Below are 52,304 nucleotides of genomic sequence, written 5' to 3' on the forward strand. Positions count from 1 at the left end.
GGTCGACCGCATCCGCACCGACCGCACGATCCGCCGCGTGACCGACTTCGCCCACGCCGAAGGCCTCTCCGTACGGCTGCTGCAACGCCTCTTCGCCGGGTACGTCGGCGTCGGCCCCAAGTGGGTCATCCTGCGCTACCGCATCCACGAGGCCCTGGAGCGGGCCGGCGCCGAGGAGCCCGTGGACTGGGCGGGGCTCGCCGCCGACCTCGGCTACGCCGACCAGGCCCACCTGGTCCGGGACTTCACGGCGACGGTCGGGGTGACACCGACGACGTACGCACAGGGCGTGCACTGACGGCACGCTTCTAATCCGGTTGACCGGATGGAGAACGGTCATGGATATTTATCTGCGTGACACAGATTCTGCGCAACACAAACAAATCCGAAGGGGACCCGCCTCTCCCCGCCCGCACCCGCTGGGCGATCCTCGCCGTGGTCCTCGCCGCCGACGTCCTCGACCTCCTCGACTCGACGATCACCAACATCGCCGCCCCGACCATCGCGAGAGACCTCGGCGGCGGCCCCGCCCTCGTCCAGTGGCTCGGCGCCTCCTACGCCCTCGCCCTCGGCGTCCTCCTCGTCCCCGGCGGGCGGCTCGGCGACCGGTACGGGCGGCGGCAGGTCTTCCTCGTCGGGCTCACCGGGTTCGTCGTCGCCTCCCTGGCCTGCGGGCTCGCGCCCGGCCCCGTCTTCCTGGTCGTCGCCCGGCTCGTGCAGGGCGCCTTCGGGGCGCTGCTCATCCCGCAGGGCTTCGGCATCCTCGGGGCGAGCTGGCCACGCGACCAGATCGGCAAGGCGTTCAGCCTGTTCGGGCCGGTGATGGGGCTGTCGGCGGTGGGCGGGCCGATCCTCGCCGGGTTCCTCGTCGACGCCGATCTCGGCGGCCTCGGCTGGCGCCCCATGTTCCTCATCAACCTCCTCCTCGGCGGCGCCGCCCTCCTCGCCGCCCTGCGCCTCCTCCCCCACGACACCGGCGACGGCACCGCCCGCGTCGACGGCCCCGGCTCCGCCCTGATCGCGGGCGCCATGCTCGGCCTCCTCGGCGGCATCATCTACGGCTCCGAGCACGGCTGGACCGGCCCCGCACTCGCCCTCCCGCTCCTCGGCCTCGCCCTGTTCGCCGGGTTCTGCCACCGCCAGCGCACCGCGCCCGAACCGCTCATCCGCCCCTCCCTCCTCCACAACCGCGGTTTCACCGCGGGCCTCCTCCTCGGCGTCGTCGCCTTCGCCGCCGTCGCCGGACTCCTCTACGTCATCTCCCTCTACTTCCAGCAAGGCCTCGGCCGCTCCCCCGCGGGCACCGCCCTCGGCCTCGTCCCGCTCTCCGCCGGCATCGTCGTCGCCTCGATCGCCTGCTACCGGCTCATCCACCGCCACGGCCGCCGCCTCGCCGCCACCGGCCTGCTGATCATCCTGACCGGCTGCGGCTACCTCGCCGCTCTGGTCGCCAACTCCGGCACGGGTGGTTGGGCACTCGTCCCGCCCCTCCTCCTCATCGGACTCGGCATGGGCACCTGCTTCGGCACGATCTACGACGTCACCATCGGCGACATCGAACCGTCCGAGGCGGGCAGCGCCAGCGGCTCGCTCAACGCGGTGCAGCAGTTGGCCAACGCGATCGGCGCGGCGGCCGTAACCACCGTGTATTTCGCGGCAGTTGGCGACGGTACGACCCACGCGCTCCTCGTGAGCCTGGGTGCGGTCGGCGCCGCCGTCGCCCTGTGCCTGTGTCTCGTACGGCTGCTGCCGCGCGCGGCGCCGGCCGGCCATGGTCACTGAGCGCCGACGGGCACACCCGCACGCTGGTAGCTTTCGCAGCGGTCGGACGACGACGACGGCGGCGGCAGCAGCAGCAGTCACCGTCCCCGGAACAGCGACACCCACAGCAACAGCCACAGCCACAGCCACAGCCACAGCCACAGCCACAGCGGGAAGAGAGCCCCCGGTGAACCGAACTCAGGGCGTTATTCGGTGGTTCACGGCGGACAACAACCCCATCCAGGTCTTCGGCACCGTCGCCGCCATCGCCGTCGGCGCGATCGTGGTGCGGCCGATCGGGTTCTCCGGGACCGGGCTCGCCGTGCTGTGTCTGCTGGTCCTGGTCTCGCTGATGACGTGCACGCGGCTGATCCCGGAGGGGCGGCTCGCGCCGGGGCCGCAGTTCGCGGTGCTGTGTGTCTGGTCGGCCGGTGCCGCCGCGCTGATGGGACTGGACCGCTCGGGGGCCTCGGCCCTGTTCGCGTACTTCGCCACCGGGCACGCCGGATACCGCCTCGACAGCCGCCGCTCGCTGCCCTTCGCCGCATGCACCAGCGCCCTGTGCGCGGGGGTGCTGCTCCTGCCGTGGGGCAGCCACGGCACCTCGTGGCTTGTGGGCGCCTTCACCGGTGTCAGCGTGCTGGTCGGGCTCTCCAACCGTGCCCACACCGCCGCGTTGCGCTCCGCGCGGGCCGCCGCCGAGCAGGCGGAGCTGGCCTCGCGGGCGGAGGCGCGGGCCGAGGCGCTCGCCGAGCGGGCCCGGATCGCCCGGGACGTGCACGACGTACTGGCCCACTCGCTGGCCGGGGTGAACATGCAACTGGAGGTCACCGACGCCCTGTTGGAGTCCGGTGACATCGAACGGGCCCGGCAGGCGGCCCAGCGGGCGCAGAGCCTGGTGCGGTCGGGGCTGACCGAGGTGCAGCGCACCGTCGGGGACCTGCGCGAGGACGCGCTGCCGCTGGTGGAGACCTTGCGGTCCATGCTCGGCTCCGTGTCCGACGCCGGTACGCTGGCCGTCGACGGGCCCCCGCGTGAACTGCCCGTCCGCCTCACCCAGGTGATCGTGCGCTGCGCCCAGGAGGCGCTGACCAACGCGCACAAGTACGCGCCCGGCGCCCCGGTCCGCATGCGCCTGGAGCACCTCCCGGACGAGACGGTCTTCGAGGTGGTGAACTCCGCGCCGCCGGAGGGTTCGCGGCCGTTGGCCGGTGCGGGGAGCGGGATGGGGCTGGTCGGGATGCGCGAGCGCCTCGACCTGGTGGGCGGCACGGTCACGGCCGGGCCGATCGTGGACGGCGACGACGCAGGAGGTTGGCGAGTGCGCGTGGTGATCCCGGGATGAGCGACGAGCAGCGGGGCGAGCAGCAGCCCATGGTGCGGGTGGTCGTCGCCGACGACCAGACCGCCGTCCGCGAGGCGCTGGCGACCGTACTGGATCTGCAGCCCGGCGTGGAGGTCGTGGCGACGGCGAGGGACGGCGGGGAAGCCGTGCGGGCCGCCGAGGAGCACTCCCCGGACGTGATCCTGATGGATCTCAACATGCCGCGGATGGACGGGGTCGAGGCCACCCGGCTGCTCGCCGAGCGCTTCCCGCAGGTCGCCGTCGTCGTGCTGACCACCTTCGCCGACGAGGAGTACATCCTCGCCGCGCTCGGTGCCGGTGCCCGCGGCTACCTCACCAAGGAGTCCGGCCGGCAGGACATCACCCGCGCGGTGCGGGCCGCGGCGGCCGGGCAGTCCGTGCTCGACCCCGCCGTACGGGACCGCCTCGTCGCGGCCGCCGCGCGGGGCGGCGCCCCCGTCGAACGGCCGGGCACCGGACTCGCCCCGGACCTCACTCCTCGGGAGGTCGAGGTGCTCACGCTGATCGGCGAGGGCCTCACCAACCGGGGCATCGCCGAGCGGCTGGTGGTGAGCGAGGCCACGGTGAAGACGCATATCAACAACCTCTTCTCCAAGGCGCATCTGCGGGACCGGGCGCATGCCGTGAAGTACGCGTTCATCCACGGACTGGTGAAGACCCCTGGGTGAGCGCCGCCCCCTGGACCCCGGCCGGCAGCAGCCGCACGCGGGCCAGCAGCAGGAACACCCGGGTGAGGACCATGGCCAGCGCCATGATGACGAAGAACGGGGCGATGGCGTCCTGGACTATCTGGTGCTCGGTCATGAACGTGCCGAGCTGGTCGCGGAACCAGGTGTTGTGCTCGGCGAAGTAGATGAACGCGACGCGCGCCGCGACCACCAGCGTCCAGATCGCCACGAACCCCGCGCCGCACCGGGTGTGCACATGGCCCGAGGCCGGGTCGCGCTCCACGCCGGTCGTGAACGTGGCGACGACACCACAGGCCAGCCCGATCGCCGCGCCCACCAGATAGACGACCACGTCGACGTGCTGGGTGGGCATCCCCCGCAGGTAGAAGTACCCGACCGCCGACACCGTGCCGATCGGCATCAGCACCTTGTGCAGGTCGTACTTCCGGCGCCCGTACTGCGTCAGCATCATCACCGCGAAGATGCCTCCGCTGATCGTCAGCGCCTGCTCCATGTCCGTCATGACGTCCCACTCCTCGGTCCCCGGCGGTGTCCCCGCCTCGCGTTTTCCTGAGTCCGACTCTCCCGCCGAAGCCGAAAAAGCTCCCGGACCCACGGGTGGATTTCCGGGTGGAGACGCGAGGTGGAGCCTGCCCCTAGGGGTCCCTCAGGGGCAGGCTCCCGCTCACGAGAAGCGCTCAGCACTCAGCGCTTGAGCGTGAAGGTGAAGTCGCCGGTGAGCCTGGCGCCCAGCCGGACCGCCGACACGAGACTCCCCTCCTCGATCAGCCTCCCGACCTCGGCCCGCGAGAGACCGCAGCCCTCGGCGATCAGCCGCACCGGCCGGACCGGTATCCGCGCCGCGAAGCGCACCGACACCTCGATCACCTCGCGGTCCAGGAAGTCCGTTCCGCCGGTGTCGAGACGCCAGGCGCCGTCCCAGTCGAGGGCGATGCGATTACGCCGCCGCAGCACCGGATCCTGGAGCAACTCGGCTGCCAGGACAGGGTCGTTGGCGTGCAGCCGGTCCAGCAGGCCGGGTCGTACGGAGCGCACGTTCGCCCGCTCCAGGACCGTGAGTTTCGTGGTGTCCCCGCAGCCGGTGCAGAGCGCGAGGAGCCACGCGTCGATGAGCTTGTGATGGGCGTTGACGCGGAACTTGCCGTTCGCCCGGAAGCGTTCGGACGCGCACGCGTGGCAACGGCGGAGGACGAGCGGAAGGCAGGTGGGCATGACAAACCAGGTGGCGAGCACAGAAGTACACCGGTTCCAGTGAGAAGTCCGCAGCGGAAAGGGGCGCGGCGCACAGGCGCGACGCGCGACAGATCAGCACTCGGGGGGTCTCACACGGTGTACAACGGCACGTCCTCGCCCAGACGACTGGATTCGGCAGGACGATAACGGCGCACGACAGCGCCGCTCAACGGATTTTCGGCGCCTCGGGCGCTACACGTCCCCCGCCCGCAGCCGCCCGATCTGCTGCCCGCTGAACTCCACCGTCCGCCTCATGTGGCCGACGATCACGGCGAGTTCGGCGTCACCCAGCTCGTCGAAGAGGGTGAACCAGCCGCCGCCGAGCCGGTTCCACATGCGCCCGAACTCGGTGATCTTCTCCGGCACGGTCGCCACCAGCACCCGCCGCCGGTCCTCCGCGTCCCGCTCCCGGACGACGTACCCCGCCCGCTCCAGCCGGTCCACGAGCCGCGTCGCCGACCCGGTCGTCAGTCCGGTCAGTTCGGCGACCCGGCCCGTGGTCACGGGCCCGGCCTCCAGCGTGAGCAGGTTCAGACACTGCAGATCGGTGGGGTGCAGCCCCAGCCGGTCGGCGACGGCCTGGTTGAACAGGGCGTACGACGCCATGTACCGGCGCGATACGGAGGACAACTCGTCCAGCAGCCGCGCCCGCGCGTTCCCGGACATGTCGTACCCCTCGTCGCCTGTGCCGTTCCGCACGTGCCGTACGTGCCGTGCGGAGATCGAGATCGTACGACGCGCCCGCGGGCGTGGCTCCTCGGTACTACGGGTGTGGCTCAGAAGTAGTAGCTGTCACCGGTGTCCAGGACGAGCACCCGCTGCTGGTCGTTGGCCCGGTTCCCGTCCACCGCGCCCCCGCCCCACACCGTGTCCAGCTCCAGCAGCACCTCGGAGGACGCGTCCCGCAGCCGTACCCGCACCTCGATCCGCTCGCCCACCGCGTCCGCGGCCAGCGCCCCCGTCCGGCACACCACCACCCGCTCCCCCGACCGCGCACACCCCTGCGGCAGCGTCTGCGCGTCCGCGAGCGGCTTCGACCAGCGCAGCCGTACGGTCGCGTCGGGCACCGCGGACGGACCGTGGTTGCGCGGGGTGAACCGCACGTCGACCCGGCCACCGGTCATGGTGGCGGAGCCGTGATAGGCGAGATCCGCCTCCGGACCCGGGATGTCCGGGTGAGCGGGGAGCCCCGGGGCCGCGCCCGTCACCGCCAGCGCGGCAGCCCCTGCAGCAAGAGTCCGTAGTACCCCTAGTACCCGCATGCCATCCGCTCCTCAGTACGCCACGCCTCCACGGCTGCACCCCGCCGTGGTGGTCGTACGGATGTATCCCACGCGGAGCGCGCGACAGGCGCCGTCCATCAGGTGACAGCCCGCGTGATGTGATGGCGGGCATGCTCGTGCTCCGCTCCGCGGCCCTCTTCGTCGTCGCCGCCGTCTTCGAGATCGGCGGCGCCTGGCTGGTCTGGCAGGGGGTGCGCGAACACCGCGGCTGGCTCTGGATCGGCGGCGGGATCATGGCCCTCGGCGTCTACGGCTTCGTCGCCACCTTCCAGCCCGACGCCCACTTCGGCCGCATCCTCGCGGCGTACGGCGGGATCTTCGTCGCCGGTTCGCTGGCCTGGGGCGCGGTCGCGGACGGCTACCGGCCCGACCGCTGGGACATCACCGGCGCCCTGATCTGCCTGGCCGGGATGGCCGTGATCATGTGGGCGCCCAGGGGGAACTGACCCGGAACCGCGCCCCCCTATCCTGGACGGAGTCGTACATACGAACTCGTTGATCCGTCTCATTGACGTGTCTTGTTGACGTGTCTTGTTGATCCGTACCGAGGAGCAGCCCATGGCCACCGCCGCACCTTCCGCCGCCTCCCGCATCGCGGTCGTCACCGGGGCGAGCGGTGGAATCGGCGCCGCCACGGCCCGGCAGCTCGCCTCGGCCGGCTACCGCGTCGTCCTCACCGCCCGCCGCAAGGACCGTGTCGAGGCGCTCGCGGAGGAGATCAACGGGAACGGCGGCCAGGCCACGGCGTACGCCCTGGACGTCACCGACCGCGAGGCCGTCGACGAGTTCGCGACCGCCTTCAAGACCATCGGCGTCCTGATCAACAACGCGGGCGGCGCGCTCGGCGCCGACCCGGTCGCGACCGGCGACCCCGCGGACTGGCGCACGATGTACGAGACGAACGTCCTCGGCACCCTGAACATCACCCAGGCCCTGCTCCCGGCCCTCACCGCGAGCGGCGACGGCACGGTCGTGGTCGTCTCCTCCACGGCCGGACACGGCACGTACGAGGGCGGCGCGGGCTATGTCGCCGCCAAGCACGGCGCGCACGTCCTCGCCGAGACGCTGCGCCTGGAGATCGTCGGCACCCCGGTGCGGGTGATCGAGGTCGCGCCCGGCATGGTCAAGACGGACGGGTTCGCGCTGACCCGCTTCGGCGGCGACGCGGAGAAGGCGGCGAAGGTCTACGCGGGCGTCGCCGAGCCCCTCACGGCGGACGACGTGGCCGACACGATCACCTGGGCGGTCACCCGCCCCAGCCACGTCAACATCGACCTTCTCGTCGTGCGCCCCCGCGCCCAGGCCTCGAACACCAAGGTCCACCGGGAGCTGTGATGCCGGACGAGGAGGGCGACCCGGCCGGCCTGGACACTCCGGCCGGCCCGGACAACTCCCAACAGGCCCTGGACCGGCGCCGGTTGGCCGAGGAGACCAGGAACGAACGCAAGGTCTGGTACTTCCTCGGCTACTTCCTCTTCGGCATCCACCTCATCGCGTTCGTGATGATCTACGCGGTGATGCACGCCCCGAACAAGTAGGCGCGAACGCGGCCCTGCCGACCCCGACCTTCAGCCCGCCAGTGGCCTTCGTGGCGGCCTGCGCGGAGGCAGCGGTGCCGAGGCCGGTCACCACGAGAGCGGCAACCGCCCCGGCGGCCACGACAGCCCGCCGACTCATCCCACCCTCACAGCGATCTCAGAGGAGCTGCGGAGCTGCGGGGCTCAGCCCTTCACGCAGACGACCTGCTTCAGCTTCGCCACGACTTCCACAAGGTCCCGCTGCTGATCGATGACCTGCTCGATCGGCTTGTACGCGCCCGGGATCTCGTCCACGACGCCGGAGTCCTTGCGGCACTCCACACCCCGTGTCTGCTCCTCCAGGTCCTTCGTCGAGAAGCGACGCTTGGCCGCGGTACGGCTCATGCGCCGACCGGCGCCGTGCGACGCGGAGTTGAAGGACTTCTCGTTGCCGAGGCCCTTCACGATGTACGAACCGGTGCCCATCGAGCCCGGGATGATCCCGTACTCGCCGGAGCCGGCGCGGATCGCTCCCTTACGGGTGACCAGCAGGTCGACGCCCTCGTACCGCTCCTCGCTCACGTAGTTGTGATGGCACGAGATCTCCTGCTCGAAGGCCGGCTTCGCCTTCTTGAACTCCTTGCGGATCACGTCCTTCAGGAGCGCCATCATGATCGTGCGGTTGTACTTCGCGTACTCCTGCGCCCAGAACAGGTCGTTGCGGTACGCCGCCATCTGCGGGGTGTCCGCGATGAAGACGGCGAGGTCGCGGTCGACCAGGCCCTGGTTGTGCGGGAGTTTCTGGGCCGTGCCGATGTGGTGCTCGGCCAGTTCCTTGCCGATGTTCCGCGACCCGGAGTGGAGCATGAGCCACACCGAACCGTCCGCATCCACGCACACTTCGCAGAAGTGATTTCCTCCGCCAAGTGTGCCCATTTGCTTCGTGGCCCGGTCCTCCCGGAACTTCACCGCGTCCGCGACCCCCTCGAACCGCCCCCAGAAGTCGTCCCACCCGCCGGTGGCGAACCCGTGCAACCGCCCCGGCTCGACGGGGCTGTCATGCATCCCCCGCCCCACCGGAATCGCCTGCTCGATCTTCGACCGCAGCCGCGAGAGATCGCCGGGAAGATCGTTCGCCGTGAGTGAGGTCTTCACCGCGGACATTCCGCAGCCGATGTCGACCCCCACCGCCGCCGGGCACACCGCACCCCGCATCGCGATGACCGAACCGACCGTCGCGCCCTTGCCGTAGTGCACGTCCGGCATGACCGCCAGGCCCTTGATCCAGGGCAGGGTCGCGACGTTGCGCAGCTGCTGGAGCGCGCCCTCCTCGACCGACGCCGGGTCGGTCCACATGCGGATCGGTACCTTCGCGCCCGGCATTTCCACGTACGACATAGCGTCCTCATTCCCCCGGAAACAATCAAAAAAAGTCAAAAGTCATACATCGCAAAACTGGCGCCAAGGTCAACGAAAGGGACAGCGGACCGGCGTACACGGCTGTGCGTGCGATAGACATTGTCTCCAGGGGGTCCCCCGGTGCGGCAAGCGATTAACCAGCGGGGACACTGGCAGACCCTGGATCGTTCAAGGGGTCGAGGGGCACGGAACACCGCCGGCACCCGACACCCGACACCTACCCGACACACCGTCGAGAGGAGCCCGACCGTGCAGCGGAAGGCGTACGTACCCGGCACCGCCGCGCTCCTCGTGGCGCTGCTGGCCGGCTGCACGAGCGGCTCGGCCGACAGCGGTACGACGGACGACGCGAACCCGGGCGAGGCCGGCACGGCGACGGCGGTGGCCCAGCCGGGCAAGTACCGCACGCTCCCGGAGCCCTGCGGCGCGGTCGGCCACGGCACCCTCGACTCCCTGCTCCCCGGCATCCGGCAGATCACCGACCCGGAGCAGCGCGAGGCGGCGTACGCGGGCGACGCGACGCTGACGTACGACACGGACCGCAAGGTGGGCTGCCGTTGGAAGGTCGAGTCCACGGACGCGACCGACCATCTCCTCGTCGACTTCGAGCGGGTGGTGTCCTACGACAACGCCGTGAGCGACGACAGCCAGGCGCAGACGATCTTCGCGACGAAGGAGACGGCGGCGGATCTCCCGGAGCCGACGGCGAGCGCCACGGCGTCGGAATCGGCCTCTCCGGACTCCACGGCAGCGGATTCCGCGACGCCCTCCGTCACCCCCTCTTCCCCCTCGTCCACCTCCGGCTCAGGCTCACCCTCCCCCACCGCCTCCCCCACCGGTCTCGAACCCCGCGCCCTCTCCGGTCTCGGCGACGAGGCGTTCCTGGACGACGCGTTGAGCGGTTCCGGTTCAACGGCTCAGCAGCGCACGGTGACTGTGGTGTTTCGCACGTCGAACGTCATTGTGACCATCGAGTACGAGGAGCAGCCGGCGACGGTCGGCGTCGTGCCGGACAGCCAGAAGATGCAGGACAGGGCGCGGAAACTGGCCGCGCAGCTGGCCGATTCGCTCAACGGTTAGGGCGTTCGGGAGGACCGTTCGCGGGGTCGCGCAAAGCCCGTGAACGGAGACCGCACAGGTGACTCACCGCGTACCGTGGCCCCTCGGACCCGATCCGACGGCAGGAACCACGAGCGTCATGAGTGAAGGAACCATGCATCAACCAGCACAGCGAGACCACAGTGACCAGCAGCGGGCGAAGCGTCTGAGCCGCCTCCTTGTCTGCGCGGCCGCCGTCCCGGTGATGCTGATCGCGGCCGGCTGCTCCTCGGACTCCGGCTCCGACGACGGCGCGGGCAAGGACACGACCGGCCCCGGTGCGACGACGTCCGCCGACGCGACCGCCGCTCCGACGGTGCAGGCGGCGGCGTACAAGAAGCTGCCCGAGCCGTGTGCGGTGCTGTCGAAGAAGACGTTGACCGATCTGGTGCCGAAGGGCGCCAAGTCGGGCAAGGAGGGCACGTCCAGCGACACGGCGTCGCGCGGCAGTTGCTCCTGGACGAGCCTGGACAACAACGGGGTCAAGGGGTCGCAGTTCCGCTGGCTGAACGTGTCGTTGCTGCGGTTCGACTCCTCGCAGACGCAGGGCGAGGGCGACAAGCTGGCCGCCGCGTACTACGCGAAGCAGGTGCGGGAAGCGCAGTCCGTCACCGGCGCGAAGAGCGCCAAGTCGGAGCCGGTCGCGGGCGCGGGCGACGAGGCGACGGCGGTGCGCTACGACCTGAAGAAGAAGGAAGGCGCCTTCAAGCAGCAGACGGTGGTGGCGCGCGTGGAGAACGTGGTCGTCACGATCGACTACAACGGCGCGGGCCTCGCGGGCGACAAGGCGCCGAGCGCGGACACGCTGACGAAGGCTGCGGAGAAGGCCGTGAAGGAGGCCGTGGCGGCGGTCACGTCGGCCAACGGCACGGGTACGGGCGCGGGTTCGGGCTCCGGCTCGGGTTCGGGCGGCGCGGGCGGCACGCCGTCGAAGTCCCCCTCCAAGTCGCCCTCCAAGACCGCTTCCCCGTCCGCCTCCGCCTCCAGGTCGGCGGCGAAGTCGGACGCGAAGGCCCCGGCCGCCACTGCCTCCTCCTCCGCCTCTTCCGCCGCCGACAAGAGCTGACGGCAGATTTCACATCCGGTCCGTTCACGGGCCTCAACTCGCAGGTCAGCACAGGCCTTTGACGGAGCCCGGCCCCTTCACGGACCGGGCTCCTGACGGACCGGCACCCAGGACGCCGCACACATGTGCCACCCTGTTGCGCGCAACAACATGTAAGGGGAGGGGAGTCCGGGTGTCCGCACCCATTCAGCTCACACGTATGCACCGGGTGCTCATCGGTGTGGTCGTCTCCGGTGCGGTCGTCATCGCCGGTATCGGCTTCGCCGGTTCGTACGCCGCCGTGCGCGAGCTCGCCCTGAAGAAGGGCTTCGGGAACTTCGCGTACGTCTTCCCGGTCGGCATCGACGCGGGCATCTGTGTCCTGCTCGCCCTCGACCTGCTCCTGACCTGGATCAGGATCCCCTTCCCGCTGCTGCGCCAGACGGCATGGCTGCTGACGGTCGCGACGATCGCCTTCAACGGCGCCGCGGCCTGGCCCGACCCGCTCGGTGTCGGCATGCACGCGGTGATCCCGATCCTGTTCGTGGTCTCGGTGGAGGCGGCCCGGCACGCGATCGGCCGTATCGCCGACATCACGGCCGACAAGCACATGGAGGGCGTCCGGCTCACCCGCTGGCTGCTCTCCCCCATCCCGACGTTCCTGCTCTGGCGCCGGATGAAGCTCTGGGAACTCCGTTCCTACGAGCAGGTCATCAAGCTGGAGCAGGACCGCCTCGTCTACCAGGCCCGCCTCCACTCCCGCTTCGGCCGCGCCTGGCGCCGCAAGGCCCCGGTGGAGTCGATGATGCCGCTGCGCCTGGCCCGCTACGGCGTCCCCCTCGCGGAGACGGCCCCCTCGGGCCTGGCGGCGGCGGGCATCGAACCCGTACTGCTGCCCCCCACCCCGCAGTTGGAGCCGGCCCGCGAGCAGGAGCAGCCGTCGGCACCGGCCGTCCAGAACACCCCGGCACCGGCCCGCGAGCAGCTGCCCGCGGCCGAGGCGTACGAGCCCCCCGAGCAGCCGGAGGACTACGCGCAGGCGCAGAGCCCGTGGCTGCAGGCGCGGGACCCGCAGACGGTGGCGTACCAGGGCGGCTACGACCCGACGTACGACCCGGACTCGGCGTACCGGCAGTGGTACGCGGAGCAGCAACAGGCCGCGCAGTTCCAGCAGTACGAGGAGGAACAGCAGCGGTTCGAGCGGCAACAGCAGCCGTTCCCGCAGCAGCAGGCGTTCCAGCAGGAGGAGGAGCCCGCCCCGGCCCCTGAGCCCTCCATGGAGGACACCGGTACCTTCCCGATCCCGTCGGGCCCCGGCCGTACCCGTGAGATGGGTGCCGGCGGTGGCACGGAGCTGACCGAGGACGAGTACTACCAGGTCTTCAAGAAGTCGATAGACGGCAGTTACCCGACCTCGGGCCAGTTCCGGGGCGACGTGGAGGCCACCTACGGCATCACGCTCCCGCAGCGCGAGGCCGAGCGGATGGTCACCCGCTTCACCAACCGTCACACGACACAGCTTGAGGAAGAGCACATCGCCTGAGACGGGAAGATCCGGGACAGGAAAATGACGAAGGGCCCTCTTCCGAGGGCCCTTCGTCATTGCGGTGCCGCTACTCCCCCAGCAGCCTCCGCACCCGCTCCTGTCCGACCGCGAGGAGCAGCGTGGGCAGACGCGGCCCGGTGTCACGACCGACCAGCAGGTGGTACAGGAGGGCGAAGAACGTGCGCTGGGCGGTCTTGATCTCCGGCGGGAGCTCCTTGGCGGTCGCGTCGGCGGAGAAGCCGGCCTGGACCTTGGGAACGCCGTAGACGAGGTGGCTCAGGCCGTCCAGGGACCAGTGCTCGGCGAGGCCGTCGCGGAGCAGCCGTAGGGACTGCTGGGCGGGCTCGTCGAGGGACTTGAGGAGTTCGGTGTCGGGTTCGTCGCGCACGATGGTCCGCTGGTCGGCGGGGACGTGCGTGTTGATCCAGGCCTCGGCCTTGTCGAGCCGGGGGCGGACCTCGTCGAGGGTGGACAGGGGGTGGGCGGGGTCCAGTTCGCTGAGGATGCGCAGCGACTGCTCCTCGTCGCCCGCGGTGATGTCGGCGACGGACGCGAGGGTCCGGTACGGCATCGGCCGGGGCGTGCGCGGGAGTTCACCGGCGGCGGTGCGGACGGCACGGGCGTGCGCGGCGAGGTCGGCGGGAAGCGCTGACCCCTCCGCGACCTTCCCGTCCAGCTTGTCCCACTCGTCGTAGAGCCGCTGGATCTCCTGGTCGAAGGCGATCTTGAAGGACTGGTTGGGGCGGCGGCGGGCGTAGAGCCAGCGCAGGAGCTGCGGTTCCATGATCTGGAGCGCGTCGGCCGGGGTGGGGACCCCGCCCTTGCTGCTGGACATCTTGGCCATGCCGCTGATGCCGACGAAGGCGTACATGGGCCCGATGGGCCGCTCGCCGCCGAAGATCCCGACGATCTGCCCACCGACCTGGAACGAGGATCCCGGGGACGAGTGGTCGACACCACTCGGCTCGAAGATCACGCCCTCGTAGGCCCAGCGCATCGGCCAGTCGACCTTCCAGACCAGCTTGCCGCGGTTGAACTCGCTGAGGTGGACGGTCTCGGTGAACCCGTCCTCGGTGCAGACGTACGTCAGCTCGGTGGTGTCGTCGTCGTACGCCGTGACGGTGGTGAGGTCCTTGCCGCAGCTGCCGCAGAAGGGCTTGTACGGGAAGTACCCGGCGGAACCGGAGCTGCCGTCGTCCTCCTCGGCCGCGCCGGAACCCGCCTCGGCCTCCAACTCGGCGGCGTCGACAGGCTTCTGCGACTGCTGCTGCTTCTTCGCGGGAGCCTTCTTGGTGCGGTACTGGTCGAGGATCGCGTCGATGTCACCGCGGTGCTTCATGGCGTGCAGGATCTGCTCGCGGTACACGCCGGAGGTGTACTGCGCGGTCTGGCTGATCCCGTCGAACTCCACGCCCAGTTCGGCGAGGGAGGCGACCATCGCGGCCTTGAAGTGCTCGGCCCAGTTCGGATACGGCGAGCCGACCGGGGCCGGTACGGAGGTCAGCGGCTTCCCGATGTGCTCGGCCCAGCCGGCGTCGGTCCCCTCCACCCCGTTGGGCACCTTGCGGTAGCGGTCGTAGTCGTCCCAGGAGATGAGGTGCCGGACCTCGTGGCCCCGGCGGCGGATCTCGTCGGCGACGAGGTGCGGGGTCATGACCTCGCGGAGGTTCCCGAGGTGGATGGGCCCGGAGGGGGACAGCCCGGACGCGACGACGACAGGTTTGCCGGGGGCCCGACGCTCCGACTCCTCGATGACCTCATCCGCGAAACGGGAGACCCAGTCGGTGGTCTCGGTGCTCTGAGCCACGATCGGCACGTCCTCTTTTTCTGCCAGTTCTGCACGGGCAGCCGGTACGGTCGCACGGCTGACCGCCCTATTGTCCCAGGCGACCTCACTTCCACGAAAACGCCTTTTCCAAGCCCGTGACTGTGGGGGACGGGGAGGGGGTGCCCTTTGGGGACGGGCGACGGGGCTGGAATGGCGGCGCAGCCGCCGTCAAGGGGCGCGGGGCTGTATCGATATGCGGCTCCGCCGCGGGGCGCGACCAGCCCCCACCGGGCCCGCACCCGAAAAACTCGCTTTACCCCCCGTGGGATACTGGCGGTGTATACGCATCCCACGAGGAGAACGGCTCCCACCCCATGACCTCGGTCACGTCGCTCACCGACCTAGTCCACCAGCGCCTCGCGAACGCCCTCACGGCAACCCTGCCGGAGGCCGACGCGGACCCCCTGCTGCGACGTAGCGACCGCGCCGACTTCCAGGCGAACGGCATCCTCGCCCTCGCGAAGAAGGCCAAGGCCAACCCCCGGGAGCTGGCAACCCAGGTCGTGGCGAACGTGACCACCGGCGACGTGATCAAGGACATCGAGGTCTCCGGCCCCGGCTTCCTGAACGTGACGATCACCGACCGCGCGATCACCGAAACCCTGGCCGCCCGCTACGCCGACGACACGGCCCGCCTCGGCGTCCCCCTCGCCCCCCACCCCGGCACGACGGTCATCGACTACGCCCAGCCGAACGTGGCGAAGGAGATGCACGTAGGCCACCTCCGCTCCGCGGTGATCGGCGACGCGGTCGTCCAACTCCTCGAATTCACCGGCGAGTCGGTGGTCCGCCGGCACCACATCGGCGACTGGGGAACCCAGTTCGGCATGCTGATCCAGTATCTGGACGAGCACCCGGGCGAGTTGGACCACGCCGACGCGGCCGTCACCGGCGAGGAGGCGATGTCGAACCTCGACCGCCTCTACAAGGCCGCGCGCAAACTCTTCGACTCCGACGAGGAGTTCAAGACCCGGGCGCGCCGCAGGGTCGTGGACCTTCAGGCGGGCGACCCGCAAACCCTCGCCGCGTGGCAGAAGTTCGTGGACGAGTCGAAGATCTACTTCTTCTCCGTCTTCGAGAAGCTGGACATGGAGATCCGGGACGCGGACATCGTCGGCGAGTCGGGTTACAACGACATGCTGGACGAGACGTGCCGCCTCCTGGAGGAGTCCGGCGTCGCGGAGATCTCGGACGGCGCGCTGTGCGTGTTCTTCGACGACATCAAGGGCCCGGACGGCAACCGCGTCCCCCTGATCGTCCGCAAGTCCGACGGCGGCTACGGCTACGCGGCGACGGACCTCTCGGCGATCAGGGACAGGGTCTTCAACCTGAAGGCGACATCGCTCCTCTACGTCGTCGACGTCCGCCAGTCCCTCCACTTCAAGATGGTCTTCGAGACCGCCCGCCGGGCCGGCTGGCTCAACGACGACGTCACGGCGTACCAGTTGGCCTTCGGCACGATCCTCGGCAAGGACGGCAAGCCGTTCAAGACGCGTGAGGGCGTGTCGGTGAAGCTGGAGGACCTCCTCGACGAGGCGGTCCAGCGCGCCACGGCGGTCGTCCGCGACAAGGCCGAGAAGGTCGGCCTGACCGAGCAGGAGATCATCGACAACGGCCGCTACGTAGGCATCGGCGCGGTGAAGTACGCCGACCTGTCCACGTCCGCCGTCCGGGACTACAAGTTCGACCTGGACCAGATGGTCTCCCTGAACGGCGACACGGCGGTGTACCTCCAGTACGCCTACGCCCGCATCCAGTCCATCCTCCGCAAGGCCGGCGAGTCCCACCCCCAGGCCCACCCGGAACTCGAACTGGCACCGGCGGAACGTGCGTTGGGCCTCCACCTGGACCAGTTCAGCGAGGTGATCGCGGAGGCGGCCAAGGAGTACGCCCCCCACAAGCTCACGGCGTACCTCTACCAACTGGCCTCCACCCTCACGACGTTCTACGACCAGTGCCACGTCCTCTCCCCGGACAACGCCCCGGAGGTCGTCGAAAACCGCCTGTTCCTGGTGGACTTGACGGCACGGACGTTGCAGCGGGGGATGGCGTTGCTGGGGATCAGGACGCCCGAGCGCCTCTAGCCCCACTCGCTCTCATGCGCACGCGCCGCGGCCCGTCCTCTCCCCCGGAGAGGACGGGCCGCGGTCGTCAAAACCGGTGTTCCCAGCTGCCGTTGGCTCAGCTGCCGTCGACCCGGATTCTGTTGGCTCAGATGCCGTTGGCGAAGTTCTTGAACGCGGCCCGGGTGCCGGAGCCCGCGTCGCCGTCGATCGCGCCGGTGTAGCCCCAGTTCTGCAGCAGCCGCTGGAGCGCCTTGATGGTGTTGACGCCGGGGTCGCCGTCGATGGCGCCGGTGTAACCCCAGTAGGTCTGGAGGTTGCGCTGGAACGCCTTCCAGCTGTTCGTGCCGAGCTGCCCGTCGATGGTGTCGGTGTAACCCCAGTACGTGTGCAGCCAGTTCTGCACCTTCTTGGCCTCGGCGGTGGAGAGGCCGAAGTTCTGCGTCGCCTGGATCGAGACGTCGGAGGCCTGTACGGAGGCGGCCGGCGCGGCGAAGCTGGGAGCGGCGAACGCGACGCCCCCCACCGCGATGCCGGCGACGGCGGTGAGGCTGACGAGGGTCCTGGCCACGACATTCGGTCGCATGCGTTCCTCTTTCAGGTAGTCGGTCGTCGTGCTGGAACGAGACTGCGGCCCGCCCGGGCCGCCCGGCCACCGTCGGCGCCGAACTGACGTCCCGACGGGACGCCACCACCTCTGACCTGCGGGGACATCGACAGCGGGGACGGCAGAACGGGACGACTGCCGCCCCCTCGCGGACCATGGCTGATTCCGTTCATGCGCGGGAACCGAATAGCCGTGCGAAGCGGTGTCAGTGATGCAGAATGCGACGCGACAGGGACCCGCTGACCCGGGCCCTGAACGCGAAGTGGGGGGTACACATGTCGCGTTGGAAAGTGCTGCCCGCGGAACTGGATCCGCGCGTACGGCAGTTGGTGGTACGCCTGCGCCGCCTGAAGGACCACAGCGGCCTGAGCATCCGGCAGTTGGCGGCGCGGACGGGGTACAGCGCGAAGTCCTGGGAACGGTATCTGGGCGCCCGCTCCCTGCCGCCCGCGGAGGCGCTGGAGGCCCTGGCCCGGGTCTGCGGCGAGGACCCGACCCGCCTGCTGGCACTCCGGGAGGTGGCGGCGGAGGGGTGGACGGCCACGCCCGAACAGCCCCCGGTGGCAGGCCAGTTGCCGTCACCGGAGACCCCCCGGCCCCCCGAGCGCCGCGCCCTGCGCATCGCCCTCGTGGCCGGCTCGGTGACCCTCGTCCTGGCGGTCTCGTCGGCGGTCCTGGTGACGGTCCGCATCATGAACGCCGACAACACCGGCAGCCCTACGACCACGACCCGATCGGCGACGCCACTCGCCGCGCCGACGGCCGCGTCGCCGTACCCCTGCCGTATCCAGCGGACCGGCGGCCAGTGGTACGCGGGCAACAGCCGTACCCAGCAGGAGAATCTGGCCGTGGGCAACACCGGACCGGATGTCGCCGAGGCGCAGTGCCTGTTGCGCCGGGCGGGTATCTCACCGGGCGGTATCGACGGGATCTTCGGCCCGCTGACGGAGCACGCGGTCAAGGAGTTCCAGAAGCGGTCCCGCCTCGTCGTGGACGGCATGGTCGGCCCGCACACCTGGAAGGCCCTCAGGGGATGAACCAACTGGCCGCCGCGATGCGGGAGTTGAGGACGGCGACCGGCCTGAGCCTGGCGGGCCTGGCCACGAAGACGCCGTACAGCAAGTCGTCCTGGGAGCGCTACCTCAACGGCAAGACCCTGCCCCCGAGGGAGGCGGTGGAGGAGCTGTGCCGGCTCGCGGGCGAACCGGTCGGTCGGTGTGTGGCGCTGTGGGAGCTCGCGGAGGCGGCGGGAAGCGGCCGAGCGGCGACAGCTGAGGCGGCGACACCGACGGCACCATCCTCTGCGGTGACACCCCCGCCGCCGCCCGTCTCTCCACCCCCGCCCCCGCCCCCAGCTCCGGAACAACGGGGCGTCGTAGCCCTCGCGGTCCTCGCCTCCATCTGCGCGGTGGCCGTGACCGCCGTAGTCCTCGCCCTGCTCCTGCTCCCCGACTCCCGCGCCTCCGAACCCCTCTCCCCCACCGCCGCCACCACGGCCACCCCCGTCGGCCCGGGCTGCCACGGCACGGCCTGCGAGGGCCGCAGCCCGATCGCCATGCGCTGCGCCGCCCAGCCGGACACCGTCGCCCGGCACCGGACGGCCACCGGGGCGTGGATGGAGCTGCGGCACAGCAAGGTGTGCGGGACGACCTGGGCGCGGACGTGGGGCGGCCGGATCGGCGACCGGATCGAGATGAGCGTGCCGGGGCGGGCGGGGGCGGTGCACGGGGCGGAGGTGGGGAACGCCGTGGACGCGGAGTCGTATGTGTACACGCTGATGGCGGTGACGGGGCCGGGGACTGTGGTGCGGGCGTGCTTCCAGCCCGCGACGGGCGGCAAGCGGGAATGCTTTGACGGGGCTGTGAGGTAGCTGTGTAGTGTCCTTGAATGCCCAGAGTCAAAGTCAGCGTGATCGTTCCCGTCTACAACACCGGGAAGTACGTCGACGAGTGCGCGCCGTCCCTGCTGGGGCAGAGCCTGCCCGCCGACGAGTACGAGGTCATCTACGTCGACGACGGCTCGACCGACGACACCCTGGGCCGCCTGGAGAAGATCGCCGCCGGGGCCCCCAACGTCCAGGTGCACACCCAGCCGAACTCGGGCTGGCCGGGCGCGCCCCGCAACCTCGGCATGCGGCACGCGGAGGGCGAGTACATCCAGTTCGTCGACCACGACGACACGCTCGGGCCGGAGGCCCTGGAGCGGCTGTACGAGCACGCGAAGCGGAACGACGCGGACGTCGTCCTCGGCAAGATGTCCAGCACGATGGTGCGTCCCCGGCGGCTGTTCCGGCACACGGTGGACGCCTGCACGATCGAGAACGACGAGCTGACGCAGAGCATGTCGCCGCACAAGATGTTCCGGCGGGCGTTCGTCGAGGAACACGGGCTCCAGTTCCCCGAGGGCCCGTGGATCCTGGAGGACCTGGCCTTCGTCAGCGCCGCCTATCTGAAGGCGGAGCGCATTTCGATCCTCGCCGACTATCCCGTCTATTACTGGATGAAGCGGGACGACGGCGGCAACAACACCCAGCACCGTTTCAACCCGAAGCACGGTTTCTGGCCCAACACCCGTACGGTCGTCCGCCAGTTCAAGGAAGCCACACCCGCGTCCGACGACATCGACGCACTCCAGAACCGGCTTCTCCACCGCCTCTACCACGTGGAGATCCTCTCCCGGACCCGTGAGCCCGAGATCCTCCGCGAGGACCCGGCGGAACAGCGGCAGCGTTTCGAGGCGGCACGGGAGGTAGCACTTGAGGAGTTCCCGGCAGCTGTACGAGAAGGCCTCCCCCCGGTGTCCCGTCTGCGCGCCACCCTGCTGGAGGCCGGTGACTTCGACGGCGCGGTGACCCTCGCGGAGCGCGTCCGCGAGGTGAAGGCCCGCAGCGAGATCCGCGACCTGCGCTGGGAGAACGGCCGCCTGGTGGCCGACGTGACGCTCGGCCTCCTCCGGGGCGACGGCGAGCCCCTCGTCCTCGTCGAACGGGACGGAAAGCGGTACCTGGACCCGGAGTTGCTCGACGGCGTGCCGGGGACGGAGGACGGCTGGGAGGTCCCGGACCCGTTCCGGCGGGCGTACGCGGAGCTGGTGGTGAAGGACCGGGACCGCGAGGACTGGTGGTATCCGGAGGGCGACCTGGAGGTTCGGCTGAAGTCTCTCGGGGACGGCTGTTCGCAGGTCGTCGCCTCCGGTCAACTGTCCCTGGATCCCGAGCGGTTGGCGGGTGGGCGTCCGCTGGAGCGGGGCGTGCACGACGTGTGGGCGTACGTCCAACTCCTGGGCGTGGACCGGATGGTGCGGGTGACGGGCGACGGCCCGGCGGCGGGCCCGGCGCTCACCGGTGGCCGCCTCGCGCTGCCGTACTGGACGGTCAAGGGCCAGCTCGCCCTCGACATCGACCAGCGCCAACGCAAGCTGGGCCCCGACACGGCAGCGGTCGCCGCGACCAACTCCGGGCGGGGTGAGGGGAGTTCACTCCCCCTGCCGTACGTGGCGGCGACGGCGGACTCGACCCCCGCCCGCGTGAAGGTCACCGTGTCGACGCTCGCGGTGAACGCCGAGTTGATCCCCACCCCCGACGCCACCACCGCCCAACTCCGCCTCCCCGCCCGCCTGAAGCTCCCCTCCGGCCGCCACCCGGTGGCCCTCCCGAAGACGGCCAACCCGCTCGCGTACGCGGTCGTCCGCGACGGCACCGTGCTCCGGCTGGAGGGCCCGGCGTACGAGGCCGGGGGCGGGCGGCGGTTCCTCGACTCCGTCGCGGACAACCGTCAAACGCGGTGGGTGCGGCGGAGGTTGGGGCGTTAGGCTCCGACCGGTGACCAGTGCCGGTTCCTGTGCGAGTTCCGACGATGCCGCGGTCGCGACAGCCGCGGCGCGGGCCGGTGCCGAGGTGGTCCGCGCCCTCTACGGTCGGCGGCTCGACCGCGTCGACAAGGGTGCCGGGGACTTCGCCACCGTTGCCGATGTCGAGGCGGAGGCGGCGATCCTTGACGTCATCCGTGCCGCGGGGCCCGATGACGCGGTGCTCGGCGAGGAGGGCGGGCAGCGGGGTGCCGCCGACGCCGAGCGCCAGTGGTTGGTGGATCCCCTGTGCGGCACGCTGAACTACGCCGCCGGCACCATGCTGGTGGCCGTCAACGTGGCGCTGCGCGACGGGGCTGCGGCGGTGGCCGACCCGTTCGGCGGCGAGGTTTTCTTCACCGATGGGCAGCGCGCCTGGGTGCGGCGTGACGGGGCCGACGACGCACTGCTGACGCCCTCGCCCGCTACCCGGTTGGTGGACGTCAACCTGGATCCGCCGTTCCCGAGTGCGCCGGTGTTCCGGGCCGTGGATCTGCTGGCCCACCCTGAGTTCGTCGGCCGTTTCCGGCCGCGCGTCGTGTCCACGACACTGGCGCTGGCCTGGGTGGCCGCCGGAAAGCGCGCCGCGTACGTCACCGATGGCGGCGACCTCTCCGGAAGCGTGCATTTCGCGGCCGGTATCGCTGTGTGCCGGGCCGCCGGGTGTGTTGTCACCGGGATCGACGGTGCCCCGGTCGGCGAGGCGGGCCGTGGGCTCCTGGTCGCCGCCGACGAGGAGACCCACGGGCTGCTGATGTCGATGATGCGCGGCCGAAGCCGGCGATCCGCCTCGTCCGGCGGCTGACAGCGGCGCATGGGCGCAAGTGCCCGTCGAGCTCGTGGAGTTCGGCGTGAGCGGCCGGTGATCAGGTCGACTCGTCAAGGACCGCACCAAGGTCCTCGGCCTCTGTTCGTATCGAGTACAAGCCGGTCAGCGGTCCCGAGGGAGTGCGGTCCGGCCGATGTCCGTGTCGAACTCGGCCCACACCACCTTCCCGAAGTCCCGTTCCCCCACGCCCCACTTGTCGGCGAGCGCCGACACGAGCAGCAGCCCGCGCCCGCCCTCGTCGGTGGCTTCTGGGTGGGTGTCGACGCGCGGGATGCCCCCACCGCTGTCGTGCACCTCGACCCGCAGCGAATACCCGTCGCACCGCAGCAGCAGCCGGAACTGACGCCCCGGCGGCACCCCGTGCACCAGCGCGTTGGTCGCCAACTCGCTTACGCACAGCAGCACATCGGCGCCGCGCTCGGTCCCCGCGAGTCCCCACTCGGCCAAGTACGCGTGAGCGAACTGCCTCGCGGCGGGAACGGACCGGCGTTCGCGCCGGAAGAACTTCTCACTCAGGTTCACGGGACAAGAGTTGCGCAGCGTCACCAGTGTTGACAGGGCGTGAGCCCTGCATCCGTTTTTGTACGGGTGGAGTACGGGTTCGTGCGGGGTCCGGAACGGGTGGATGTGGGGAGCACCACAGCATGAACTCCAAGAAGAACCGCTCGACGATGCGACTGCTGGGCGCGCAGGTGAAAGCGGCCCGCATGGCCGCCGGGTTGACGCAACGCCAGCTCGCCGAGCGGGCGTTGGTCGACGAGGAGACCATCGCGTCGGTCGAGCAGGGCAGGCGCCGGCTGATGCCCCCGCTGGCGAAGTCACTGGACAGGATCCTCGACACGAAGGGGACGTTCGAGGCGGGCGTCGACAACCTCCCGGAGATCGACCAATTCCCGCTCTACGCCGAGGAGTACATGCTGCACGAGCGGGAGGCCATCTCCCTGTCCTGGTACGACGCGCTGGTCATCCCGGGCCTCCTCCAGACCACGGCGTACGCCCGCGCGGTCCTGGCTGAACGCATTCCGGCCTACGACGAGGACGAGATCGCGGCGAAGCTGGCGGGTCGTATCGAGCGGCAGGAGATCCTGCAGCGCAAGAATCCGCCGACGATGAGCTTCGTCATCTGGGAGCCGGTGCTACACCTCGGCCTCGGAACCCCGGAGGCCCGCCGCGAGCAGCTTCGTTTTCTGCGCGAGTGTGCCGAACTCCCGGGCCTCGCCCTCCAGTTCCTGCCGATGAATACGGCAGCGCACGCTGGTCTCGACGGCCCCTTCACACTCCTGGAGACACCGGATCACCAGCAACTGGCTTACACAGAGGGGCAGCGTGGCAGCCAGTGGGTCGCGGACCTCGACGAGGTGTCCAGGCTGGCGCGCAAGTATGCAATGCTGCGGTCACAGGCCCTGTCACCCCAGGAGTCCAGGGGCCTGCTGGACCGTCTGCTAGGAGATCAATGAGCACCGCACTTGAGTGGTTCAAGTCGAGCTACAGCGGCAGCGAAGGCGGCCAGTGCGTCGAGGTCGCCACCTGCCCCAACACCATCCACATCCGCGACTCCAAGAAGCCGGAAGCCGACGGGGCCACGCTCCAACTCGGCCCCGCTGCCTGGGCTGCGTTCACCGCCACCCGGTAGTCGACAAGTCCAAACTGAGCGATGCTCGGGACCGCTCACCCCTCCCCACAGAGTGAGCCACAGAAATGTGACACTCAGCGCCAAAGTGTCACACTTTCACCAACAGGGTCCCGTCCGGCAGGCCTCAGCCGAGGGCAACACCGCTTGCGTCCGATCACCGGAACAGATCAGTGAACCCTGCCAGCTCTACTTGGCGGAGCCGCCCCCGGACAACTCCCCGCACCCCCACTGTCAGTGGCCGCCTCTACAGTTTCCGACATGGCGACCCTTCCCAACCCGCTGCCGACGCTGTCGGCCGACCCGCGCGGCAGCTCGCTCGGGCTTGAGCTCCCCGCCGGGAGTCTGATCGACGTAACCGCCGAAGGCCCGGCGGACGAACCGTTGTTGTGGTGTGCGGACGAGCCGGCGAGGCCCGGTGGCTGGGCCGCGCTCCAGCCCGCACGCCGGGCCGCCGGGCTGCTCCCCGTGCTGTTGGAGGGGGACGGCGGCGAGTTGGGCAGGCCCGAGGAATGGCAGTTGCTGCCCGATGAGGCGTCGTACCCCGGGGACCACGACGCCGAAGAGGTCCTGGAGGAGTTCTGGGAGGAGTACGCGGCGAGCGAACCCGCCCCGGACGCCGACCATCCCGGCAAGGACGCCGTCGCCGAGAACGCCGTCGAGAACTTCGGCGAGCAGTCGACGTACGACGAGACGATCGCCCCGTACGGCGCCGAGTGGCCGGGGCTCGCGCCCGCCACGGCGCAGGCCGTAGACCCCGACGCCCACGCCGCCGAGATCGCCGACTCCCTCGCGAAAACCGGCACTTGGCTGAAGGAGCCGCGCCTCGCGCTGGTGCCGGCCCGCCGCAGCGCGGACATACCGGCCGCGATCGGCTGGACCGGCGCGATCAACTACGAGGGGGACGTCGCCCGGCTCTGCGCCGTCCTGCGCTCCTGGGAGGACCGCTTCGGCATCCGGGTCGTGGCCCTCGCCTGGGACCACTTGATGGTGTCGGTGGCAGCCCCTCCGACGACTCAGGAGGAGGCCGAGGCGGTGGCCGCCGAACACTTCGCCTTCTGCCCCGACAACATCACAGGGGGCGACTACAACACGCTGCGCGTGTACGCCGAGCATCAGGTGCTCAACCAGCGGATGTGGTCCTTCTGGTGGGACTGACCCGCCCGGCACAACCGGCCCGGATCAGCTGAGCAGCTTCATCCCCTCCGGCGCCTCGATCCCGAACTCCTCGTCCAGCAACCGCCGCACCTCACCCTCGTCCGTCAACTCCCGCTCGCTCACTGCTCCATCGGCCCGTGTCTCCGTCAACACGCGGCCGTGGAGCAGGAGATGCCGGTCAGGGGTGACGCGCTGGACGAAGAGGCCCTTGGTGAACGGGGAGCGCGGGTTCGTGGCGATGTGCCAGTTGATGACCTCGAAGTCCACGTGCTCGAACGGCTCCAGCGTGAAGGCGTACTGCGACTGCCAGGCCCCGCTTCCATCGCCGTCACCGCCGTCACCGCCTTCGTACGCCTGGAGCACCAACAGCTCCAACGGCCCCCGGTGCGGCACCCGGACGAACCGGTGCCTGCGCCCCGCGCCCTCGAACTCCCCGCCCACCACCACCGGTACCGGCTCCAACAGCCCCCCGATCGCCCCGAACCCGACATCGGCCAGGTACCGCTGCGGGTCACCCGGTACCTCCACCAGCAGCGCCATGTGGGTGCGCGGGCGGCTCTCGATCCGGTCCGCGCCCACGATCACCCGGGCCGCCAGCAAGGTCACCCCGAAGCCCAGTGCCCTCAGCGCGGTGGCGAGCAGCGTGTTGTGCTCGTAGCAGTAGCCACCGCGCCGGCTGTGCACCAACTTGGCCATCAGGTCCGGCAGTTCGAGCGAGGGAGCCGTACGCCGGAGCGCGTCCAGGTTCTCGAACGGGATGCCCCGCATGTGCGCGAGATGCACGCCCCGCAGCGTCCCCAGGCCGGCCCGCCGCCCACCCTCCCAACCGGTGTGCGCGAGGTATGCGTCCAGGTCGAAGGCGCCGCTGTCAGACATGCCCCCACCCTACGAAATCACCCGCCCCGCCCCGCTCCACCTCACTGCTGCGTCGCCGACTCCAACGCCTCCACCGCCGCGGCCGCGGCCGTCGAGTCCTGGCCGTAGAAGATGTCGATGTCGACCTCCTCGCCGCCCATCGTGAGGGTGTCCCACGCGCCGCTGAGGACGAGCATGCGCAGGGTCCTGGACTCCAGGGTCTGGAGGCGTTCCAGGATCGCCTCGTCGTCCGGCATGCCCGCCAACCGGGGTGCGAGTCGGTCGCGGATGGCCGCCATGCGCGCCAACAGCGTGGCCGTGTCCGCCTCGCGGTCGGGTTCCTCCGCGATGCCGTCGATGCCGTGGTCGATGATGTCCTTGATGGCCCAGGTGACGCCCTGGTCGTCCGTGGTGACCATGGCCTTCCAGGCGCGGCTCTTGTGCCGGTACTGGAGCATCGACATGGCGGCTTCGTGCCGCAGGAAGTCCGCGTCCCGGAAGGGGCGGCCGTTCCAGGCGCTGTTGAGGGAGCGGGCCAGCGAAATCGCCGACGCCAGGCCGCTGTTGAGGCCCCGGCCCGGCCAGAAGTGGATCGCGTTGGCCGCGTCGCCGAGCAGGAAGCCGTAGGTACCCGGCGAGTTGACGGTCGGGGGCAGCAACTCGGCCGAGAAGCGCGGGCGTTGCACCATGTCCAGGCGGAAGCTGGTGACCGCGGACAGGTCCTGGGACTGGACGTCGAAGAGCCGGAGGCCCTCGTGCACGCGCTTCCACAAGGGCGATCCCTTGATGAGCGCGGGCAGGAACAGCGTGCCGTGGGTGGCGCACTGGAAGTCGCCGTGCTCGTCGCGGTTCATCAGGCAGGGGCGGGAGGCGATGCACTCCTCGAAGACCCGGCGGACCGGGTCGATGCCGATGACCTCCCCCAACTCGGCGTCGGTCAGCCGCATGTTGAGGAAGCCCTCGCCGCGCAACGAGTTGAGCAGGAAGCGGTTCTGGGCGACCGTCAGCAGGATCGCCATCGGGTCGGGGAGTTCCGACTTCACCCTCAACCCCAGTACCACGTCCCGCAGATGGACGCCGTCGAGGGAGTAGATGGACTCGTCGGCCTTGCCGAACCTCGCCGCGAAGTGCTCCCGGGTGCGCGACCGGCCGCCGTCACAGATGGCGAGCACATGCTGCGAGGCGAGTTCGTCGCGCTGTTCCGCCGGGTCGAACTTGGCCGGTATCAGGCGTATTCGGTCCCGCTTCTCGTTCGCCAGCTCCAGCAGCCTGTCCTCGATGTAGGCGATCCGCATGTTGCGCGGGTGGTGGTCGCCGATCGAGTCCGGGCCGGACGGCCACATCTCGGTGTAGTGCTCGGGGTCGAAGAGCCGCTCCTGGACGTACTGCGGCCAGGCGAGGTACTGCCGGCTCTGCACGGTCACCACCTGCTGGCGCCGCACATTGCCCTCGGCCTCGCTCTTCCAGACGACGCGGCGGCCGTCCTTGCGCCACCGGCCCTCGTAGACCGTGATCTTCACCTGGGCACCGAGGAAGTGCTCAAGGAGCAGGGCCATGGAGAGGCCGACGGGGCCCCCGCCCACGACGGTGACCCGCAACAGCGAGCCCTCTTCTTCTTCCGGGTGGGTCACGGAGCGGGGCAGGTTGAGCGCCATCAGGGTCTGCATCGCGTCGGCGACCTCGAAGCGGAACTCCTGGTCCCCGATGGTGATTTCGTCACCGGGCTGGAGCAGGCGGGCCTCCACCTCCTCCCCGTTGACCTGCGTGCCGTTGCTGCTGCCGCAGTCGCGCAGGACGTACCCCTCGTCCTGGTCGAAGACGATCTCCGCGTGGAAACGCGAGACGCTCGGGCTGGCGATGACGACCGTGTTCCCCGCGTTGCGTCCGAAGGTGACGCGGGTGTCGACGATCGGAATGCGCTCTCCCGCCAGCAGACCCTCACGTCCGACGAGCACCGGTGCCATGGCATTTCCTCCCAGGGTTCAACTCGGCGCGTTTCCAAGGGGATTCACCGATTTCAATGACCTTCGGCCACCATAAGCGCACTACACCGAGATGGAATCCCCCAGCCCTTCCCTCAGTCCCTCCCCCAGCCTCCTGAGCCCCTCCCGGATCTCCTCCGGCGGCTGCGTCACGAAGCACAGCCGCATCGTCGACCGCTCGGGCTCCCCGGCGTAGAAGGGCGCCCCCGGCACGTAGGCCACGTCCTGCCGCACCACCCGCGCCAGCAGTTCCGTCGTGTCGTACGACTCCGGAAGCCGTGCCCACAGGAACATCCCGCCCTCGGGCCGCTCCCAACTGGACCCCTGGGGAAGGGCGTTGGCAAGACCTGCGAGCATGGCGTCCCGCCGTTCCCGGTACACCCCGGCCACCCGCGCCACGTGCGCGTCGAGGTCGTTGTCCGCCAAGTACCGTGCGGCGGACAGCTGGTTGACGGTCGGGGTGTGCAGGTCGGCGGCCTGTTTCGCGACAACACAGGCCCGCAGCAGGGAAGTCGGCGCGCGCAGCCACCCGAGGCGCAGCCCCGGCGCCATCACCTTGGAGAAGGAACCGAGCAGCACCGTACGGTCCGCCGCCCCCTCCTGCGCCGCGATCCACGGCAACCGCTTGCCCTCGAAGCGGAGTTCGCCGTAGGGATCGTCCTCGACGATCCACAGCCCGCGCCGCGCGGCGACCGCGGCGACGGCGGCGCGGCGGTCGGCGGGCAGGGTGCGGCCGGTGGGGTTCTGGAAGGTCGGCACGGTGTAGAGCAGCTTGGGCCGCTCCCGCACGACGAGTTCGTCCAGTGCCTCGGGATCGACCCCGTCCCCGTCCCCCGGCACGGCGACGACCCGCGCTCCGGCGAACGCGAAGACCTGAAGTGCCGCCAGATAACAGGGATTTTCGACGAGGACGACGTCCCCCGGCTCCAGCAGCGCGGTCGCGAGCAGCGAGAGCGCCTGCTGCGAACCGGTGGTGACGAGGAGGTCGTCGGGCTCGGTGGGCAGCCCGCGCGCCGAGGTCCGCGCGGCGAGCGCGGCACGCAGCACCGGTTCGCCCTCGGTCGTCGCGTACTGGAGCGCCCGCGCGGGCGTCTCGGCGAGCACCGCCTGGTACGCGGCCGCGATACCGGTCGCGTCGAAGAGTTCGGGTGCCGGGAGCCCGCCCGCGAAGTTGATCACCTCGGGGCGGGCGGTGACGGCGAGGATGTCCCGCACCGGCGAACCCCCGATCGCACGGGCGCGCGCGGCGAGGGGCGGCAGGGGGACGGCGGGTGTCTCGGTGAGGGTCATGGCGCGCAGCTTAGAAACGTACGTGCCGCCTACAAGCGCCTTTCCACGATCCGGACGCCCGCCATCTCCTCCTGGCCTGGGCTCAGGCCTTCTTACCGGTCGCCCCATAGACGTTGATGTCGTCGTCCGTCACATCATTGATGTCGCGATAGGTGATCTTCTCGATGTCGTCGAGACTCTCGAAGTACGCCTGCTCCACCACCGGCGGCGCGGGCGCCGGACCGGGGTGCCACTTGTGCGCCGGGACCACACCGGGCTCGTCCAGGGTGACGCCGGGGGTCTCGGTGAAGAGCCGCTCGACCTCGTCCTTGGAACGGAACACGAAGGTGAACCCCCGTTCCGTGTAGGTCCGTTGGACCGCACGGGCCGGAATGGGATGCATCTCGTCGGTGAGATGGCTGAGCACCAGATGACTGCCGGACGGCAGCACATCCACCAGCTCACGCACCAACGGATACGCCTCCTCGTCCTCCACGAAGTGCAGGATCGCCACCAGCAGCAGGGCGATCGGCTCGTTGAAGTCGAGGGTCTTGGCGGCCTGTTCGAGAATGTCGTCCGGGCGGCGCAGGTCGGCGTCGATGTAGTCGGTACGGCCCTCGGGGCTGCTGGTGAGCAGCGCGCGGGCGTGCGCGAGGACCACCGGGTCGTTGTCGACGTAGACGATCCGCGACTCGGGCTCGATGCCCTGGGCGATCTGGTGCACGTTCTCCGCGGTGGGCAGCCCGGTGCCGATGTCGAGGAACTGGCGCACCCCGTGCTCCTGCGACAGCCGGGTGACCGCGCGGCGCATGAAGTCCCGGTTGTGCCGTACGTCGAGGTACCCGCGCGGGTTGGCGGCGAGCGCGGCGGCTGCGGCCTCGCGGTCGACGGGGTAGTTGTCCTTGCCGCCGAGGAAGACGTCGTAGACGCGGGCCGGGTGGGCCTTGCTGGTGTCGATCCTCCTTCGCAGCTCGGCGGGGTCTTGGCTGAGGGCGTCACCGGGCATGCGCGTCTCCCAGAAGAGGTCGGTCATTCGAAGGACAACCGGAGCAGTGCTCAAGAGCGGTGGCCAAGAGCAGTGGTCAACAACCTAACTCCCGCCGGGACTTGATGGTGCCCAGTCCGAGGGACGGGCGGCGCCGGCGCGGCCACGGGGCGCCCGGCCCCCTCCCCGCGTCCCACAACGTGCCCGAGTCCGCCGACATCCCCGCAGGTCAGCGCGGGCGGGACGGTCCCGGCGTCCCGAATCCGGCGACAGCCGTAGACCCCGCCCCACGCGACCACCCAAGCTGCACCCGATAACGCGCTTCGCTTCCACGGGAGGAACCCATGCCGGCCCGCACCACCCGCATCCGTATCCGCACCGGTGTCCTGGCCGTCGCCACGGCCGTGCTCGCCGCGGCGCTGCTGCTCTCGGGGTGCAAGGACGGCATGGGCGTACGCGACGAAGGCCCGTCCGGCGTGAGCCCCACGTCGTCGATGTCGACGGGGTCCACGCCCTGACGGGCCTCGTGGCGGGTGCGATCAGACGTGCGCCGGGATCCCGCCGACTTCCTTCGGGTTCGGGCCGTACTGGTTGGCGCCGGGCTTGCCGTCCGTGCAGGTGAAGACCAGGAGGGTGATCGGGCCGGCGATCGGGATGATGCCGAAGAACAGCCACCAGCCGGAGCGGCCGGTGTCGTGCAGGCGGCGGATGCCGACACCCACGCCGGGCAGCAGGATCGCGAGGTAGAAGACGATCACGAGGTACGGGAACTTGATCACGACACCGATGACGCCGAGCACGATCGCGATGATCGCCGCGAACAGGGAGAACATCCAGTACTCCTTGCGACGCGCGCGCCCGCTGAATACCGCGTACTTCTTCAGTGCCTCGATGAAATAGTTCATGGTGTCCCCCAGGGATCGACGTCCAGACCATCCAGAACGGATCAGGCCAGGCGCAGAAGGTAAGGACACTGATGCGGACGCGTCAAATCCACATAAGTGCCGGACACTGAAGCTTATTTGGGGTCACATCCGCCCACACCGACCGTCGATTTCGGGCCAGAACCCGCAACCGCCCCGAACCGAGATCCGCTCGACGCCGGAACGATCTCGAAGCGTTGCCTATTGACGGGAGTTCAGCGGGGCATTGGGCAGGCGTACGGCGGGGCATTGGGCAGGCGTACGGCGGGACATTGGGCGGGCGTACGGCGGGACATTGGGCGGGCGTTCGGCGGTCAGCGCAGCTTCTGCGCCACCTCCACCGCCCAGTACGTGAGGATGTTCTGCGCCCCGGCCCGCTTGATACCGGTGAGCGCCTCGAAGATCGCCTTCTCCCGGTCGATCCAGCCCTTCTCGGCGGCGGCCTCGATCATCGAGTACTCGCCGGAGATCTGATAGGCGGCGACGGGCACGTCCGAGACCTCGGCGACCTTGGCCAGGATGTCGAGGTAGGGCCCCGCCGGCTTGACCATCACCATGTCGGCACCCTCCTCCAGGTCGAGCGCCAACTCCCGCATGGACTCCCGTGCGTTGGCCGGGTCCTGCTGGTACGTCTTACGGTCCCCCTTGAGCGAGGAACCCACGGCCTCACGGAACGGCCCGAAGAACGCGGACGCGTACTTGACGGTGTAGGCGAGGATGGCGACATCCTCCCGCCCGATCTGATCGAGCGCGTCCCGGACGACCCCGATCTGCCCGTCCATCATCCCGCTGGGCCCGACGACATGGGCCCCGGCATCGGCCTGCACCTGAGCCATCTCGGCATACCGCTCAAGGGTGGCGTCATTGTCAACGCGCCCAAGCTCGTCAAGCACCCCGCAATGCCCATGATCGGTGCTCTCATCAAGACACAGATCGGACATGACAAGCAGCTCGTCCCCGACCTCGGCCCGCACATCCCGCAGCGCGACCTGCAGAATCCCGTCCGGGTCGGTCCCAGGCGTCCCGAGAGCGTCCTTCTTGCTCTCCTCCGGCACCCCAAAGAGCATGATCCCGGAGATCCCGGCGGCAACAGCCTCAGCGGCAGCCTTCTTCAGACTGTCCCGAGTGTGCTGCACAACCCCAGGCATGGCCCCGATCGGCACCGGCTCACTGACCCCCTCCCGCACAAACGCCGGAAGAATGAAGTCAGCCGGGTGCAACCGAGTCTCAGCAACCATCCGCCGCATGACCGGGCTGGTCCGCAACCGCCGGGGCCGAGAGCCGGGAAAGGATCCGTACGTCGTCATGCCATCTACGCTACGCCCGCCTCAGGGGCACCTTTGCCGACGGTGAGTCGGCGCACATTTCGGCATAGATCGCGGACACTTCGCTGCGCTTCCCGCACTTTCCGGCACGGTCTTCGACTGAGCCTGTCGACGCCCGCCTCGGGCACTTGCCGACGCACTCTTGCGCCGTGCTGTCCGGCGAACTCATGCGCTGAACTCTTCGGCACACGCTTCGGTGAACTGACCGGCGCGCTTCTCAGCACAGGCCGCCAACTCCCAGCCCATCCGGCGCCTTTCAAACGCAGGCCGCCAACTCCCAGCCCATCCGGCGCCTTTCAAACACAGGCCGCCAACTCCCAGCCCATGCGGCGCCTTTCAAACACAGGCCGCGATTTCTCAGCCCGTCCGGCGTTTGAGGACGAGGCCCCTTCAGGGCCGAAGCGGGGTGTGGGGGCGCCGCCCCCACGGACGCCCGCCCCCACTCACCGCAACCGAAACCTCAGGTCGTACGCCGACGCCGAGCCCCAGGCCGCCGCTCACTCGGCCGGGTAACCGGATCCCCCGCCTCCTGAGCCGCCGCCCTCCGCCGAAGCCCGAAGTTCGCCAACGCCTCGGCCAACTTGTGCACAGACGGCTCCGGAGCCATCACATCCACCCGCAGCCCATGCTCCTCGGCCGTCTTCGCCGTAGCAGGACCAATACACGCGATCACGGTCACGTTGTGCGGCTTACCGGCGATCCCCACCAGGTTCCGCACGGTGGACGACGACGTGAAGAGAACGGCATCGAAGCCACCCCCCTTGATCGCCTCCCGCGTATCGGCCGGCGGCGGCGACGCCCGCACGGTCCGGTAGGCGGTCACGTCATCCACCTCCCACCCGAGCTCGATCAGCCCGGCGACAAGCGTCTCCGTAGCGATGTCCGCACGCGGCAGGAACACCCGGTCGATCGGGTCGAAAACGGGGTCGTACGGAGGCCAGTCCTCCAGCAACCCGGCCGCGGACTGCTCCCCGCTCGGCACCAGATCCGGCTTCACGCCGAAGGCGATCAGCGCCTTCGCGGTCGACTCGCCCACCGCCGCGACCTTGATCCCGGCGAACGCCCGCGCATCGAGCCCGTACTCCTCGAACTTCTCCCGCACGGCCTTGACCGCGTTCACGGAGGTGAAAGCGATCCACTCGTACCGCCCGGTGACGAGCCCCTTGACCGCCCGCTCCATCTGCTGAGGCGTCCGCGGCGGCTCGACGGCGATCGTCGGCACCTCGTGCGGAACGGCACCGTAGGACCGGAGTTGGTCGGAGAGCGAAGCCGCCTGCTCCTTCGTCCGCGGCACGAGCACCTTCCAGCCGAACAGCGGCTTGGACTCGAACCACGACAACTGGTCGCGCTGCGCGGCGGCGGACCGCTCACCGACCACGGCTATCACCGGCCGGCCACCTTCCGGGGACGGCAGCACCTTCGCCTGCTTCAGCGTCTGCGCGATCGTGCCGAGGGTCGCGGACCAGGTCCGCTGACGAGTGGTCGTACCAGCCACTGTGACCGTCATAGGGGTGTCCGGCTTACGGCCCGCGGCCACCAGCTCACCGGCGGCCGAGGCCACGGAGTCCAGCGACGTCGACACGACCACCGTGCCGTCCGACGCCCCCACCTCCGTCCAGCACCGGTCCGACGCGGTACGGGCGTCCACGAACCGGACGTCCGCCCCCTGCGCGTCCCGCAGCGGGACACCGGCGTACGCGGGCACGCCGACGGCCGCCGCGACACCCGGGACGACCTCGAAAGGCACACCCGCGGCGACGCAGGCGAGCATTTCCTCGGCGGCGTACGTATCTAGTCCGGGGTCCCCGGACACCGCACGTACGACCCGCCTGCCGCCCCTCGCGGCCTCCATGACAAGATGTGCCGCATCCCGTACAGCGGGTAGGCCAACGGTTGTTGACGCACCGTCAACAACCGTTAGTTGAGGCGTGCCTGTGCCCGGGAGCGAGCCCGAAGAAGGACTCGGATCCGGATGCACGACGGCTACGCCGGGTCGGGCGTGCGCACGTACGACGTCGAGCACCTCGTGCTCGGCGACGAGAACGTCCGCGTTCGCCAGCGCCTCTACGGCGCGCAGTGTGAGCAGTCCCGGATCTCCGGGTCCGGCACCCAGGAAGGTGACGTGCCCGTGTTCAGGACCGGCGGCGGGAAGAGTGGTGGGGCTCACTTGGCTTGCTCCCCCATCAGACCGGCCGCGCCCTGGGCAAGCATCTCGGCGGCGAGTTCGCGACCGAGCGCCAGTGCTTGGTCATGCGTCTCGGGCACGGGACCGGTGGTGGACAGCTGCACCGTACGCGAACCGTCGGTCGTGCCGACTATTCCGCGCAGGCGCATTTCCTTGACAATCTGCCCGTCGGCCAGCAGGTCGGCCAGCGCGCCCACAGGGGCGGAGCAGCCGGCCTCCAGGGCGGCGAGCAGGGACCTTTCGGCGGTCACGGCGATCCGCGTGAACGGGTCGTCGAGCTCACCGAGCGCCGCGATGAGGTCCGCGTTGTCCGCGGCACACTCGATCGCCAGGGCCCCCTGGCCGGGGGCGGGCAAAATCGTGTCGACCGACAGGAAGTCGGTCACGTCGTCGAGGCGGCCGATCCGGCTCAGTCCGGCGGCGGCCAGGACCACGGCGTCCAGCTCACCGTCCCGTACGAAGCCGACCCGGGTGTCGATGTTCCCGCGGATCGGGACCGTCTCGATGTCGAGGCCGTGGCTGCGCGCGTACGCGTTCAGCTGGGCCGTGCGCCGCGGGGAGCCCGTACCGATGCGCGCCCCGCGGGGCAGGTCGGTGAACTTCAGGGCGTCCCGGGCGACGATCACGTCGCGCGGGTCCTCGCGCTCGGGTACGGCGGCGAGCACCAGTTCCGCGGGCTGCGTCGTCGGCAGGTCCTTCAGCGAATGAACCGCGAAGTCGACCTCACCGCCGAGCAGGGCGTCCCGCAGCGCGGTCACGAAGACCCCGGTGCCGCCGATCTGGGCGAGGTGCTCGCGGGAGGTGTCGCCGTAGGTGGTGATCTCGACGAGCTCGACGGGCCGTCCGGTCACCTGGCTCACGGCGTCCGCCACCAACCCGGACTGGGCCAGGGCGAGTCTGCTCCGCCTTGTCCCCAGCCTCAGTGCCTTGCTACTCATGCTGGCCCTCGGTTCTTGCTGATCTCAGAGTCTTCTACGGCCCGGGAGACGGAGGCCACCGTCTCCTGGTCGAGGTCGAACAGGGTGCGCAGCGCGTCCGCGTACCCGGCGCCGCCGGGCTCGGCCGCGAGCTGCTTGACCCGTACGGTCGGCGCGTGCAGCAGCTTGTCGACGACGCGTCGCACGGTCTGGGTGATCTCCGCGCGGTGCTTGTCGTCGAGGCCGGGCAGCCGTCCGTCGAGCCGGGCGATCTCGCCGGCGACGACCTCGGCGGCCATGGCGCGCAGGGCGACCACGGTCGGCGTGATGTGCGCGGCCCGCTGGGCTGCCCCGAAGGCCGCGACCTCGTCGGAGACGATACGCCGGACCGCGTCCACGTCCGCCGCCATCGGGGCATCCGCGGAGGCCTCGGCGAGCGACTCGATGTCCACCAGCCGCACCCCGGCCACCCGGTGCACGGCCGCGTCGACGTCCCGCGGCATCGCGAGGTCGAGGAACGACAACACCGGCGCGGGGCGCGGGACATGGGCCACGGGCTCGGGCCTGCGCCGCTCGGGGATGCGTCCGACCGTGGCGGCCATGGCGGCGAGTTCGGTGATGAGTTCGGCCTCGGCCTCGGGCGTACGCCGGGCCGCCTCGCGCCGGTCGACGGCGCTGCCGCCGACCCAGGCCGCGTGCTGCTCCAGCGTCGCCGCGTCCATCCCGGCCACGGCGGCCTCCCCCATCACGGAGAAGCCACTCGCCCCCTGCACCGCCGACAGGTCCAGCGGACACCCGTCCTCGGTCCCGACAGACGTCGGCGGAAGCCCCTCCCGCACGACATCCGCTACGGCCGTACGACCGACCGCGGCGTCCCGCGGCACCCGGCCCTCGACCGCGACCGCGACCGTGTCGGCCGTCAGGACCAGCCCCGTCGCACCCGTGCAGGACACGGCCACATCGGCACGTGTCAGCTCGAACGGCACCGAATCCATCGGTACCGCGCGGGCGGACACGTCCGTTTCGGGGCTCTCGGTGATGATCTGGGCGAGCCGCTCGGCGCGGTCGGAGGTGCGGTTGGCGACGACGATCTCGGCGACCCCGGCACGCGCGAGGGTCGCGGCGGCCAGCGACGACATGGAGCCGGCGCCGATGACCAGGGCCCGTTTCCCCTTCGCCCAGGCCTCAACTGCCGTGCCGGAGGAGAGCTGTTGAAGGCCGAAGGTGACCAGGGACTGGCCCGCGCGGTCGATGCCGGTCTCGGAGTGGGCGCGCTTGCCGACCCGGAGGGCCTGCTGGAACAGCTCGTTCAACAGCCGCCCGGCGGAGTGCAGTTCCTGCGCCGTGGCGAGGGAGTCCTTGATCTGGCCGAGGATCTGGCCCTCGCCGACGACCATCGAGTCGAGGCCGCAGGCCACCGAGAAGAGGTGGTGGACGGCCCGGTCCTCGTAGTGCACGTAGAGATAAGGAGTGAGCTCGTCCAGGCCGACGCCGCTGTGCTGGGCCAGCAGCGTGGACAACTCCGCGACGCCCGCGTGGAACTTGTCCACGTCGGCGTAGAGCTCGATGCGGTTGCAGGTGGCCAACACCGCGGCCTCGGCGGCCGGTTCGGCGGCGACCGTGTCCTGGAGGAGCTTGACCTGGGCGTCCGCGTTCAGCGTGGCCCGCTCCAGGAGGCTGACCGGCGCGCTGCGGTGGCTCAGCCCGACGACGAGGAGACTCATGCCGGCATCACGGCGGGGACGTCCCCGTCAGGGCCCTGCTCGGCGGAGTCGCCGCGGCGCGCGGCGGTCGGGTGCGCCGCCTGGTTGGCGGCCTCCTCGCCGGCCTTGCGCTGCTCGTGGAAGGCGAGGATCTGCAGCTCGATCGAGAGGTCGACCTTGCGGACGTCGACGCCGTCCGGGACGGTCAGCACGGTCGGCGCGAAGTTCAGGATGGACGTCACACCGGCGGCCACGAGCCGGTCGCAGACCGGCTGGGCGGCACCGGCGGGGGTGGCGATGACGCCGATGGAGACGCCGTTGTCGCTGATGATCTTTTCCAGCTCGTCCGCGTGCTGCACCGGGATGCCCGCGACGGGCTTGCCGGCCATCGCCGGGTCGGCGTCGATGAGGGCGGCGACGCGGAAGCCGCGGGAGGCGAACCCGCCGTAGTTGGCGAGTGCGGCGCCCAGGTTTCCGATACCGACGATCACGACCGGCCAGTCCTGGGTGAGGCCCAGCTCGCGGGAGATCTGGTAGACGAGGTACTCGACGTCGTAGCCCACACCGCGGGTGCCGTACGAGCCGAGGTACGAGAAGTCCTTGCGCAGCTTCGCGGAGTTGACCCCCGCGGCGGCCGCGAGCTCCTCGGAGGAGACCGTGGGTACCGAGCGCTCCGAGAGTCCGGTCAGCGCGCGGAGGTACAGCGGGAGACGGGCGACGGTGGCCTCGGGAATCCCTCGGCTACGGCTCGCCGGTCGGTGAGTTCGGCCAGTTGCCACGGTGCTCCTGCGGGTAGAGCGGGGCTGTGGGCGGTCACACGTACCCAGACCGCCCCGTCGAAAGCAGGCTATGTCTTTGTGAACGCGTGCACAAAGATGGTGTCCGATTTGCCCGGCCAACGTGACCGGGGTCACGCACACGCGTCCCAGGCGTATTCCAGGGGGCAAAACCGCCACACTCCTCGTAATTCCCGCCCCCGAGACCAAACCGCCGTCGATCCTAAGCGACGTTCGGGTGCGCGTTGAACTACTTGGTCAGTTCCCGGCGCAGCCGGGCCTCGTCCACCCGCCAGAAGGTGTGCTGTTTCCCATCGATGAGGACGACCGGAATCTGCTCCCAGTACTCGTCGTGCAGCCGCTGGTCCTCGGTGATGTCCTTCTCCTCCCAGGGGACCCCGAGATCGGCGCAGACCTTCTCCACGACGAGCTGCGCGTCCTCGCAGAGATGACAGCCGGGCTTGCGGACGAGGGTGACGAGATGACTCATGCACACCATTCTCGCGCCACCGGTGCGCTTCTTTAACGGCCCGGTCGCGGAGAGTTCACAGCCTCCGAACCTCGCGGCTCCGGAACCACCGAACAAACTGGCTATGCTCACGACATGGCCGCTCTCGGATGGCTCACTCCCCGTAGGCGCTCCGCCACGGCGCGGAGCGTGTTGGCAGGCGAGGCCTCTGCGGAGGCAGCGCGCAAGTCGTCGCAGGACGCGCAGGACATACAGGACGCCCTCGCGGACGAAGAAGCGGCGGAGGAAGCGGAGTTCCCGGTCCTCGGCGACGACAGAGCCGCGGCCTTCTTCGACCTGGACAACACCGTCATGCAGGGCGCGTCGATCTTCCACTTCGGCCGGGGCCTGCACAAGCGGAAGTTCTTCGAGACCCGCGACCTCCTCAAGTTCGCGTGGCAGCAGGCCTGGTTCAGGCTCGCCGGCTTCGAGGACCCCGAGCACATGCAGGAGGCGCGCGACTCCGCGCTGTCCATCGTCAAGGGCCACCGCGTCGCCGAACTCCAGTCGATCGGCGAGGAGATCTACGACGAGTACATGGCCGAGCGCATCTGGCCCGGCACCCGCGCCCTCGCCGAGGCGCACCTCGCCGCGGGCCAGAAGGTGTGGCTCGTCACGGCGGCCCCGGTGGAGATCGCCAACGTGATCGCCCGCCGCCTCGGCCTCACCGGCGCGCTCGGCACGGTCGCCGAGTCCGTCGACGGCGTCTACACCGGCAAGCTGGTCGGCGAACCCCTGCACGGCCCCGCGAAGGCGGAGGCGGTAAGGGCGTTGGCGGCGGCGGAGGGCCTGGACCTCTCACGCTGCGCCGCGTACAGCGACTCGCACAACGACATCCCGATGCTCTCGCTGGTCGGGCACCCCTACGCCATCAACCCGGACTCCAAGCTGCGCAAGCACGCGCGCGAGCTGGACTGGCGGCTGCGCGACTACCGGACGGCCCGCAGGGCGGCCAAGGTCGGCATCCCGGCGGCGGCCGGCGTGGGCGCGGTGGCGGGCGGCACGGCCGCGGCGATCGCTTTGCACCGCCGACGCCGGTGACGCGGTAAACACAGCCAATCCACCGGTCGTACCCGCGTAACCCCCTGTCCAGTCACGTTGGCTGCACACGGCCACAACACGCCCCGGTCCCTGACTGAATTCGGACCGTTCTGATCAACAACCGGTCACTCTGCGGTACTTGATCGGGCGTCAACCGGTTACGGAAGCGACGTAATCGATGATTTGAGCAACTGGGTGTAGCAGTGCCTGCACGAAGCGTTATTCTCCTCAGACGCAATCCGGTACCCCTCCGTCGCTACGACGGGTGAATGTTCCGGTACTGCACGTGATGGAAGCTCTGCCTCTGGGAGTCCCGTGTACCCACACGTCGGGGTTGACGCCTCGGGCCTGGCTACGCTGCGCGCAACGGTCCAAGACCTGTTGCGCGGCTTCGTCCCCACCGCGTACGCCGTCCCCGCCGCCTTCGCCACCACCGCACCCGTAGGCCCGTGTTATGCACTGGCCGACGGCGGCGCGGCTGTTGGCAGACGAGGGCGCTCGGCCGGCGCCGCCACCGCACGCCGTCCGGCCGCTGACAGCGACAGCGCCCGGATGATGGACCTCGTGGAGCGTGCCCAGGCCGGCGAAGCCGACGCCTTCGGCCGCCTCTACGACCAGTACAGCGACACTGTGTACCGGTACATCTACTACCGAGTGGGAGGCAAAGCCACCGCCGAGGACCTCACCAGCGAGACCTTTCTGCGCGCCCTGCGCCGCATCGGCACGTTCACCTATCAGGGTCGTGACTTCGGCGCCTGGCTGGTGACGATCGCCCGCAACCTGGTCGCCGACCACTTCAAGTCGAGCCGCTTCCGGCTGGAAGTGACCACCGGCGAGATGCTCGACGCCAACGAGGTCGAGCGCTCTCCCGAGGACTCCGTCCTGGAGTCCCTGTCGAACGCCGCACTGCTCGACGCCGTACGGCGGCTCAACCCGCAGCAGCAGGAGTGCGTCACGCTCCGCTTCCTGCAGGGCCTCTCCGTCGCGGAGACCGCCCGGGTGATGGGCAAGAACGAGGGCGCGATCAAGACCCTCCAGTACCGGGCCGTGCGCACTCTCGCCCGGCTCCTCCCGGACGACGCCCGCTGACGGCACACGCTCGGTAACGCCCAACTCGCGCTCAGTGAAAGTCCGTTGAGTTCGCGGTCGGATCATCCGTCGTCCGTAACCCAAGTGCCGCGCCACTCGTTGTGCGGGATACAGGCTCCCTGTGGTCACGACCTGACCCTCCCCGATCACTCGATCGTGTGGATGCGGTCAGGCTGTGCAACCCTCAGGACCCCCTGGGGAGTCGACCGTCATGACGCGAGAGGAGGTGCCGCCAGTGATCGCGAACGTATCGGCGCACCGGCGGGCGAACGCCTTCGCCCAGGCCCTGGAAGAGGAGCTGTCCGACCAGGGCACGGCGGCCGAGCAGTCCGAAGGACCGGCCCCGGCCCCGGCTGCTGCGGAACAGACCGAGCAGGGCCGCATGCTGGCCTTCGCCACCGGTCTCGGCGAGCTGCCCAAACCCGTGCTGGACCCCGAGGTCAAGGTGGTCCAGCGGGCTCAGCTGGTCGCCGCGTTCGAGGCCATGCTGCAAGGCGAGGCACCCGGACCCTCGGTACCGGAGCAGCGGTCCCCCCGGTCCCGGGGTGCGCACCGGGCCACCGGTCTGGGCAAGCTGCGACCGCGCACCCGGCTCACCAAGGGCCTCGCGGCCGGCGGACTGAGCGTCGGGGTCGCGGCGGGTGCCTTCGGCGGAGTGGCCGCGGCGAGCTCGGGCGCCCTGCCCGGTGACTCGCTCTACGGCCTGAAGCGCGGCATCGAGGACTTCAAGCTCAACTACCTGTCCGACGGCGACGACCAGCGCGGTGTGGCCTACCTCGACCAGGCGTCCAACCGCCTGAGCGAGGCACGCCGGCTGATCGAGCGGGACCGCAGCGGCCACCTCGACCACGAGCAGCTCGGCGAGATCCGCCGCACGCTCGCCGGGATGACCCACGACGCCTCCGAGGGCCACCGCCTGCTGCACGAGGCGTACGAGCAGGACCCGAACTCGCTGGGCCCCATCCAGGCCCTCTCCGCGTTCTCCCGCTCGCACCGTGAGGCCTGGGGCGCCCTGCGCGACCGCCTCCCCGTCCAGCTCGGCGACGTCAGCGACCAGGTCTCCTCGGTCTTCGACGCCATAGACGAAGAGGTCGCCCCGCTCCAGTCGCTGCTCCCCCAGCCCCCGGCGACGACGCCCGGCACCGGCAAGCACCGCGCTCCGGGTACGACGTCCACGGGCGGCTCCACCGGCACCCACCGCTCGACGACACCGAGCACCACCGACGGCTCCGCGGAGACCAGCCACTCCAGCACCCCCACCGAGTCCGCCACCACCGGCGACGGCCTCCTCGGCGGCAACACGGGCGGCCTCCTGGACCCCCCGAAGACCTCCGGCACCGAGTCGCCCTCCGCGAGCAAGCCGTCGATCACGGAACCGGATGTCACGCTGCCGCCGCTGTTGCCGGGCTTGCTGCCGGGCTTGGGCATCGACAGCGAGGACGCGAATTAGCTCCGCTGGTTCTGCGGTTTTTTGGCTGCGGGCCGGTGGGGGCTGGTCGCGCAATTCCCCGCGCCCCTAAAGACGATGGGGTGTCCCTCTTGAGAGGGGCACCCCATCGTCTTCGTCGTACAGCCGAAAAACTAGAAAAACACCGACCGCCGCTGCACCAGCAGCTTGTACAACGTGTGCTGGATCTGCTCCCTCACCTGGTCCGTGAGGTTGAACATCAGCATCGGATCCTCGGCCGCCTCCGGCGGATAGCCGTCCGTCGGGATCGGCTCGCCGAACTGGATCGTCCACTTCGTGGGCAACGGGATCGCACCCAGCGGGCCCAGCCACGGGAACGTGGGCGTGATCGGGAAGTACGGGAAGCCCAGGACGCGGGCCAGCGTCTTGGAGTTGCCGATCATCGGGTAGATCTCCTCGGCCCCCACGATCGAGCACGGGATGATCGGGGTGCCCTTGCGCAGGGCGGTCGAGACGAAGCCGCCGCGGCCGAAGCGCTGGAGTTTGTAGCGCTCGCTGAACGGCTTGCCGATGCCCTTGAAGCCCTCCGGCATCACGCCGACCAACTCGCCCCGGCCCAGCAGCCGTTCGGCGTCCTCGGCGCAGGCCAGGGTGTGACCGGCCTTGCGGGCGAGTTCGTTGACCACCGGGAGCATGAAGACGAGGTCCGCCGCGAGGAGCCGGAGGTGGCGGCCCGCCGGGTGGTTGTCGTGGACGGCGATCTGCATCATCACGCCGTCCAGCGGCAGCGTCCCGGAGTGGTTGGCGACGATCAGCGCGCCGCCCTCCGCCGGGATGTTCTCGATGCCCTTGACCTCGACCCGGAAGTACTTCTCGTACAGCGGGCGCAGCGCCGGCATCAGGAGCTCGTCGGTGAGCTCCTCGTCGTAGCCGAAGTCGTCGACCTCGTAGTCCCCGGTCAGCCGGCGGCGCAGGAAGGACAGGCCGTGGGCGACCCGGCGCTCCAGGGCGCTCTGACTGTCCTCGTCCGGTGTCTTCTCCGGCTCTCGTTCCTCACGCGTCACAGGAACATCATCCTGCGCGAAGTCCCGGCCCGGCAGGGGCTGGACCTCACGGACCAGCGCGGGTTCGCCGTTCTTGCGCCGGTTCCCCGTGCTCCGGCGCCGCTGCGGCCGCTGCACGCCGTTCGCGCGGGACCGGTCGTCGTCGAACGGAATGACCTTGGCATCCGCCATCGTTGATGCGCTCCTCAGTTGGCGCTCGGCGTCGGGGGGTGGCCACTGTCCGGCCGGGACAGCGCGGCGATCCGGTCGACGGCCCCCGCGAGGACCTCCGGCGGCAGCAGCCCCGGGCCCTGACTGCGCGCGAAGTCCGCGAAGGTCTCGGCGGTCGTGTACTTCGGCTTGTACCCCAGCGTCTCGCGCATCTGGACCGTCGACACGACCCTGCCGTGGGTCAGCAACCGGATCTGCTCCGGGGAGAAGTCCGTCATCCCCAGCGTACGCACCAGGGAACCCGCCCAGGTGACCGCAGGCAGCAGCAGCGGCACGGTCGGGCGGCCCAGGCGCCGCGAGCACTGGGAGAGCAGCAGGACGCCGTCCCCGGCGATGTTGAAGGTGCCGCTGTTGAGCGTGCCCCGCTCCGGGTCGTGCGAGGCGATCCGCAGTACGTCGATCACGTCGTCCTCGTGCACGAACTGCAGCCGCGGATCGTAGCCGAACACGGTCGGCAGGACCGGCAGCGAGAAGTACGACGCGAGCGGTGAATCCGCCGTAGGACCAAGGATGTTGGCGAAGCGCAGCACGCACACGGCGACGTCGGGGCGGCGGCGGGCGAAGCCGCGGACATAGCCCTCGACCTCGACGGTGTCCTTCGCGAAGCCGCCGCTTGGCAGGGACTTCGGCGGGGTGCCCTCGGTGAAGACGGCGGGGTCGCGCGGGGCGGAGCCGTAGACGTTCGTGCTGGACTTCACCACCAGGCGCTTGACGACCGGCGACTTCTGGCAGGCGCCGAGCAGCTGCATGGTGCCGATGACGTTGGTCTCCTTGACCGTGGTCCGGCTGCCGCTGCCCAGGGCGGTGCCCGTCACGTCCATGTGGACGACCGTGTCGGCGCCCGACTCGGCGAGCACCCGCGCGATGGTGGGCTGCCGGATGTCGGCCTGGATGAACTCCGCGCCGCCGAGATGGTGCCCGGGCGCGACCGCGTCCACCGCGATCACCCGGTCCACCTGTGGATCACGCTGGATCCGCCGTACGAACCGGCCCCCCAGCTGACGGGCCACTCCGGTCACGAGCACGACCTTCCCCAAGATCAGCGCCTTCCTTCCGAGTTACCCGTGTGCGGCCAACCTAGCGGTTGGGTGTTGCGCTGTGATGACCGCATGACCGCCTGACCGACGGAAGTCCTGAACAAAACTGTGGCCCCCCACCGAATTCGGTGGGGGGCCACAGGAGACGCTCTCGCGGCGCCGCGTCGCCTACTTCTTGTTACGACGCTGCACGCGCGTGCGCTTCAGCAGCTTGCGGTGCTTCTTCTTAGCCATCCGCTTGCGCCGCTTCTTGATAACAGAGCCCACGACTACCCTCGCTCACTTCTCATCACTCGGTGCTGGGCATCATGGGCCCATACGACCTACAAGGGGCCAGCCTACCCGTCCGAGAGCTGAGGTCGTAATCGAGGTATCGCCTCAGGCTGTCTCCACCCCCACATAACTCTCGCGAAGGTACTCGTGTACCGCTTGCTCGGGGACGCGGAAGGACCGCCCCACCCGGATAGCGGGCAGATGACCGCTGTGCACCAACCGGTACACGGTCATCTTCGACACTCGCATCACCGAGGCGACCTCCGCCACGGTAAGGAACTGAACCTCGTTCAGAGGCCTCTCGCCAGCTGCAGCCATGACACACCTGAACCTTCCGCACTCGACGGTCACCGGCTTCCCCTTCCGGTGACTCTTCGTCGTTGCGTGCTCACTCCCCAATGTAGGGGCGTGTGATGCGAGTGGGGAAGAGGTGCACCCATCGGCGGCCTACTGTGACAGACACGCTCGATTGAGTACGTAGCGGGTAAGCGGCCGGTAGTAAGCGGACCGCACGGCGTCATCAAGTGGAACGACGACGGACACCGACCCCTCGGCCTCCCCCACGAACAGTGCAGGGTCGTCGGTGTCAGCCAGCCCAATGGCCTCGAACCCCAGCTGACCTGCTCCGCAGACCCACCCGTGGTCCCCGATCACCAGCTCCGGAAGCACCCCGCCGGCCTCCGCCGCCGCACCCAGCACGGTACGAACCGGGAGCGGTGAGTGCGTGTGTGCGCCGGGCTCACAACCGGTGCGTTCGGGGCCCGGTTCACGGACCAGCCCGACCCCCTGGACGTAGTCGAGGTTGTACGTGCGTAGACCGAACCGGGTCGTTATGTCGACAGAGAGACCCTGCGCTGGGGTGAGAACAGCACACCCCGCCGCCGACAAGGCGTCCGCCAACGCGGCGTAGAACCCGAGCAGCCGATGCGGATGCCCGGTCCCGAGAAGCACGGCCCCACTCCGCTCCGCTACCTCCCCCAACCGATCGGCGAAGGCGTCCAACGCGGCCAGAGTCCGCTCCGGGTCGATCACATCATGCCCGGAAGTGTGCGTCGGGTCGGCCGAAACCCCACACTTGTCCGCCATCAGCCGGATCAAGTCCCCCTGCTCCCACGTCCATTCGGGATCAAGTCCGATCAGTACCCGGGGATCCCGCGCGGCGAAGGCCCGGTAACTCCGCAGACTCTCCTCCCGCGAGGTGGCCACGGGTCCGGCCAGCCGGGCGGCCAGCAGATGCGCGCGGAGGGCGCCGGTGCTCAACACGGGAGCGATGCTGACGGACCCGCCCCCCGGGCACGACGAAAACCCCGGAAACACCGCGCGGTTGGCGTAACACCGGTGACAGGACAGTGCCAAGAACACCCACAACCGCCTTACGGATTCCCGGCTCTCACCTCGCACGGACGGAACGACCAACCGTCCCAGGCAAGTTGACCGACACATCACCAACTGGGGGCCCAGGGGGAACACCGTCATGCTCAACCTGTCCCGCCGCACTCACGATCCTGAACGCCCTAGGCAACTCGGACGACCCGACCGTCGACTCCGGTACGTACACGAGCTACGCCGGCCCGGTCCACGTCGACGGCCGCGACTCCTGCATCGCGTGGGGCGGCACGATCGGCAACGCGTCGGCGGAGGACTCGGGGCACTGTTGGCTGACGTGTGAGTGGTGAGCGCCGGGGGCGGATTGAACGGCCGTCTCCGGTGGTCGGTCTTCGATGCGGGCGAGCGCTTCTCGACACGGGGTGGCGTGACTCGGCTCGGGCGAGCGCTTCCTCGACACCGGTCGGCATCACCCACCACAGGCTTCTCAGCACAGGCCCACCAAATCCAGCCCGTCCGGCGTTTGAGGACAAGGCCGTTCAGGCCGAAGCGGGGGTCTGGGGGCGGCAGCCCCCAGGGATGGGACGGGTAGGGGCGGCGGGGGCGAAAATCCCCGCGACACCCACCCCCCACCCACCCGCACAACCACCGAAGACCTACGCCAACAACCCCCGCAACGGAAACACCGCCCGCCGAGTAGCCACCACCGCCTGATCAAGACGATCCCCGGGGTCATACCCCGACTCCCAGTCGGCGTAGGCCACCGGCCACCGCCCGTCCGTCATCCGCTGTGGCCCCAACTGCCGCGTCCGAGCGAACACTTCCTGCCGCCACCCCTCAGGAATCACCGCCTCCGGCGCGATCTCCCGCCCCGCGGCGATAGCGACGAGATGCGTCCACGACCGCGGCACCACCTCCACCACGGCATAACCACCCCCACCGAGCGCGACCCACTTCCCGTCCGCGTACTCGTGCGCGAGCTCATGACACGCCACCTGCACGGCCCGCTGCGCATCCAGCGACACGGCGAGATGAGCAAGCGGATCCTCGAAGTGCGTATCGGCCCCGTGCTGAGTCACCAGCACCTGCGGCCGAAAGTCCGCGATCAACTCCGGCACGACAGCGTGAAACGCCCGCAACCACCCCGCGTCCCCGGTCCCGGCCGGCAACGCCACATTGACCGCAGAGCCCTCCCCCTTCCCGGCCCCGGTCTCCTCCGGCCACCCGGTCTGCGGGAACAACGTCCGAGGATGCTCATGCAGGGAGATCGTCAACACCCGCGGGTCCTCCCAGAAGGCGGCCTGGACCCCGTCCCCGTGATGCACGTCCACATCCACATACGCGACCCGCTCGGCCCCCAACTCCAACAACCGGGCGATGGCCAACGAGGCGTCGTTATAAATACAGAACCCCGAGGCAGCCCCCGGCATCGCATGATGCAGCCCACCCGAGAAGTTCACGGCATGCAGCGCGTCCCCGCCCCACACAGCCTCAGCCGCCCCCACCGACTGCCCCGCGATCAGCGCCGACACCTCATGCATCCCGGCAAAGGCAGGATCATCCATGGTCCCGAGCCCATACGCCCCGTCCGCCGACTCCGGATCGGCCGAGGCCGCCTTCACCGCCTCGACGTAGTCCTCCCGGTGAACCAGCCGCAACGTCGAATCACCGGCGGGCTTGGCCGCCACCACATCCACGTCCTTGTCGAGCCCGAAGGCATCGACAAGTCTCCGGGTCAGGGCGAGCCGGACCGGGTCCATCGGATGGTCCCGGCCGAAGTCATAGCCCGTTACTGCCTCGTCCCACATCAGCTGTGCGCGCCCGCTCATGCCCGTCACCGTATCGGTCCGCCGACGGCGCGAACGAGCGGGCGTACACCAACGTCACCAGCACCAACACCATCGGCACGAGCATCGCCCCGCGATAACTCCAGGCGTCACCCAGCGCCCCCACCAACGGCGAACCGATCAGAAACCCCACGTAATTGAACACATTGAGCCGCGCGATGGCCGTATCCGAAGCCCCCGGGAACAACCGCCCGGCCGCCGCGAAGGTCTGCGGCACCAGCACACACAGCCCGAGCCCCACCAACGTGAACCCGAGCATCCCGACCCCGGCCCCCGGCGCCACGGCCACCACGGCGAACCCCACCGCGGCCACCACCGCCCCCAGCCGCACCACGGCCACCGCCCCGAACCGCCGCACCCCGAGATCCCCGATCCCCCGCCCGACCAGGCACATCACCATGTAGACGTTGTACGGAACGGTCGCCACCTGCTCCGAACTGCCCAGCACGTCCTTCAGATACTTCGCGCTCCAGTTGGAGACGGTCGAGTCCCCGATATAGGCGAAGGTCATCACGAGACACAGCGGCAGCAGCAGCTTGAAAACCAGCGGCCCGGCCTCCGCACCCTCCGCCTCGCTCCCCGGCGCACCCCCGTCGACGTACCACCGACTCCCCACAAAGGCAGCCGGCAACAACACAGCCACCACCGGCAGATACGACACCCACAGCGCGAGATGCCAGTGCGCCCCCGCCCAAGCCAGCGAGGCCCCCACGATCCCGCCCAGGCTGTACGCGGCATGGAAGCTCAGCATGATGCTTCGTCCGTACGTCCGCTGCAGACTCACCCCGAGCATGTTCATCGAGGCGTCCAGCACACCCACCCCGAGCCCGAACGCCCCGAGCGCGACGGCCAGTTCGGCCATGCTGTCGCCCGCCCCGACCCCGAGCAGCGCCAGGAGGACGACGGGCTGGGACCAGCGCAGCAGCACGCTGGGCCGTATTCGCTTCACCAGTTGCTCGGTGGTCACGCTCCCGACCCCGGCGAGGATCGGCACGGCGGCGAGGAAGACGGGCAGCAGCCCGTCCGAGACCCCGTACCGGTCCTGGATCGCCGGGATGCGCGTCACGAGCAGCGCGAAGGTGGCGCCCTGAGCGAAGAAGCTGAACGCCAAAGAGGCCCTACCGCGCCGCAGCACATCTGTCATGGCGGCGAGCGTAAGGGCCCCGGCGTACTCGTGGGTAGATCCAGCCAAAGATGAATTCTGCTCAGCTTTACCGAGCGACGGCCAGCGAGGACACAACCGCAGGTGAGGGGGCATCCCCGGCCTTCAGCTCCGCGTCGATCATCTCCGCCATCGGCCCCACGGCGACACCGCCACTGACCACGGACGTCACGGCGATCGTCCCGATCATCACGACCGTACCGAGCCACACCATGGTGTCCACGGGCAGCGTGTACACCCCGACGATCCGCGCGACACACTCCGCGAGCAGCATCACACCCCACACGAGCGAGAACCGCCGCTCGGCCCGCCGGAACGCCACCGACCCGCTCAACAGCCGCTCGAACGCGGCCTCCCGCTCCGGATTGCCCTTCACCAGGAAGGGCTTCATCCCGGCGGTCATCATCGGCTTCCCCATCACCACGGACACGAGGATCCCGATCCCGACGGCACTGCTGATCCCGCTGTCCTTCGCGAGCATCAACCGCGGATCACCGGCCACGAAACTGAGCAGCAGCCCAACAACATTCACGAAGAGAATCAGCGCGGCGAAGGCATTGATCGTCCGCTCCGCGACAACCCCCCACACGGTCCGCACCGCCGGCACGACACTGCTCCACCCCAGCGCCGCCACCGTGCCCATCCCGAACCCGCTCTTCAGCAGGTAGTACGACCCGATCGGCACCGCCACGTCCGCGAGGAGCGGCCCGAAGTTCTTCTTCATGGAGCCCGTGTTCGTCGTCATGCCCTCAGCCTGCCGCGAGGCCCCGGCCCGCCAGTAGAACCGATCGTCCGGACCTCGGCATGACAAATGTCAGCGCCCCACCCTGCCCGGGGTCATTCCAACAGCTCAGCCAACTGCCCCATGTCACGAAAGAGTTGAGTAGCCCCGACAAGCCGCTCAGCAGGAGTCATCCCGATGAACCCGTACACATCCATCCCGGCCGCAACACCAGCCCGCACCCCCAACGGACTGTCCTCTACGACGACACACCGCTCCGGCGCCACACCCATCCGCTCGGCCGCGTACAGGAACAGATCCGGCGCGGGCTTCCCCCGCCCCACGTCCTCGGAGCTGAACACCCACTCGTCCTCGAACCACTCGTCCAGCCCCGTGGTCCGATGCCCCACCCGAATCCGCTCATGGCTCCCGGACGACGCCACGCAGTACGGCACCCCGTCCGCGACCAGCCTCTCCAGCACGTCGACGGCCCCGGCGACCGGCTTCAACTCCCGCTCGAACGCGGCGAACACGCGGGCATGGAAGACATCGTCGAAGTCGTCCGGCAACCGCTGCCCGGTCCGCTCCTCGACGAGATCGTGGACGCGGTGCATCGCGGCGCCCATGTAGTCACGGAGGGACTCCTCGTACGAGGTCGGGTGCCCGAGCTCGGTGAGATAGCCGGCCAGGAGCCTGTTGGAGATCGGCTCACTGTCGACGAGAACACCGTCGTTGTCGAAGATCACGAGGTCATAGCGCATACCGCTGAGCCTAAACGCAGAAAACCCCCGTACCGAATTAACGGTACGGGGGTTTTCGCAATATTTGTTCGGCGGCGTCCTACTCTCCCACAGGGTCCCCCCTGCAGTACCATCGGCGCTGTGAGGCTTAGCTTCCGGGTTCGGAATGTAACCGGGCGTTTCCCTCACGCTATGACCACCGAAACACTATGAAACAGACAACCGCACCACACCCAGTGGCCCCGGGCATGGGGTTGTTCGTGGTTTCAGAACCAACACAGTGGACGCGAGCAACTGAGGACAAGCCCTCGGCCTATTAGTACCGGTCACCTCCACCCATTACTGGGCTTCCAGATCCGGCCTATCAACCCAGTCGTCTACTGGGAGCCTTAACCCCTCAAGGGGGTGGGAACACTCATCTCGAAGCAGGCTTCCCGCTTAGATGCTTTCAGCGGTTATCCCTCCCGAACGTAGCCAACCAGCCATGCCCTTGGCAGAACAACTGGCACACCAGAGGTTCGTCCGTCCCGGTCCTCTCGTACTAGGGACAGCCCTTCTCAATGTTCCTGCGCGCGCAGCGGATAGGGACCGAACTGTCTCACGACGTTCTAAACCCAGCTCGCGTACCGCTTTAATGGGCGAACAGCCCAACCCTTGGGACCGACTCCAGCCCCAGGATGCGACGAGCCGACATCGAGGTGCCAAACCATCCCGTCGATATGGACTCTTGGGGAAGATCAGCCTGTTATCCCCGGGGTACCTTTTATCCGTTGAGCGACGGCGCTTCCACAAGCCACCGCCGGATCACTAGTCCCGACTTTCGTCCCTGCTCGACCCGTCGGTCTCACAGTCAAGCTCCCTTGTGCACTTACACTCAACACCTGATTGCCAACCAGGCTGAGGGAACCTTTGGGCGCCTCCGTTACTCTTTAGGAGGCAACCGCCCCAGTTAAACTACCCATCAGACACTGTCCCTGATCCGGATCACGGACCCAGGTTAGACATCCAGCACGACCAGACTGGTATTTCAACGACGACTCCCCCTGAACTGGCGTCCAGAGTTCACAGTCTCCCAGCTATCCTACACAAGCCGAACCGAACACCAATATCAAACTGTAGTAAAGGTCCCGGGGTCTTTCCGTCCTGCTGCGCGAAACGAGCATCTTTACTCGTAGTGCAATTTCACCGGGCCTATGGTTGAGACAGTCGAGAAGTCGTTACGCCATTCGTGCAGGTCGGAACTTACCCGACAAGGAATTTCGCTACCTTAGGATGGTTATAGTTACCACCGCCGTTTACTGGCGCTTAAGTTCTCAGCTTCGCCACCCCGAAGAGTGACTAACCGGTCCCCTTAACGTTCCAGCACCGGGCAGGCGTCAGTCCGTATACATCGCCTTACGGCTTCGCACGGACCTGTGTTTTTAGTAAACAGTCGCTTCTCGCTGGTCTCTGCGGCCACCCCCAGCTCAAGGAGTAAATCCTCTCACCGGTGATGGCCCCCCTTCTCCCGAAGTTACGGGGGCATTTTGCCGAGTTCCTTAACCATAGTTCACCCGAACGCCTCGGTATTCTCTACCTGACCACCTGAGTCGGTTTAGGGTACGGGCCGCCATGAAACTCGCTAGAGGCTTTTCTCGACAGCATAGGATCATCCACTTCACCACAATCGGCTCGGCATCAGGTCTCAGACTTAATGAGCGGCGGATTTGCCTACCACTCGTCCTACACCCTTACCCCGGGACAACCACCGCCCGGGATGGACTACCTTCCTGCGTCACCCCATCACTCACCTACTACCATCTTGGGCCGGCGGCTCCACCACTTTCCATTCCCCGAAGGGTCCGGAACGGCTTCACGGCCTTAGCATTAATGGGCTCGATGTTTGACGCTTCACAGCGGGTACCGGAATATCAACCGGTTATCCATCGACTACGCCTGTCGGCCTCGCCTTAGGTCCCGACTTACCCTGGGCAGATCAGCTTGACCCAGGAACCCTTAGTCAATCGGCGCACACGTTTCTCACGTGTGTATCGCTACTCA

General features: G+C 69.2%; 50 protein-coding genes and 2 rRNA genes (2 of these 52 running past the window's edge). 22 read left to right on the forward strand and 30 right to left on the reverse strand.

Features of this window, described 5'->3' with window-relative positions; all coding sequences use genetic code 11:
- The 4 genes from OG407_RS23080 to OG407_RS23095 all read left to right on the forward strand — a co-directional run.
- Positions 1-298: the end of a DUF6597 domain-containing transcriptional factor gene (locus OG407_RS23080; protein ID WP_405860781.1), read on the forward strand. The gene continues 527 nt to the left of window position 1, outside the view; only the last 298 of its 825 coding nucleotides appear in the window; its start codon lies off the left edge, out of view; the stop codon is at positions 296-298.
- A 56-nt stretch (positions 299-354) separates the two neighbouring features.
- Positions 355-1,782, forward strand: a complete 1,428-nt coding sequence (locus OG407_RS23085) for an MFS transporter (protein WP_405860783.1) — start codon at positions 355-357, stop codon at positions 1,780-1,782.
- Positions 1,783-1,948: 166 nt separating this feature from the next.
- The gene (locus OG407_RS23090; RefSeq protein WP_405860785.1) at positions 1,949-3,106 is read left to right on the forward strand and encodes a sensor histidine kinase; all 1,158 of its coding nucleotides are present in this window, start codon (positions 1,949-1,951) and stop codon (positions 3,104-3,106) included.
- Positions 3,103-3,795 carry a response regulator gene (locus OG407_RS23095; RefSeq protein ID WP_403588589.1) on the forward strand — a complete coding sequence of 231 codons (693 nt, stop codon included), beginning with the start codon at positions 3,103-3,105 and terminating at the stop codon, positions 3,793-3,795. The genes OG407_RS23090 and OG407_RS23095 overlap by 4 nt, the downstream gene beginning before the upstream one ends.
- Here the strand turns inward: OG407_RS23095 and OG407_RS23100 are convergent.
- From OG407_RS23100 to OG407_RS23115, 4 genes are all read right to left on the reverse strand, one after another.
- Positions 3,764-4,318 (reverse strand): hypothetical protein, encoded by a 555-nt coding sequence (locus OG407_RS23100; protein ID WP_405860787.1) that lies wholly within the window; start codon positions 4,316-4,318, stop codon positions 3,764-3,766. The genes OG407_RS23095 and OG407_RS23100 overlap by 32 nt on opposite strands.
- Before the next feature lie 182 nt (positions 4,319-4,500).
- Positions 4,501-5,028, reverse strand: a complete 528-nt coding sequence (locus OG407_RS23105) for a DUF1062 domain-containing protein (RefSeq protein ID WP_405860789.1) — start codon at positions 5,026-5,028, stop codon at positions 4,501-4,503.
- A gap of 213 nt (positions 5,029-5,241) precedes the next feature.
- Positions 5,242-5,715 carry a MarR family winged helix-turn-helix transcriptional regulator gene (locus tag OG407_RS23110; protein ID WP_403588583.1) on the reverse strand — a complete coding sequence of 158 codons (474 nt, stop codon included), beginning with the start codon at positions 5,713-5,715 and terminating at the stop codon, positions 5,242-5,244.
- A gap of 110 nt (positions 5,716-5,825) precedes the next feature.
- Positions 5,826-6,311, reverse strand: coding sequence for a hypothetical protein (locus OG407_RS23115; protein ID WP_405860791.1), 486 nt, complete (start codon positions 6,309-6,311; stop codon positions 5,826-5,828).
- A gap of 131 nt (positions 6,312-6,442) precedes the next feature.
- On the opposite strand from OG407_RS23115, the gene OG407_RS23120 reads away from it, so the two are divergent.
- The 3 genes from OG407_RS23120 (at position 6,443) to OG407_RS23130 (ending at position 7,870) form a co-directional block, all read left to right on the forward strand.
- Positions 6,443-6,778 (forward strand): YnfA family protein, encoded by a 336-nt coding sequence (locus OG407_RS23120; protein WP_026151077.1) that lies wholly within the window; start codon positions 6,443-6,445, stop codon positions 6,776-6,778.
- A gap of 112 nt (positions 6,779-6,890) precedes the next feature.
- Positions 6,891-7,667 (forward strand): SDR family NAD(P)-dependent oxidoreductase, encoded by a 777-nt coding sequence (locus OG407_RS23125; RefSeq protein WP_405860793.1) that lies wholly within the window; start codon positions 6,891-6,893, stop codon positions 7,665-7,667.
- Positions 7,667-7,870 carry a hypothetical protein gene (locus tag OG407_RS23130; protein WP_405860795.1) on the forward strand — a complete coding sequence of 68 codons (204 nt, stop codon included), beginning with the start codon at positions 7,667-7,669 and terminating at the stop codon, positions 7,868-7,870. Before OG407_RS23125 ends, OG407_RS23130 begins: the two co-directional genes overlap by 1 nt.
- Before the next feature lie 183 nt (positions 7,871-8,053).
- Here OG407_RS23130 and OG407_RS23135 read toward each other — a convergent pair whose 3' ends face one another.
- Entirely contained in the window at positions 8,054-9,247 is a 1,194-nt protein-coding gene (locus OG407_RS23135) for an RtcB family protein (protein WP_405860797.1), read from the reverse strand.
- A 270-nt stretch (positions 9,248-9,517) separates the two neighbouring features.
- Between OG407_RS23135 and OG407_RS23140 the strand changes: the two genes are divergently transcribed.
- The 3 genes from OG407_RS23140 (at position 9,518) to OG407_RS23150 (ending at position 12,954) form a co-directional block, all read left to right on the forward strand.
- On the forward strand, positions 9,518-10,348 hold the full coding sequence (locus OG407_RS23140) for a DUF3558 domain-containing protein (RefSeq protein ID WP_405860799.1): 831 nt from the start codon (positions 9,518-9,520) through the stop codon (positions 10,346-10,348).
- 118 nt (positions 10,349-10,466) lie between these two features.
- A complete protein-coding gene (locus OG407_RS23145; protein ID WP_405860801.1) occupies positions 10,467-11,432 on the forward strand; it encodes a DUF3558 family protein in 966 nt (321 codons plus the stop codon).
- Positions 11,433-11,631: 199 nt separating this feature from the next.
- Positions 11,632-12,954 carry a DUF2637 domain-containing protein gene (locus OG407_RS23150; RefSeq protein WP_405868548.1) on the forward strand — a complete coding sequence of 441 codons (1,323 nt, stop codon included), beginning with the start codon at positions 11,632-11,634 and terminating at the stop codon, positions 12,952-12,954.
- Positions 12,955-13,024: 70 nt separating this feature from the next.
- Here OG407_RS23150 and lysS read toward each other — a convergent pair whose 3' ends face one another.
- A complete protein-coding gene (gene lysS / locus OG407_RS23155; RefSeq protein WP_405860803.1) occupies positions 13,025-14,773 on the reverse strand; it encodes a lysine--tRNA ligase in 1,749 nt (582 codons plus the stop codon).
- A gap of 326 nt (positions 14,774-15,099) precedes the next feature.
- Here lysS and argS point away from each other — a divergent pair, with 326 nt between their 5' ends.
- Entirely contained in the window at positions 15,100-16,869 is a 1,770-nt protein-coding gene (argS, locus tag OG407_RS23160; protein WP_405860805.1) for an arginine--tRNA ligase, read from the forward strand.
- A gap of 127 nt (positions 16,870-16,996) precedes the next feature.
- On the opposite strand, the gene OG407_RS23165 is transcribed toward argS, so the two are convergent.
- Positions 16,997-17,434 (reverse strand): peptidoglycan-binding protein, encoded by a 438-nt coding sequence (locus OG407_RS23165; RefSeq protein WP_327402159.1) that lies wholly within the window; start codon positions 17,432-17,434, stop codon positions 16,997-16,999.
- Positions 17,435-17,730: 296 nt separating this feature from the next.
- On the opposite strand from OG407_RS23165, the gene OG407_RS23170 reads away from it, so the two are divergent.
- From OG407_RS23170 to OG407_RS23185, 4 genes are read left to right on the forward strand one after another with little or no spacing between them, the layout of a single operon-like run.
- Complete coding sequence (locus OG407_RS23170; RefSeq protein WP_405860807.1) at positions 17,731-18,492, forward strand: peptidoglycan-binding protein; 762 nt, start codon at positions 17,731-17,733, stop codon at positions 18,490-18,492.
- Positions 18,489-19,325 carry a helix-turn-helix domain-containing protein gene (locus OG407_RS23175; RefSeq protein ID WP_405860809.1) on the forward strand — a complete coding sequence of 279 codons (837 nt, stop codon included), beginning with the start codon at positions 18,489-18,491 and terminating at the stop codon, positions 19,323-19,325. Before OG407_RS23170 ends, OG407_RS23175 begins: the two co-directional genes overlap by 4 nt.
- Positions 19,326-19,342: 17 nt before the next feature.
- Positions 19,343-21,265, forward strand: a complete 1,923-nt coding sequence (locus OG407_RS23180; RefSeq protein WP_405860811.1) for a glycosyltransferase family 2 protein — start codon at positions 19,343-19,345, stop codon at positions 21,263-21,265.
- A 10-nt stretch (positions 21,266-21,275) separates the two neighbouring features.
- The gene (locus tag OG407_RS23185; protein WP_405860813.1) at positions 21,276-22,106 is read left to right on the forward strand and encodes an inositol monophosphatase family protein; all 831 of its coding nucleotides are present in this window, start codon (positions 21,276-21,278) and stop codon (positions 22,104-22,106) included.
- 126 nt (positions 22,107-22,232) lie between these two features.
- On the opposite strand, the gene OG407_RS23190 is transcribed toward OG407_RS23185, so the two are convergent.
- Positions 22,233-22,652 (reverse strand): ATP-binding protein, encoded by a 420-nt coding sequence (locus OG407_RS23190; protein ID WP_405860815.1) that lies wholly within the window; start codon positions 22,650-22,652, stop codon positions 22,233-22,235.
- A 122-nt stretch (positions 22,653-22,774) separates the two neighbouring features.
- Here OG407_RS23190 and OG407_RS23195 point away from each other — a divergent pair, with 122 nt between their 5' ends.
- From OG407_RS23195 to OG407_RS23205, 3 genes are all read left to right on the forward strand, one after another.
- The gene (locus OG407_RS23195; protein WP_405860817.1) at positions 22,775-23,587 is read left to right on the forward strand and encodes a Scr1 family TA system antitoxin-like transcriptional regulator; all 813 of its coding nucleotides are present in this window, start codon (positions 22,775-22,777) and stop codon (positions 23,585-23,587) included.
- Positions 23,584-23,763: a DUF397 domain-containing protein gene (locus OG407_RS23200; RefSeq protein WP_405860819.1), complete on the forward strand. Its 180-nt coding sequence runs from the start codon at positions 23,584-23,586 to the stop codon at positions 23,761-23,763. The genes OG407_RS23195 and OG407_RS23200 overlap by 4 nt, the downstream gene beginning before the upstream one ends.
- Before the next feature lie 258 nt (positions 23,764-24,021).
- The gene (locus OG407_RS23205) at positions 24,022-24,918 is read left to right on the forward strand and encodes a DUF4253 domain-containing protein (RefSeq protein ID WP_405860821.1); all 897 of its coding nucleotides are present in this window, start codon (positions 24,022-24,024) and stop codon (positions 24,916-24,918) included.
- 24 nt (positions 24,919-24,942) lie between these two features.
- On the opposite strand, the gene OG407_RS23210 is transcribed toward OG407_RS23205, so the two are convergent.
- From OG407_RS23210 to OG407_RS23225, 4 genes are all read right to left on the reverse strand, one after another.
- Positions 24,943-25,794 (reverse strand): arylamine N-acetyltransferase, encoded by an 852-nt coding sequence (locus OG407_RS23210; protein WP_405860823.1) that lies wholly within the window; start codon positions 25,792-25,794, stop codon positions 24,943-24,945.
- 41 nt (positions 25,795-25,835) lie between these two features.
- On the reverse strand, positions 25,836-27,737 hold the full coding sequence (locus OG407_RS23215; RefSeq protein ID WP_405860825.1) for an FHA domain-containing protein: 1,902 nt from the start codon (positions 27,735-27,737) through the stop codon (positions 25,836-25,838).
- Positions 27,738-27,818: 81 nt separating this feature from the next.
- A complete protein-coding gene (locus tag OG407_RS23220) occupies positions 27,819-29,045 on the reverse strand; it encodes a PLP-dependent aminotransferase family protein (RefSeq protein WP_405860827.1) in 1,227 nt (408 codons plus the stop codon).
- Positions 29,046-29,127: 82 nt separating this feature from the next.
- A complete protein-coding gene (locus tag OG407_RS23225; RefSeq protein ID WP_405868550.1) occupies positions 29,128-30,030 on the reverse strand; it encodes an SAM-dependent methyltransferase in 903 nt (300 codons plus the stop codon).
- Between the two features lie 323 nt (positions 30,031-30,353).
- Here OG407_RS23225 and OG407_RS23230 point away from each other — a divergent pair, with 323 nt between their 5' ends.
- Positions 30,354-30,527, forward strand: a complete 174-nt coding sequence (locus OG407_RS23230) for a hypothetical protein (RefSeq protein WP_405860829.1) — start codon at positions 30,354-30,356, stop codon at positions 30,525-30,527.
- Between the two features lie 21 nt (positions 30,528-30,548).
- Here OG407_RS23230 and OG407_RS23235 read toward each other — a convergent pair whose 3' ends face one another.
- The 7 genes from OG407_RS23235 to OG407_RS23265 form a co-directional block, all read right to left on the reverse strand.
- A complete protein-coding gene (locus OG407_RS23235; protein ID WP_405860831.1) occupies positions 30,549-30,914 on the reverse strand; it encodes a DUF805 domain-containing protein in 366 nt (121 codons plus the stop codon).
- A 332-nt stretch (positions 30,915-31,246) separates the two neighbouring features.
- A complete protein-coding gene (gene hemB / locus OG407_RS23240) occupies positions 31,247-32,239 on the reverse strand; it encodes a porphobilinogen synthase (RefSeq protein ID WP_405860833.1) in 993 nt (330 codons plus the stop codon).
- Between the two features lie 478 nt (positions 32,240-32,717).
- Entirely contained in the window at positions 32,718-34,424 is a 1,707-nt protein-coding gene (locus tag OG407_RS23245; protein ID WP_266860516.1) for a bifunctional uroporphyrinogen-III C-methyltransferase/uroporphyrinogen-III synthase, read from the reverse strand.
- A complete protein-coding gene (gene hemC / locus OG407_RS23250; RefSeq protein WP_366497496.1) occupies positions 34,421-35,380 on the reverse strand; it encodes a hydroxymethylbilane synthase in 960 nt (319 codons plus the stop codon). Before hemC ends, OG407_RS23245 begins: the two co-directional genes overlap by 4 nt.
- On the reverse strand, positions 35,377-37,083 hold the full coding sequence (locus OG407_RS23255) for a glutamyl-tRNA reductase (protein WP_405860835.1): 1,707 nt from the start codon (positions 37,081-37,083) through the stop codon (positions 35,377-35,379). The genes hemC and OG407_RS23255 overlap by 4 nt, the downstream gene beginning before the upstream one ends.
- Positions 37,080-37,841 carry a redox-sensing transcriptional repressor Rex gene (locus OG407_RS23260; protein ID WP_328680403.1) on the reverse strand — a complete coding sequence of 254 codons (762 nt, stop codon included), beginning with the start codon at positions 37,839-37,841 and terminating at the stop codon, positions 37,080-37,082. The genes OG407_RS23255 and OG407_RS23260 overlap by 4 nt, the downstream gene beginning before the upstream one ends.
- 247 nt (positions 37,842-38,088) lie before the next feature.
- Positions 38,089-38,337 carry a glutaredoxin family protein gene (locus OG407_RS23265; RefSeq protein ID WP_328680405.1) on the reverse strand — a complete coding sequence of 83 codons (249 nt, stop codon included), beginning with the start codon at positions 38,335-38,337 and terminating at the stop codon, positions 38,089-38,091.
- A 105-nt stretch (positions 38,338-38,442) separates the two neighbouring features.
- On the opposite strand from OG407_RS23265, the gene OG407_RS23270 reads away from it, so the two are divergent.
- The 3 genes from OG407_RS23270 to OG407_RS23280 all read left to right on the forward strand — a co-directional run bounded on the left by OG407_RS23270 (position 38,443) and on the right by OG407_RS23280 (position 41,926).
- Positions 38,443-39,387, forward strand: a complete 945-nt coding sequence (locus OG407_RS23270) for an HAD family hydrolase (RefSeq protein ID WP_405860837.1) — start codon at positions 38,443-38,445, stop codon at positions 39,385-39,387.
- A gap of 315 nt (positions 39,388-39,702) precedes the next feature.
- Positions 39,703-40,476: an ECF subfamily RNA polymerase sigma factor, BldN family gene (locus OG407_RS23275; protein WP_026151088.1), complete on the forward strand. Its 774-nt coding sequence runs from the start codon at positions 39,703-39,705 to the stop codon at positions 40,474-40,476.
- Between the two features lie 235 nt (positions 40,477-40,711).
- Positions 40,712-41,926: a DUF5667 domain-containing protein gene (locus OG407_RS23280; protein ID WP_405860839.1), complete on the forward strand. Its 1,215-nt coding sequence runs from the start codon at positions 40,712-40,714 to the stop codon at positions 41,924-41,926.
- Positions 41,927-42,057: 131 nt separating this feature from the next.
- On the opposite strand, the gene OG407_RS23285 is transcribed toward OG407_RS23280, so the two are convergent.
- The 11 genes from OG407_RS23285 to OG407_RS23335 all read right to left on the reverse strand — a co-directional run.
- Positions 42,058-43,119, reverse strand: coding sequence for a lysophospholipid acyltransferase family protein (locus OG407_RS23285; RefSeq protein WP_405860841.1), 1,062 nt, complete (start codon positions 43,117-43,119; stop codon positions 42,058-42,060).
- Between the two features lie 14 nt (positions 43,120-43,133).
- The gene (locus tag OG407_RS23290) at positions 43,134-44,195 is read right to left on the reverse strand and encodes an NAD-dependent epimerase/dehydratase family protein (RefSeq protein WP_393765592.1); all 1,062 of its coding nucleotides are present in this window, start codon (positions 44,193-44,195) and stop codon (positions 43,134-43,136) included.
- Positions 44,196-44,363: 168 nt separating this feature from the next.
- Positions 44,364-44,462, reverse strand: a complete 99-nt coding sequence (locus OG407_RS23295; RefSeq protein ID WP_003948845.1) for a 30S ribosomal protein bS22 — start codon at positions 44,460-44,462, stop codon at positions 44,364-44,366.
- A gap of 111 nt (positions 44,463-44,573) precedes the next feature.
- Complete coding sequence (locus tag OG407_RS23300; RefSeq protein ID WP_004984898.1) at positions 44,574-44,786, reverse strand: helix-turn-helix domain-containing protein; 213 nt, start codon at positions 44,784-44,786, stop codon at positions 44,574-44,576.
- Positions 44,787-44,915: 129 nt separating this feature from the next.
- Positions 44,916-45,731 (reverse strand): phosphatase, encoded by an 816-nt coding sequence (locus tag OG407_RS23305; RefSeq protein ID WP_329349867.1) that lies wholly within the window; start codon positions 45,729-45,731, stop codon positions 44,916-44,918.
- A 719-nt stretch (positions 45,732-46,450) separates the two neighbouring features.
- The gene (locus OG407_RS23310) at positions 46,451-47,623 is read right to left on the reverse strand and encodes an acetoin utilization protein AcuC (protein ID WP_365310753.1); all 1,173 of its coding nucleotides are present in this window, start codon (positions 47,621-47,623) and stop codon (positions 46,451-46,453) included.
- Positions 47,574-48,785 (reverse strand): MFS transporter, encoded by a 1,212-nt coding sequence (locus tag OG407_RS23315; protein WP_405860844.1) that lies wholly within the window; start codon positions 48,783-48,785, stop codon positions 47,574-47,576. The genes OG407_RS23310 and OG407_RS23315 overlap by 50 nt, the downstream gene beginning before the upstream one ends.
- A gap of 67 nt (positions 48,786-48,852) precedes the next feature.
- The gene (locus OG407_RS23320) at positions 48,853-49,548 is read right to left on the reverse strand and encodes a VC0807 family protein (RefSeq protein ID WP_405860846.1); all 696 of its coding nucleotides are present in this window, start codon (positions 49,546-49,548) and stop codon (positions 48,853-48,855) included.
- A 92-nt stretch (positions 49,549-49,640) separates the two neighbouring features.
- On the reverse strand, positions 49,641-50,285 hold the full coding sequence (locus OG407_RS23325) for an HAD family hydrolase (RefSeq protein WP_405860848.1): 645 nt from the start codon (positions 50,283-50,285) through the stop codon (positions 49,641-49,643).
- Between the two features lie 66 nt (positions 50,286-50,351).
- Positions 50,352-50,468, reverse strand: a 5S ribosomal RNA gene (gene rrf / locus OG407_RS23330).
- A 92-nt stretch (positions 50,469-50,560) separates the two neighbouring features.
- A 23S ribosomal RNA gene (locus OG407_RS23335) occupies positions 50,561-52,304 on the reverse strand (it continues 1,379 nt past the right edge of the window).

It is taken from the genome of Streptomyces sp. NBC_01515, from assembly GCF_045040345.1.
In the GTDB taxonomy this organism is placed as follows: domain Bacteria; phylum Actinomycetota; class Actinomycetes; order Streptomycetales; family Streptomycetaceae; genus Streptomyces.

Bases quoted from the DNA above. Each gene is read 5' to 3' on its own strand.
- OG407_RS23095 (WP_403588589.1), top strand. From the start codon at position 3,103: ATGAGCGACGAGCAGCGGGGCGAGCAGCAGCCCATGGTGCGGGTGGTC.
- OG407_RS23100 (WP_405860787.1), bottom strand. From the start codon at position 4,318: ATGACGGACATGGAGCAGGCGCTGACGATCAGCGGAGGCATCTTCGCG.
- OG407_RS23105 (WP_405860789.1), bottom strand. From the start codon at position 5,028: ATGCCCACCTGCCTTCCGCTCGTCCTCCGCCGTTGCCACGCGTGCGCG.
- OG407_RS23110 (WP_403588583.1), bottom strand. From the start codon at position 5,715: ATGTCCGGGAACGCGCGGGCGCGGCTGCTGGACGAGTTGTCCTCCGTA.
- OG407_RS23115 (WP_405860791.1), bottom strand. From the start codon at position 6,311: ATGCGGGTACTAGGGGTACTACGGACTCTTGCTGCAGGGGCTGCCGCG.
- OG407_RS23120 (WP_026151077.1), top strand. From the start codon at position 6,443: ATGCTCGTGCTCCGCTCCGCGGCCCTCTTCGTCGTCGCCGCCGTCTTC.
- OG407_RS23125 (WP_405860793.1), top strand. From the start codon at position 6,891: ATGGCCACCGCCGCACCTTCCGCCGCCTCCCGCATCGCGGTCGTCACC.
- OG407_RS23130 (WP_405860795.1), top strand. From the start codon at position 7,667: ATGCCGGACGAGGAGGGCGACCCGGCCGGCCTGGACACTCCGGCCGGC.
- OG407_RS23135 (WP_405860797.1), bottom strand. From the start codon at position 9,247: ATGTCGTACGTGGAAATGCCGGGCGCGAAGGTACCGATCCGCATGTGG.
- OG407_RS23145 (WP_405860801.1), top strand. From the start codon at position 10,467: ATGAGTGAAGGAACCATGCATCAACCAGCACAGCGAGACCACAGTGAC.
- OG407_RS23150 (WP_405868548.1), top strand. From the start codon at position 11,632: ATGCACCGGGTGCTCATCGGTGTGGTCGTCTCCGGTGCGGTCGTCATC.
- argS (WP_405860805.1), top strand. From the start codon at position 15,100: ATGACCTCGGTCACGTCGCTCACCGACCTAGTCCACCAGCGCCTCGCG.
- OG407_RS23165 (WP_327402159.1), bottom strand. From the start codon at position 17,434: ATGCGACCGAATGTCGTGGCCAGGACCCTCGTCAGCCTCACCGCCGTC.
- OG407_RS23170 (WP_405860807.1), top strand. From the start codon at position 17,731: ATGTCGCGTTGGAAAGTGCTGCCCGCGGAACTGGATCCGCGCGTACGG.
- OG407_RS23175 (WP_405860809.1), top strand. From the start codon at position 18,489: ATGAACCAACTGGCCGCCGCGATGCGGGAGTTGAGGACGGCGACCGGC.
- OG407_RS23180 (WP_405860811.1), top strand. From the start codon at position 19,343: ATGCCCAGAGTCAAAGTCAGCGTGATCGTTCCCGTCTACAACACCGGG.
- OG407_RS23195 (WP_405860817.1), top strand. From the start codon at position 22,775: ATGAACTCCAAGAAGAACCGCTCGACGATGCGACTGCTGGGCGCGCAG.
- OG407_RS23200 (WP_405860819.1), top strand. From the start codon at position 23,584: ATGAGCACCGCACTTGAGTGGTTCAAGTCGAGCTACAGCGGCAGCGAA.
- OG407_RS23205 (WP_405860821.1), top strand. From the start codon at position 24,022: ATGGCGACCCTTCCCAACCCGCTGCCGACGCTGTCGGCCGACCCGCGC.
- OG407_RS23210 (WP_405860823.1), bottom strand. From the start codon at position 25,794: ATGTCTGACAGCGGCGCCTTCGACCTGGACGCATACCTCGCGCACACC.
- OG407_RS23215 (WP_405860825.1), bottom strand. From the start codon at position 27,737: ATGGCACCGGTGCTCGTCGGACGTGAGGGTCTGCTGGCGGGAGAGCGC.
- OG407_RS23220 (WP_405860827.1), bottom strand. From the start codon at position 29,045: ATGACCCTCACCGAGACACCCGCCGTCCCCCTGCCGCCCCTCGCCGCG.
- OG407_RS23225 (WP_405868550.1), bottom strand. From the start codon at position 30,030: ATGCCCGGTGACGCCCTCAGCCAAGACCCCGCCGAGCTGCGAAGGAGG.
- OG407_RS23230 (WP_405860829.1), top strand. From the start codon at position 30,354: ATGCCGGCCCGCACCACCCGCATCCGTATCCGCACCGGTGTCCTGGCC.
- OG407_RS23235 (WP_405860831.1), bottom strand. From the start codon at position 30,914: ATGAACTATTTCATCGAGGCACTGAAGAAGTACGCGGTATTCAGCGGG.
- hemB (WP_405860833.1), bottom strand. From the start codon at position 32,239: ATGACGACGTACGGATCCTTTCCCGGCTCTCGGCCCCGGCGGTTGCGG.
- hemC (WP_366497496.1), bottom strand. From the start codon at position 35,380: ATGAGTAGCAAGGCACTGAGGCTGGGGACAAGGCGGAGCAGACTCGCC.
- OG407_RS23255 (WP_405860835.1), bottom strand. From the start codon at position 37,083: ATGAGTCTCCTCGTCGTCGGGCTGAGCCACCGCAGCGCGCCGGTCAGC.
- OG407_RS23265 (WP_328680405.1), bottom strand. From the start codon at position 38,337: ATGGTGTGCATGAGTCATCTCGTCACCCTCGTCCGCAAGCCCGGCTGT.
- OG407_RS23270 (WP_405860837.1), top strand. From the start codon at position 38,443: ATGGCCGCTCTCGGATGGCTCACTCCCCGTAGGCGCTCCGCCACGGCG.
- OG407_RS23285 (WP_405860841.1), bottom strand. From the start codon at position 43,119: ATGGCGGATGCCAAGGTCATTCCGTTCGACGACGACCGGTCCCGCGCG.
- OG407_RS23300 (WP_004984898.1), bottom strand. From the start codon at position 44,786: ATGGCTGCAGCTGGCGAGAGGCCTCTGAACGAGGTTCAGTTCCTTACC.
- OG407_RS23310 (WP_365310753.1), bottom strand. From the start codon at position 47,623: ATGAGCGGGCGCGCACAGCTGATGTGGGACGAGGCAGTAACGGGCTAT.
- OG407_RS23315 (WP_405860844.1), bottom strand. From the start codon at position 48,785: ATGACAGATGTGCTGCGGCGCGGTAGGGCCTCTTTGGCGTTCAGCTTC.
- OG407_RS23320 (WP_405860846.1), bottom strand. From the start codon at position 49,548: ATGACGACGAACACGGGCTCCATGAAGAAGAACTTCGGGCCGCTCCTC.
- OG407_RS23325 (WP_405860848.1), bottom strand. From the start codon at position 50,285: ATGCGCTATGACCTCGTGATCTTCGACAACGACGGTGTTCTCGTCGAC.